The sequence below is a fragment of the Variovorax sp. P1_H2 genome, assembly GCF_056405295.1.
Genome location: NZ_JBFUCJ010000020.1, coordinates 1 through 55850 on the forward strand (window position 1 = coordinate 1; position 55850 = coordinate 55850).

The 55850-nt window shown below is 67.1% G+C and carries 52 protein-coding genes, 2 tRNA genes and 2 pseudogenes (1 of these 56 running past the window's edge); 25 read left to right on the forward strand and 31 right to left on the reverse strand.

From position 1 onward, the window contains the following. The 3 genes and pseudogenes from AC1D2E_RS09685 to AC1D2E_RS09695 all read right to left on the reverse strand — a co-directional run. On the reverse strand, positions 1 to 221 hold a 221-nt coding region (locus AC1D2E_RS09685), incomplete at its 3' end, for a hypothetical protein (protein ID WP_478197213.1). Between the two features lie 250 nt (positions 222 to 471). Beyond that, a complete protein-coding gene (locus tag AC1D2E_RS09690; protein WP_478197214.1) occupies positions 472 to 816 on the reverse strand; it encodes a peptidoglycan recognition protein family protein in 345 nt (114 codons plus the stop codon). A gap of 116 nt (positions 817 to 932) precedes the next feature. Beyond that, positions 933 to 1412 (reverse strand): annotated as a pseudogene (locus AC1D2E_RS09695) (Hcp family type VI secretion system effector); the annotation flags it as partial. A gap of 577 nt (positions 1413 to 1989) precedes the next feature. Between AC1D2E_RS09695 and AC1D2E_RS09700 the strand changes: the two are divergent. Further along, positions 1990 to 4236, forward strand: a complete 2247-nt coding sequence (locus AC1D2E_RS09700) for a PhoX family protein (protein WP_478197215.1) — start codon at positions 1990 to 1992, stop codon at positions 4234 to 4236. An 18-nt stretch (positions 4237 to 4254) separates the two neighbouring features. On the opposite strand, the gene AC1D2E_RS09705 is transcribed toward AC1D2E_RS09700, so the two are convergent. From AC1D2E_RS09705 to mfd, 4 genes are read right to left on the reverse strand one after another with little or no spacing between them, the layout of a single operon-like run. Beyond that, positions 4255 to 5496: a cystathionine gamma-synthase family protein gene (locus tag AC1D2E_RS09705; RefSeq protein WP_478197264.1), complete on the reverse strand. Its 1242-nt coding sequence runs from the start codon at positions 5494 to 5496 to the stop codon at positions 4255 to 4257. Positions 5497 to 5501: 5 nt separating this feature from the next. Then, a complete protein-coding gene (gene serB / locus AC1D2E_RS09710; RefSeq protein WP_478197216.1) occupies positions 5502 to 6221 on the reverse strand; it encodes a phosphoserine phosphatase SerB in 720 nt (239 codons plus the stop codon). Next, positions 6218 to 6841: a hypothetical protein gene (locus AC1D2E_RS09715; protein ID WP_478197217.1), complete on the reverse strand. Its 624-nt coding sequence runs from the start codon at positions 6839 to 6841 to the stop codon at positions 6218 to 6220. Before AC1D2E_RS09715 ends, serB begins: the two co-directional genes overlap by 4 nt. Positions 6842 to 6894: 53 nt before the next feature. Next, the gene (mfd, locus tag AC1D2E_RS09720) at positions 6895 to 10380 is read right to left on the reverse strand and encodes a transcription-repair coupling factor (RefSeq protein WP_478197218.1); all 3486 of its coding nucleotides are present in this window, start codon (positions 10378 to 10380) and stop codon (positions 6895 to 6897) included. A 106-nt stretch (positions 10381 to 10486) separates the two neighbouring features. Between mfd and ispD the strand changes: the two genes are divergently transcribed. Next, on the forward strand, positions 10487 to 11197 hold the full coding sequence (gene ispD, locus AC1D2E_RS09725; RefSeq protein WP_478176838.1) for a 2-C-methyl-D-erythritol 4-phosphate cytidylyltransferase: 711 nt from the start codon (positions 10487 to 10489) through the stop codon (positions 11195 to 11197). Further along, entirely contained in the window at positions 11194 to 11679 is a 486-nt protein-coding gene (ispF, locus tag AC1D2E_RS09730; RefSeq protein WP_478197219.1) for a 2-C-methyl-D-erythritol 2,4-cyclodiphosphate synthase, read from the forward strand. Before ispD ends, ispF begins: the two co-directional genes overlap by 4 nt. Before the next feature lie 16 nt (positions 11680 to 11695). Here ispF and AC1D2E_RS09735 read toward each other — a convergent pair whose 3' ends face one another. After that, positions 11696 to 13132, reverse strand: a complete 1437-nt coding sequence (locus AC1D2E_RS09735) for an ATP-binding protein (protein WP_478197265.1) — start codon at positions 13130 to 13132, stop codon at positions 11696 to 11698. A 71-nt stretch (positions 13133 to 13203) separates the two neighbouring features. Then, on the reverse strand, positions 13204 to 13935 hold the full coding sequence (ompR, locus tag AC1D2E_RS09740; protein ID WP_028250078.1) for an osmolarity response regulator transcription factor OmpR: 732 nt from the start codon (positions 13933 to 13935) through the stop codon (positions 13204 to 13206). A 172-nt stretch (positions 13936 to 14107) separates the two neighbouring features. On the opposite strand from ompR, the gene AC1D2E_RS09745 reads away from it, so the two are divergent. Together AC1D2E_RS09745 and AC1D2E_RS09750 are read left to right on the forward strand one after the other, a co-directional pair. Then, positions 14108 to 14410, forward strand: coding sequence for a hypothetical protein (locus AC1D2E_RS09745; protein WP_478197220.1), 303 nt, complete (start codon positions 14108 to 14110; stop codon positions 14408 to 14410). Positions 14411 to 14476: 66 nt separating this feature from the next. Next, positions 14477 to 15166 (forward strand): SIMPL domain-containing protein, encoded by a 690-nt coding sequence (locus AC1D2E_RS09750; RefSeq protein ID WP_478176517.1) that lies wholly within the window; start codon positions 14477 to 14479, stop codon positions 15164 to 15166. Between the two features lie 52 nt (positions 15167 to 15218). Here AC1D2E_RS09750 and AC1D2E_RS09755 read toward each other — a convergent pair whose 3' ends face one another. Then, a complete protein-coding gene (locus tag AC1D2E_RS09755) occupies positions 15219 to 15989 on the reverse strand; it encodes a 3-hydroxybutyrate dehydrogenase (RefSeq protein WP_478197221.1) in 771 nt (256 codons plus the stop codon). A 249-nt stretch (positions 15990 to 16238) separates the two neighbouring features. Here AC1D2E_RS09755 and AC1D2E_RS09760 point away from each other — a divergent pair, with 249 nt between their 5' ends. Next, positions 16239 to 18383 carry a RelA/SpoT family protein gene (locus tag AC1D2E_RS09760; RefSeq protein WP_478197266.1) on the forward strand — a complete coding sequence of 715 codons (2145 nt, stop codon included), beginning with the start codon at positions 16239 to 16241 and terminating at the stop codon, positions 18381 to 18383. A 48-nt stretch (positions 18384 to 18431) separates the two neighbouring features. Beyond that, positions 18432 to 18508 (forward strand) — tRNA-Val (locus AC1D2E_RS09765). 167 nt (positions 18509 to 18675) lie between these two features. Here the strand turns inward: AC1D2E_RS09765 and gdhA are convergent. Beyond that, positions 18676 to 20019: an NADP-specific glutamate dehydrogenase gene (gdhA, locus tag AC1D2E_RS09770; RefSeq protein ID WP_478197222.1), complete on the reverse strand. Its 1344-nt coding sequence runs from the start codon at positions 20017 to 20019 to the stop codon at positions 18676 to 18678. Between the two features lie 217 nt (positions 20020 to 20236). On the opposite strand from gdhA, the gene AC1D2E_RS09775 reads away from it, so the two are divergent. The 3 genes from AC1D2E_RS09775 (at position 20237) to rimO (ending at position 22700) form a co-directional block, all read left to right on the forward strand. Next, positions 20237 to 20602, forward strand: coding sequence for a hypothetical protein (locus AC1D2E_RS09775; protein WP_478176511.1), 366 nt, complete (start codon positions 20237 to 20239; stop codon positions 20600 to 20602). Between the two features lie 118 nt (positions 20603 to 20720). Beyond that, on the forward strand, positions 20721 to 21254 hold the full coding sequence (gene phaR / locus AC1D2E_RS09780; RefSeq protein ID WP_478197223.1) for a polyhydroxyalkanoate synthesis repressor PhaR: 534 nt from the start codon (positions 20721 to 20723) through the stop codon (positions 21252 to 21254). A gap of 39 nt (positions 21255 to 21293) precedes the next feature. Next, positions 21294 to 22700: a 30S ribosomal protein S12 methylthiotransferase RimO gene (gene rimO, locus AC1D2E_RS09785; RefSeq protein ID WP_478176509.1), complete on the forward strand. Its 1407-nt coding sequence runs from the start codon at positions 21294 to 21296 to the stop codon at positions 22698 to 22700. An 84-nt stretch (positions 22701 to 22784) separates the two neighbouring features. Here rimO and AC1D2E_RS09790 read toward each other — a convergent pair whose 3' ends face one another. The 3 genes from AC1D2E_RS09790 to AC1D2E_RS09800 form a co-directional block, all read right to left on the reverse strand. Next, the gene (locus AC1D2E_RS09790; RefSeq protein ID WP_478197224.1) at positions 22785 to 23120 is read right to left on the reverse strand and encodes a DUF1090 family protein; all 336 of its coding nucleotides are present in this window, start codon (positions 23118 to 23120) and stop codon (positions 22785 to 22787) included. Between the two features lie 77 nt (positions 23121 to 23197). Then, positions 23198 to 23776 carry a hypothetical protein gene (locus tag AC1D2E_RS09795; protein WP_478197225.1) on the reverse strand — a complete coding sequence of 193 codons (579 nt, stop codon included), beginning with the start codon at positions 23774 to 23776 and terminating at the stop codon, positions 23198 to 23200. Positions 23777 to 23892: 116 nt separating this feature from the next. Continuing rightward, positions 23893 to 23977 (reverse strand) — tRNA-Leu (locus AC1D2E_RS09800). Positions 23978 to 24064: 87 nt separating this feature from the next. On the opposite strand from AC1D2E_RS09800, the gene rnr reads away from it, so the two are divergent. Next, positions 24065 to 26341 carry a ribonuclease R gene (rnr, locus tag AC1D2E_RS09805; protein WP_478197226.1) on the forward strand — a complete coding sequence of 759 codons (2277 nt, stop codon included), beginning with the start codon at positions 24065 to 24067 and terminating at the stop codon, positions 26339 to 26341. 17 nt (positions 26342 to 26358) lie between these two features. Beyond that, entirely contained in the window at positions 26359 to 27120 is a 762-nt protein-coding gene (locus tag AC1D2E_RS09810) for an SDR family oxidoreductase (protein ID WP_478197227.1), read from the forward strand. A gap of 87 nt (positions 27121 to 27207) precedes the next feature. Here AC1D2E_RS09810 and AC1D2E_RS09815 read toward each other — a convergent pair whose 3' ends face one another. Beyond that, positions 27208 to 27780, reverse strand: coding sequence for a nucleotidyltransferase family protein (locus tag AC1D2E_RS09815; protein ID WP_478197228.1), 573 nt, complete (start codon positions 27778 to 27780; stop codon positions 27208 to 27210). Positions 27781 to 27820: 40 nt separating this feature from the next. On the opposite strand from AC1D2E_RS09815, the gene pdxH reads away from it, so the two are divergent. After that, complete coding sequence (gene pdxH / locus AC1D2E_RS09820; RefSeq protein ID WP_478197229.1) at positions 27821 to 28468, forward strand: pyridoxamine 5'-phosphate oxidase; 648 nt, start codon at positions 27821 to 27823, stop codon at positions 28466 to 28468. A 7-nt stretch (positions 28469 to 28475) separates the two neighbouring features. Here pdxH and AC1D2E_RS09825 read toward each other — a convergent pair whose 3' ends face one another. The 4 genes from AC1D2E_RS09825 to msrA form a co-directional block, all read right to left on the reverse strand. After that, positions 28476 to 29432 carry an AEC family transporter gene (locus tag AC1D2E_RS09825; RefSeq protein WP_478197230.1) on the reverse strand — a complete coding sequence of 319 codons (957 nt, stop codon included), beginning with the start codon at positions 29430 to 29432 and terminating at the stop codon, positions 28476 to 28478. Between the two features lie 41 nt (positions 29433 to 29473). Further along, entirely contained in the window at positions 29474 to 31591 is a 2118-nt protein-coding gene (locus AC1D2E_RS09830; protein ID WP_478197231.1) for a TonB-dependent receptor, read from the reverse strand. A gap of 78 nt (positions 31592 to 31669) precedes the next feature. After that, entirely contained in the window at positions 31670 to 32041 is a 372-nt protein-coding gene (locus AC1D2E_RS09835; protein WP_478197232.1) for a hypothetical protein, read from the reverse strand. A gap of 182 nt (positions 32042 to 32223) precedes the next feature. After that, complete coding sequence (msrA, locus tag AC1D2E_RS09840; RefSeq protein ID WP_478197233.1) at positions 32224 to 32775, reverse strand: peptide-methionine (S)-S-oxide reductase MsrA; 552 nt, start codon at positions 32773 to 32775, stop codon at positions 32224 to 32226. Positions 32776 to 32873: 98 nt separating this feature from the next. Here msrA and AC1D2E_RS09845 point away from each other — a divergent pair, with 98 nt between their 5' ends. The 6 genes from AC1D2E_RS09845 (at position 32874) to AC1D2E_RS09870 (ending at position 40887) form a co-directional block, all read left to right on the forward strand. Beyond that, positions 32874 to 33551, forward strand: a complete 678-nt coding sequence (locus AC1D2E_RS09845) for a TetR/AcrR family transcriptional regulator (RefSeq protein ID WP_478174418.1) — start codon at positions 32874 to 32876, stop codon at positions 33549 to 33551. Then, positions 33548 to 34741 (forward strand): efflux RND transporter periplasmic adaptor subunit, encoded by a 1194-nt coding sequence (locus tag AC1D2E_RS09850; protein ID WP_478197234.1) that lies wholly within the window; start codon positions 33548 to 33550, stop codon positions 34739 to 34741. The genes AC1D2E_RS09845 and AC1D2E_RS09850 overlap by 4 nt, the downstream gene beginning before the upstream one ends. Before the next feature lie 12 nt (positions 34742 to 34753). Next, positions 34754 to 38095, forward strand: coding sequence for an efflux RND transporter permease subunit (locus tag AC1D2E_RS09855; RefSeq protein ID WP_478197235.1), 3342 nt, complete (start codon positions 34754 to 34756; stop codon positions 38093 to 38095). A gap of 19 nt (positions 38096 to 38114) precedes the next feature. Then, positions 38115 to 38801, forward strand: coding sequence for a protein-L-isoaspartate O-methyltransferase family protein (locus AC1D2E_RS09860; RefSeq protein ID WP_478197236.1), 687 nt, complete (start codon positions 38115 to 38117; stop codon positions 38799 to 38801). Positions 38802 to 38813: 12 nt separating this feature from the next. After that, positions 38814 to 39152 carry a rhodanese-like domain-containing protein gene (locus AC1D2E_RS09865; protein WP_478174422.1) on the forward strand — a complete coding sequence of 113 codons (339 nt, stop codon included), beginning with the start codon at positions 38814 to 38816 and terminating at the stop codon, positions 39150 to 39152. Between the two features lie 175 nt (positions 39153 to 39327). Continuing rightward, entirely contained in the window at positions 39328 to 40887 is a 1560-nt protein-coding gene (locus AC1D2E_RS09870; RefSeq protein ID WP_478197237.1) for a TolC family outer membrane protein, read from the forward strand. A gap of 60 nt (positions 40888 to 40947) precedes the next feature. On the opposite strand, the gene AC1D2E_RS09875 is transcribed toward AC1D2E_RS09870, so the two are convergent. Genes AC1D2E_RS09875 through AC1D2E_RS09895 form a run of 5 tightly spaced genes read right to left on the reverse strand, consistent with a single transcriptional unit; the run spans position 40948 to position 45491 of the window. Next, a complete protein-coding gene (locus AC1D2E_RS09875; protein WP_478197238.1) occupies positions 40948 to 42123 on the reverse strand; it encodes an ABC transporter substrate-binding protein in 1176 nt (391 codons plus the stop codon). A 40-nt stretch (positions 42124 to 42163) separates the two neighbouring features. Further along, entirely contained in the window at positions 42164 to 42871 is a 708-nt protein-coding gene (locus AC1D2E_RS09880; protein ID WP_478197239.1) for an ABC transporter ATP-binding protein, read from the reverse strand. Next, a complete protein-coding gene (locus AC1D2E_RS09885; protein ID WP_478197240.1) occupies positions 42858 to 43622 on the reverse strand; it encodes an ABC transporter ATP-binding protein in 765 nt (254 codons plus the stop codon). The genes AC1D2E_RS09880 and AC1D2E_RS09885 overlap by 14 nt, the downstream gene beginning before the upstream one ends. Continuing rightward, a complete protein-coding gene (locus tag AC1D2E_RS09890; protein WP_478197241.1) occupies positions 43615 to 44625 on the reverse strand; it encodes a branched-chain amino acid ABC transporter permease in 1011 nt (336 codons plus the stop codon). The genes AC1D2E_RS09885 and AC1D2E_RS09890 overlap by 8 nt, the downstream gene beginning before the upstream one ends. Beyond that, entirely contained in the window at positions 44625 to 45491 is an 867-nt protein-coding gene (locus tag AC1D2E_RS09895; RefSeq protein ID WP_478197242.1) for a branched-chain amino acid ABC transporter permease, read from the reverse strand. The genes AC1D2E_RS09890 and AC1D2E_RS09895 overlap by 1 nt, the downstream gene beginning before the upstream one ends. Before the next feature lie 172 nt (positions 45492 to 45663). On the opposite strand from AC1D2E_RS09895, the gene AC1D2E_RS09900 reads away from it, so the two are divergent. Continuing rightward, positions 45664 to 46497, forward strand: a complete 834-nt coding sequence (locus AC1D2E_RS09900) for an isocitrate lyase/PEP mutase family protein (protein WP_478197243.1) — start codon at positions 45664 to 45666, stop codon at positions 46495 to 46497. A gap of 56 nt (positions 46498 to 46553) precedes the next feature. Next, positions 46554 to 46763 carry a hypothetical protein gene (locus AC1D2E_RS09905; protein WP_478174430.1) on the forward strand — a complete coding sequence of 70 codons (210 nt, stop codon included), beginning with the start codon at positions 46554 to 46556 and terminating at the stop codon, positions 46761 to 46763. Here AC1D2E_RS09905 and AC1D2E_RS09910 read toward each other — a convergent pair. From AC1D2E_RS09910 to AC1D2E_RS09940, 7 genes and pseudogenes are all read right to left on the reverse strand, one after another. Next, a complete protein-coding gene (locus AC1D2E_RS09910) occupies positions 46753 to 47142 on the reverse strand; it encodes a VOC family protein (RefSeq protein ID WP_478197244.1) in 390 nt (129 codons plus the stop codon). The two genes, AC1D2E_RS09905 and AC1D2E_RS09910, sit on opposite strands and share 11 nt — an antisense overlap. A 171-nt stretch (positions 47143 to 47313) precedes the next feature. Continuing rightward, positions 47314 to 48339 carry a YeiH family protein gene (locus tag AC1D2E_RS09915; RefSeq protein WP_478197245.1) on the reverse strand — a complete coding sequence of 342 codons (1026 nt, stop codon included), beginning with the start codon at positions 48337 to 48339 and terminating at the stop codon, positions 47314 to 47316. 7 nt (positions 48340 to 48346) lie between these two features. Continuing rightward, positions 48347 to 49573, reverse strand: a complete 1227-nt coding sequence (locus tag AC1D2E_RS09920; protein WP_478197246.1) for a porin — start codon at positions 49571 to 49573, stop codon at positions 48347 to 48349. Positions 49574 to 49650: 77 nt separating this feature from the next. Further along, positions 49651 to 49809: a 3-keto-5-aminohexanoate cleavage protein gene (locus AC1D2E_RS09925; protein WP_478197247.1), complete on the reverse strand. Its 159-nt coding sequence runs from the start codon at positions 49807 to 49809 to the stop codon at positions 49651 to 49653. A gap of 1 nt (position 49810) precedes the next feature. Continuing rightward, positions 49811 to 49981, reverse strand: a pseudogene (locus AC1D2E_RS09930) (3-keto-5-aminohexanoate cleavage protein); the annotation flags it as partial. Between the two features lie 166 nt (positions 49982 to 50147). Next, positions 50148 to 51194 (reverse strand): AraC family transcriptional regulator, encoded by a 1047-nt coding sequence (locus AC1D2E_RS09935; protein ID WP_478174455.1) that lies wholly within the window; start codon positions 51192 to 51194, stop codon positions 50148 to 50150. Between the two features lie 131 nt (positions 51195 to 51325). After that, a complete protein-coding gene (locus AC1D2E_RS09940; protein ID WP_478197248.1) occupies positions 51326 to 52297 on the reverse strand; it encodes a quinone oxidoreductase family protein in 972 nt (323 codons plus the stop codon). A 38-nt stretch (positions 52298 to 52335) separates the two neighbouring features. On the opposite strand from AC1D2E_RS09940, the gene AC1D2E_RS09945 reads away from it, so the two are divergent. The 4 genes from AC1D2E_RS09945 to AC1D2E_RS09960 all read left to right on the forward strand — a co-directional run. Then, positions 52336 to 53457, forward strand: coding sequence for a tripartite tricarboxylate transporter substrate binding protein (locus AC1D2E_RS09945; RefSeq protein WP_478197249.1), 1122 nt, complete (start codon positions 52336 to 52338; stop codon positions 53455 to 53457). A gap of 32 nt (positions 53458 to 53489) precedes the next feature. After that, positions 53490 to 54332, forward strand: a complete 843-nt coding sequence (locus tag AC1D2E_RS09950; protein WP_478197250.1) for a TauD/TfdA dioxygenase family protein — start codon at positions 53490 to 53492, stop codon at positions 54330 to 54332. Between the two features lie 67 nt (positions 54333 to 54399). Continuing rightward, entirely contained in the window at positions 54400 to 55473 is a 1074-nt protein-coding gene (locus AC1D2E_RS09955) for a beta-keto acid cleavage family enzyme (protein ID WP_478197251.1), read from the forward strand. A 40-nt stretch (positions 55474 to 55513) separates the two neighbouring features. Next, positions 55514 to 55850: the start of a beta-keto acid cleavage family enzyme gene (locus tag AC1D2E_RS09960; RefSeq protein WP_478197252.1), read on the forward strand. Its footprint extends 722 nt past the window's final position; the window shows 337 of its 1059 coding nt (coding positions 1-337); it begins with the start codon at positions 55514 to 55516; the stop codon falls past the right edge of the window.

Sequence of the window (55850 nt, forward strand, 5' to 3'; positions counted from 1 at the left end):
GTTATAGTCCAGCTTGCTTTTCCAAAATCATCAAATACGATGATTCCGGCTGCATAGCACGGTGTGTAGCGATCGCGCCCTCCATAAGATCGAGGAACTGAATAAGCTCGTCCAAAGTATCTTTTGATTTGATTGGCGGTTGGCTTGAATAATTTGCATTCCTTTTGCGTGCGCTCGTCGACGTTCATTGTCGCGCCGGATTCCAAAATGGTGACTTCCAAGATGTTTCTGGAATGCGCCGAAAATGATGTAGCCAAGACAATGAAAAAAATGATTGGTGCAATGGGAGGTTGGGCTACCATTTTGCAGTTCTCGCTTCGGTCTTGTTCTTTCTTCCAATGTCGGGATGTCGAAAGACTTCTTGCATTGAAACATTCAATGTTTCCGAGAGTTGCCTTACCAACCATCGAAGAGAGTCATTTTGAGCACCACTCACCGCTTCGTATACCTCTTTTCCGTCAGGGCCAACTCCTACTCCCACGATTTCGATGCCAATGAGTCGACGTTGGAGGGGTAGCGATCAGGCCATGATTTTCTAGCCTCGTTGCGATGAATCGCAATTGCTCTTTCTCTGTTTCCTTTGATGAGCTCAAGACTCCGCAATTTCTTCAGTTCGGTTGGCGTGCATTTTTTTGTGATGACACAGCGTGATTGCAGATAGCCCACATGATTGGTCACTCTGTGAAGCGATGCCGTTTGGTAGATTGTTCCATCCCGATCGATCAAGAAATGAGCGCCATTGGGCGTGCCATTCTGCGTATTGGCGTACGAGTTGAACGTGGCTTGAGCGGTGGCGGCATTGGTCTGATGAACCACAATTCCGTTGATGGCTCCCAAATCGCCTCGTTCGATAAGTGAAAAATCTTCACCTTGATTCGATCCGCGTACACGTGGCCGGCCTTTGTGATGTAAAGCGACATTGCTTCCTCTGAGGCCTMACGATTGTTTTGAATGTCGAAACTGGCGGCCACTGTGCCCCCGGAACCGCCTTGCTGGCTTTGGATGACGTATTCCTGTGCGAATCGTGCAAGAGATAGGCTGACTTCCTCCACGCCTGTCGGCATGGTGTCTTTGACAACTGGCGCAACTCCCGTCACGATGACATCTCCCATCGTGATCTTTAGATATTCGAGGGGGCTGCCGCCGGCCTTCCTGACCACGAGTGTGGCTGTGTCGATGTGCTTGCCTGTGAGGCAATACTTGAGGAGATTGGGGCTGGCCCGGTCAATGCGGTGATCGAAGCATAGGTCGCTGACGGTGGCCTTCCCGGCACCTCCGCCGCTTCCCGAGTGCATCGATGACTTTTGACGGATCGTCCATTCCCAACTCAGGACTTCGATCTCGTCTTTGTGCTTGCAGTCCTGCGATTCGCCAGCAATTCCGGCGAGCTTCAGAAAGATGTCCTGTTCCATGAAAGTCCTCCACTGAAAGGCGATGTGTGAAAGGGCAAGCGCTGGTAGCGCGGGCCCCCACGGACGCTACCGCATGGCCGTGCGCTTCCCGCCAGCGCGATGCGCTTCAAGACCTATCTCGTTGAATTTCGGACAAGTCTCGCGATAGCGAAATATTGCTTCTGCAGAATGCGCGGCGCATTCGCCTAAAACCTCGCGGAGCAGTTTGGGTGGGCGGCGTTCCTCTGGAGCACCTCACCGGCGCCAAGACGGTGGATGCCGACGTTTCCGCCAAGCGGGCGATCGAGAAATTCGTGGCCGTCGTGGCCGTCGTGCCCGGCGCCCCTTCTTCGCCGAGAAGCCGGATATCGCCACGCTGCGCCTGAGTTTCGCGACCGCCAATGTTGAAGATCCGCGAAGGCATTGCGCGGCTCGGCGCTCCAGGCTTTCGCGCGGCGGTGCGGGCCAAAGTGCTGTCACTCCAYTGTCACTCCACTGTCACTCCACTGACACACCACTTTCGTCGCGGCGTCATCCGTCGTGCCTACCTTCGTGCGTCGATCTCCCGATCTTCAAACGCACGAAAGAAGCACACCGAATGACCACGAAACGCCCGTCCGAAGTCCTGTCGATCGACCTGGACGACATCGGCTACAACAAGACCTCGAATCCTTCCTTCAGCGATCTGGTCGAGGCCCGCCTGAGCCGCCGCAACCTGTTCGGACTCGGCGTCGGCAGTGCCAGCGTCGCGCTGTTGCAGGCCTGCGGTGGCGGCAGCAGCAACGGCTTCATTCCTGTCGCCGCCTCGGCACCGGCGCCTGCCCCGGCACCCGCGCCGGCGCCTGCCCCGGCTGCCGCCAAGCTCGGTTTCACCGCCGTGCCGAAGAGCCTGGACGATGTGGTCTCGGTGCCCGCCGGCTACACGGCCAGCGTGCTGTACCGACTCGGCGACCCGATCGCGACCGGCGTGCCGGCTTACCTCAACGACGGCACCGATGTGCCCGCCAGCTATGACCGTCGGGCCGGCGACCACCACGACGGCATGACCTTCTTCGGCATCGACGCCTCGAACAAGTGGGACCCGGCCGCCGCGGCCCGCGGCCTGCTCGCGATGAACCACGAAGCCATCACGGCGCTGTTCCTGCACCCCACCGGCCAGACCATCGTCGGCACCGGCAACGCGGCCGTGCGCAGCGTCGCCGCCGAGGTGCAACGCGAATTCTTCGTCCACGGCGTGAGCGTGATCGAAGTCGCCAAGAGCGGGACCGCCTGGAACTACAAGCAGGATTCGGGCTTCAACCGCCGCATCCACACGCTGACCGAGATGCAGTTCTCCGGCCCGGCGGCAAGGGCCGACTACCTGAAGACCAAGTTCTCGATCGACGGCAGCAAGACCCGCGGCACGGTCAACAACTGCGCCAACGGCACCACGCCCTGGGGCACCTACCTCACCTGCGAGGAAAACTGGGCGGGCTACTTCCGCCGCATCGTGGCCACCGACAACCCCAACCGCAGCGCGAAGGAGATCGCGGCCTTCGCACGCTACGGCGTTGCCGGCACCGGTCGCGAACTCTGGGCCACCGTCACGCCCGACACCGGCGACAACCTCTATGGCCGCTGGAACACGGAGGTGGTCAGCGGCGCCGCCAGTGCCGTGGACGACTACCGCAACGGCGCCAATACCTATGGCTGGGTGGTGGAGATCGACCCCTTCACGCCCGCCAGCACGCCGAAGAAGCGCACCGCGCTGGGCCGCTTCGGCCACGAGGGCGCCTGCCTCGGCCCGGTCGTGGTCGGCAAGCCGCTGGTCTGGTACATGGGCGACGACGCGCAGAACGAGTACATCTACAAGTTCGTCTCGACCAAGGCGTGGAACGCGGCCGACATCAACGGCGGCATCGCCGCCGGCGACAAGTACATGGACGACGGCAAACTCTACGTCGCGCGCTTCAATGCCGACGGCACGGGCAACTGGCTCGAACTCGCGCTGGGCGTCAACGGCATCACGGCCGGAAACCCGGCGTACGCCTTCGCCGATGCCGCGGACGTGCTGATCAACGTTCGCCTCGCGGCAGACGCGGCCGGCGCGACCAAGATGGACCGGCCGGAGTGGACCGCCGTCAATCCGAAGAACGGCGAGGTGTATGTGACCCTCACCAACAACACGGCGCGACCCGTCGGCGGCACCGATGCTGCCAACCCGCGCTCGTACAACGATCCCAAGGGCCCGACCCAGACCGCGCAGAAGGGCAATCCGAACGGCCACGTCGTGCGCTTCGCGGATGCCGGCGGCAACCCGGCCGCGACGACCTTCAAGTGGGACGTCTATCTGTTCGGCGCGCGCTCCACGGCATCGGCCGACGTCAACCTGTCGAGCCTGGTTGCAGACAACGACTTCTCGAGCCCGGACGGCATGTGGTTCAGCTCGGCAACCGCCGGCCTGCTCTGGCTCGAGACCGACGACAGCAAGTACACCGACGTGACCAACTGCATGATGCTGGCCGCCCTGCCGGGCCAGGTCGGCGATGGCGGCGCGAAGACGATCACCAATGTCGACGGCGCGACCAGTGCCACGCAGCCGACCCTGGTCGGCAAGGCACCGGGCACGGACGGCCTGCGCCGCTTCCTCGTCGGCCCGAAGGATTGCGAGATCACCGGCATTGCCGAGTCCGGCGACGGCCGCGCGCTGTTCGTGAACATCCAGCACCCGGGCGAGACCACGCCGGCCGCCAACATCGGCGACCCCACCAAGTTCGGCAGTCACTGGCCCGGGGGCGGCACGGCGCGTCCGCGCTCGGCGACGGTGGTGATCACCAGGGACGATGGCGGCCTGATCGGGCTCTGACGCGAAGCGGCCCCGGGGTCAGGCGATGGCCTGCCCGAAGTCGGCGATGAGTTCGTCTGCCGACTCCAACCCCACCGAGACCCGGACCAGCCCGTCGGCGATCCCCATCTCGGCGCGCACCACGGGGCCCGCTTCCCAGTAGATCGTCGGCGCCACCGGAATCACCAGCGTCCGGTTGTCGCCCAGCCCGGTGGCCTTGATGGCCAGCTGCAGGCGGTCGAGCGCCGCCATCATCCGCGTGCTGTCGCGCAGCTCGAAGGCCAGCAGCCACGAGCCGGCCCTGAACAGCTTCAGGGCCAGCGCATGCTGCGGATGGCTTTCCAGCATCGGGTAGTGCACCCTGGCGACCGCTTCATGGGCTTCGAGAAAGCGCGCCAGCGCCAGCGCCGTCGCGCTGGTCTGCGCCACCCGCAGCGCCAGCGTCTCGGCCCCCAGGCTGATTCGATGCGCCTGTTCGGGTGCCAGCGTGCCGCCCATTTCGCGCAGCCCCTTCTTGCGGATCTGCTGCAGGCCCCACTGGCGCGGGTCGAGGCCGCGATAGCTGGCGGCGATGTTGGGGTAGCCCTGCCAGTCGAACTCGCCGGTGTCGGTGACCGCGCCGCCGAGCGCCGCGCCGTGGCCGGCGATGGTCTTGGTCAGCGAATTCACGACCAGCCCGGCGCCGACGCTCTTCGGCCGGAAGAGGGCGGGGGAGGTGATCGTGTTGTCGACCACGTAGAGCAGCCCGCGCTCGCGGCACAGGGCGCCGATCGCCTCCAGGTCGGGGACCTGGGTGCCGGGGTTGGCGATGGTCTCGACGAACACCATGCGCGTCTGCGGCCGCAGGGCGTCGCGCACGCGGTCGACCGAGCCCGCATCGACCTTGTCGACCGACACGCCCAGCCCGGCCAGCGTGCCGAACAGGCTGTTGGTGTTGCCGAAGACGAAATGGCTCGAGACGACGTGGTCGCCGGCGCGCAGCAGCGTGAGGAAGACCGCGCTCAGCGCCGCCATGCCGCTGGCGAAGCAGATGCTGCCGAGGCCCTGTTCGAGCTGCGTCACCTTGGCCTCGAGCGCGGCCGTGGTCGGCGTGCCCTGGCGGGCATAGCTGAAGCTGTTCTTGAGCGTGCCCTGGAAAACGCCGATCAGGTCTTCGGTGCGCTCGTAGCCGTACTGCACCGAGGTGTGGATCGGCTTGTGGATCGCGCCGTGCTCGACGCCGCCGCGGCGGTCGCCGTGCAAGGTCGCGGAGGTGGGCGGCGGGCGCTGGTCGTCGGCCATGCGGCTCACCGGAGCACTTCGAGCAGGCGGTCGAGGCCGCCTTCGTTGATCGCCACCATCGCCTGTTCGCGCACCAACGGCTTGGCGTGGAAGGCCACCGAGAGGCCGGCTTCGCCCATCATCGGCAGGTCGTTGGCACCGTCGCCGACGGCGATCGTCTCGGCCGCCGAGATGCCGAGCAGCGAGGCCACCTCGAGCAGGGTGCGGCGCTTCTCGGCGCCATCGCAGATGTCGCCCCAGGACTGCTGCACGACCTCGCCGGTGAGCAGACCGTCGGCTTCGTCGAGCAGGTTGGAGCGCGCGAAATCGATGCCCAGCCGATCCTTCACGCGGTTGGCGAAGAAGGTGAATCCGCCCGACACCAGCAGCACCCGCAGCCCCGCCGCCTTGCAGGCCGTGACCAGTCGCTCGGCCCCCGGGTTGAGCTGCAGGCGCTGGTCGTAGACCTGCTGCAGGGCCGCCACCGGAACACCCTTCAGCAGCGCCACGCGCCGCCGCAGGCTTTCCTTGAAGTCCTTGATCTCGCCGCGCATCGTGGCCTCGGTGATGGCCGCGACCTCTGCCTTCTTGCCGACGGCATCGGCGATCTCGTCGATGCACTCGATGTTGATCAGGGTCGAGTCCATGTCGAACGCGATCAGCTTGAAGTCGGCGAGGGCGAGCGGCGGCGTGAAGCGCTGGATCGAGAGGCCAGGCAGCAGGGAAGGGGCGGAGGCGGGATTCATGTTCGGGAGAGATAGTGTCGGTCGGACCAGGTCGCGAGCCATTCGGGGCGGTAGGCGACGAACACCGCCGCCAGCATGCCGGTGACGATGCCGTCGCTCCAGGCCATGAGCCACAGCGCGACGTTGGAGGCCATGGTATCGATCATCGCCGGCGAAGCCGACAGGGTCTGTTGCCAGAGCCAGGCCGCCGCGAAGGCGCACAGCAAGGTGCCCATGAAGGCGCGCACGAGGATGTAGACGAAGGGATTGCGCGGCAGCCAGCGGCGCACCGCCCAGCCGGTCGCCAACGCCAAGGTCGCGGGCAAGACGCCCTGCCAGAAGGCCAGCAAGAGCATCTCGGCCGGCGCGAGCTTGCCGATGAGCCCGGCAAGCAGCGCCACCGCGAGCAGCACCGGCACCGCCAACGGCCAGCCCAGCATCAGCAGCACCAGGCAGGCGCCGGACCAGCGCAGCGAAAGCGGCATCGGCGTCAGTGCCGGCAGCGCCCACATCCAGGGCAGCAGCACCAGCGTGGCCAGCGCGGGCCCGAGCAGCCGTCCGGCAGCCAGCATGCGCCAGGGCCGCACCGACAGCGCCGCGGCCAGCGCGAGCACGAGGAGGGTGGTTTGCAGGAGTTGCATCGGCGGCCTGATCGAGTGCATCGAGGGGCGATCCATTCGCGCCGCTGCCGTGATCAGGCGGCCGCCGCCTCGTGCTGCTTGGGCTGCCCCAGCGAGCGCAGCACGTCGCGCACCATCTGCGCGCGCTCCTTGGGCTCCTTCAGCTCGCGCTCGATGCGCAGCTTCTCGTTGCCCGCGAGCTTGATGTGCTTGTTCTTCTGGATCAGGTGGATGATGTTCATCGAGTCGATCGGCGGGTCCTTCTTGAAGGTGATGTGGATCACCCCCGGCGCGGCATCGACCTTGATCACGCCATAGGGCCGCGCCAGCACGCGCAGCCGGTGCACGTCGATCAGCGTCTGCGCCTGCGGCGGCAGCTTGCCGAAGCGGTCGACGATCTCCTCGAGCAGGGTGTCGATCTGGTCCGGCGTCTTGGCGGTCGCCAGCTTCTTGTAGAAGGACAGCCGCAGGTGCACATCGCCGCAGTAGTCGTCGGGCAGCAGGGCCGGCGCATGCAGGTTGATCTCGGTCGTGACCGACAGCGGCGCCAGCAGGTCGGGCTCCTGCCCGGCCTTGAGCGAACGCACCGCCTCGGCCAGCATCTCGTTGTAGAGCTGGAAGCCGATCTCCATCATGTTGCCGCTCTGGTTCTCGCCCAGCACTTCGCCGGCACCGCGGATTTCCAGGTCGTGCATCGCGAGGTAGAAGCCGGAGCCCAGTTCTTCCATCTGCTGGATGGCATCGAGCCGCTGCGCCGCCTGCTTGGTCAGGCCATCGATGTCCGGCACCATCAGGTACGCATAGGCCTGGTGATGGCTGCGGCCGACCCGCCCGCGCAGCTGGTGCAGCTGCGCCAGGCCGAACTTGTCGGCGCGGCTCATCACGATGGTGTTGGCACTCGGCACGTCGATGCCGGTCTCGATGATGGTCGAGCACAGCAGCAGGTTGTAGCGCTGGGCCACGAAATCGCGCATCACGCGCTCGAGTTCGCGCTCGGGCATTTGGCCGTGCGCCACCGCGATGTGGGCCTCGGGCAGGATCTGCTCGAGCTTCTGGCGCCGGTTCTCGATGGTCTCGACCTCGTTGTGCAGGAAGTAGACCTGGCCGCCGCGCTTGAGCTCGCGCAGCACGGCTTCGCGAATGACGCCGGTGCCCTCGTTGCGCACGAAGGTCTTGATCGCCAGCCGCCGCTGCGGCGCGGTGGCGATCACGCTGAGGTCGCGCAGGCCCTCGAGCGCCATGCCCAGCGTGCGCGGGATCGGCGTGGCCGTCAGCGTCAGCACGTCGACCTCGGCGCGCATCGCCTTCATCGCCTCCTTGTGGCGGACGCCGAAACGATGCTCCTCGTCGATGATCAGGAGGCCCAGGTTCTTGAACTTGACCGATTGCGACAGCAGCTTGTGCGTGCCCACCACGATGTCCACGCCGCCGTCCGCCAGCCCCTTGGCTGCGGCGGTGATCTCCTTGGCGGAGCGGAAGCGGCTCATCTCGGCGACCTTCACCGGCCACTTGGCGAAGCGGTCGACCAGCGTCTGGTAGTGCTGCTCGGCCAGCAGCGTGGTCGGCGCCAGGAAGGCGACCTGCTTGCCGCCGGTGACCGCCACGAAGGCGGCGCGCAGCGCGACCTCGGTCTTGCCGAAGCCGACGTCGCCGCAGACCAGCCGGTCCATCGGCTGCGGCGAGATCATGTCCTGGATCACCGCGTGGATCGCGCCTTTCTGGTCGGCGGTCTCGTCGAAGCCGAAGTCGTTGGCGAAGACCTCGTAGTCGGCGGCCGAGAAGCGGAAGGCGTGGCCTTCGCGCGCCGCGCGGCGGGCATAGATGTTGAGCAGTTCGGCGGCCGAGTCGCGCACCTGCTCGGCGGCACGCCGCTTGGCCTTCTCCCACTGGCCCGAACCGAGCTTGTGCAGCGGCGCCTCGTCGGCGCTGACACCGGTGTAGCGGCTCACCAGGTGCAGTTGCGACACCGGCACGTAGAGCGTGGCCTTGTCGGCATATTCCAGGTGCAGCATCTCCTGCAGCAGGGGCTTGCCGTCGGTGTCCGTGCCCTGACCGAGGTCCATGTTGACCAGGCCGCGGTAGCGGCCGATGCCGTGCGCCGAATGCACCACCGGATCGCCGATCGCCAGTTCGCTCAGGTCCTTGATCAGGGCCTCGACGTCGCTGACCTGCTCCTGCTTCTTGTTGCGCCGGCGCGTGGCCGGCGCGGTCGCGAAGAGCTCGGTCTCGGTGACGAAGTCGATGCCTTGTTCGCGCCAGGCGAAGCCGGCCACCAGCGCCGCGGTGGCGATGCCGATCTTCTCGCCGGGCTGCGCCTCGAATTCGGCCAGCGAGTCGAAGGCGGGCGGACCGACGCCGCTGGCGCGCAGGAAGTCGAGCAGGCTCTCGCGCCGGCCGTTGCTCTCGGCGATCACGAGCACGCGGTGCGGCGTGCTGCGGATGTGCTCCTTGAGCTTGACCAGCGGGTCGTCGGCGCCGCGCACCACCGCGAAGGGCGGCAGGGTGTCGAACTCGGCGTAGGGCGGCGCATCGGCGGCGGCCTCGCCGCGGATCGCCAGCTGCGCGTGCGGCTTGGCCCGCTGGTAGAACTGCTCGGCATTCAGGAACAGCGCCTCGGGCGGCAGCGCCGGCCGCTCGGGGTCGCCCTGCACCAGCCGGAAGCGCTCGCCGGTGTCCTGCCAGAAATGCTGGAAGGCCGGCTCCAGGTCGCCGTGCAGCACCACCGTGGCATCGGACCCGAGGTAGTCGAAGACGGTCGCGGTCTCTTCGAAGAACAGCGGCAGGTAGTACTCGATGCCGGCGGTGGCGACGCCGTTGCCCATGTCCTTGTAGATCCGGCTGCGCGTCGGGTCGCCTTCGAGCAGCTCGCGCCAGCGGCTGCGAAAGCGCGCCCGCGCGTCGTCGTCCATCGGGAACTCGCGGCCCGGCAGCAGGCGCACTTCGGGCACCGGATAGAGGCTGCGCTGGGTGTCGGGGTCGAAGGTGCGGATCGAGTCGATCTCGTCGTCGAACAGGTCGACGCGGAAAGGCACCGGCGAGCCCATCGGGAACAGGTCGATCAGGCCGCCGCGCACCGCGTACTCGCCCGGGCTCACGACCTGCGTCACGTGGGTGTAACCGGCCAGCGTGAGCTGGGCCTTGAGCTTCGAATCCTGCAGCTTCTGGCCGCTCTTGAACTGGAAGGTGTAGCCGGCCAGGAAGGCCGGCGGCGCCAGCCGGTAGAGGGCGGTGGTGGCGGGGACCAGCACCACGTCGGCTTCCTTCTGGCTGATGCGCCAGAGCGTCGCGAGCCGTTCGCTGATCAAGTCCTGGTGTGGCGAGAAACTGTCGTAGGGCAGCGTTTCCCAATCGGGAAACAGCGCGCAGCGCAGTTCCGGCGCGAAGAACGCGATTTCATCGATCAGCCGCTGGGCGTCGTTGGCATCGGCCGTGAAGATCGCGGTCGCGCGGCCGGCCGCCTTCTCGCGCTCGGCCAGTTGCGCCAGCATCAGCGCGTCGGCCGACAGCGGGGGGCGCGGCAGCGTGAAGCGCTTGCCCGCCGTGAGTTGGGGGAGGTCCATGAGGTGCCCGGGAAATGCAGAACACCCCGCGCCGGTTGGCGAGGGGTGTGCGATAGGCCGATTCTAGAATGGCTCACCTTTTGCCGCTGGCCTTCGTCGCTCCTCCATGCCCGTTTCCCGTCTTTACGTCCTGATCCCTTGTGCGGGGTCCGGCAGCCGTGCCGGCAGCGCCGGCCCCAAGCAATACCGGCGCATCGCCGGCCGGCCGATGGTCGAGCACACGCTGGAGGCCTTTCGCGCGCTGACCGGAACCTTCGCCGGCCTGGCGCTCGCGGTGGCGCCCGACGATGCCGATGTCGGCATCGTGCTGCCGCGCTTCCCGGCCAAGGGCGAACACCTGCTGCGGGTCGGCGGCGCCAGCCGCGCCGCGACCGTGCGCAATGGCCTGCGCGCCTTGCGGCAGTTGGGCGCCGGCCCGCACGACTGGGTGCTGGTGCACGACGCCGCACGCTGCCTGGTCACGCCAAGCCAGATCGAGGCGCTGATCGCGGCCTGCGAGCACGACGCCGTCGGCGGCCTGCTGGCGCACCGGCTGGCGGATACGCTGAAGGTCGCCACGCCCGAGGGCCGGGTCGCGAGCAGCCCGACCCGCGCCGACAAGTGGCTGGCGCAGACGCCCCAGATGTTCCGCATCGGCATGCTGCTCGATGCGCTGGAGCGCAGCGGCGACGCCGTGACCGACGAGGCCAGCGCGATCGAGGCGATCGGCCTGGCGCCGCTGCTGGTGCCGGGCAGCGCGCAGAATTTCAAGCTCACCTATGCCGAGGATTTCGCGCTGGCCGAGGCGGTGCTTCGCAGCCGCAGGAGCGCGCCATGAGCGGCTGCTCCTTCCGCATCGGCGAGGGCTGGGACGTCCATCAGCTGGTCGCTGGCCGCAAGCTGATCCTCGGCGGCGTCGAGATCCCGCACAGCACCGGCCTGCTGGGCCACTCGGACGCCGACGTGCTGCTGCACGCCATCACCGATGCCTTGCTGGGCGCCGCCGCCCTGGGCGACATCGGCCGTCATTTCCCCGACACCGATCCGCAGTTCCGCGGCGCCGATTCGTCGGTGCTGCTGGCCGAGGCGGCGCGCCGCGTGCGGGCTGCGGGCTGGCAGATCGGCAATGTCGACAGCACCGTGATCGCGCAGGCGCCGAAGCTCGCGCCGCACATCCCGGCGATGTGCCGGGGTGTCGCCGCGGCGCTGGCCGTCGCGGTCGAGCAGGTCAACGTCAAGGCCAAGACCGCCGAGAAGCTGGGCCCGGTGGGCGAGGGCAGGGCGATGGAAGCGCGTGCCGTCGTCCTGTTGTACCGTTAGTTGGGCCGGCAGCCTCTCAGCTCTTGTTGTTCGGCGCTGCCGCGGGCGACGGCTTGTCCTTGGCCGCCGCGGCGTCGGGCTTGACCGAGGCCGCGCGCGGCATCCGGATGTGCGCCGCCAGGCCGCGCCCCGGCGTGCTGGTGAGCGCGAAGGTGCCGCCCATGCGCTCGATGTTCTTGGTCACGATCGACAGCCCGAGGCCGGCGCCGGCCGCCGAGGTGCGCGCGACGTCGCCGCGGAAGAAGGGCTTGCTCAGCTGCGACAGCATCGCCGGCGCAACGCCGGCGCCGTGGTCGCGCACCTTGATCAGCACCGCGTCGTTATGGGCCTGGGCCTGGATCGTGATGTCGGCCACGCCGGTGGAGGGCGTCTTGCCGTAGCGGCGCGCGTTCTCGACCAGGTTGGAGATCACCCGCTGCAGTTCGACCTCGTCGGCCATCACCCGCAGGTCGCCCGGCACGTCGACCGTGATCTTGATGTCCTCGTGGTCCTGGACCGCGTAGGTGCAGGCGTCGATCACGTCGCGCAGCAGCACCGGCTTGAACTCGACATGGTCGGGCCGCGCATAGTCGAGGAACTTGTCGATGATGGCGTCGAGCTGCGCGATGTCGGCCGCCATGTGGTCGCGCGCGTCCTCGTCGGCGACGCTCATCTCGGTTTCCAGGCGCAGCCGCGCCAGCGGCGTGCGCAGGTCGTGCGAGATGCCGGCCAGCATCACGGCACGGTCCTGCTCGATCTTGGCGAGCTGGTCGGCCATCCGGTTGAAGCCCACGTTGACCGCCCGGATCTCGTTGGTGCGGGCCCGTTCGTCGAGCCGGTGCGCCTCGTACTCGCCCTCGCGCACCTGCAGCGTGGCCTGCGACAGCTGCTTCAACGGCCGGTTGATCAGCCGGGTGATCAGTGCCGCGCCGGCCAGCGACAGCGCCATCGTGGTGGCCAGCCAGATCATCCAGGTGCGGCGGTCCAGGCGGCTGAAGCGGGTCGGGTCGACCAGCAGCCAGTAGGTGTCGCTCTCGATGGTGAAGCCGACCCAGAGGCCGGGCTCGTCGTTGACCCGGCTCGCCACGGTGGTGCCCTCGCCGAGCCGCGCGATCAGTTCCTCGGTCACGCGCTGGTCGAGCGCGCCGCTGGTGTAGGGCGTGAAGCGGTCGCCGGGCTCGCGCGGCAGGATGCGCACGCCTTCCTGGTCGGCCAGCGTCTTGATCAGCGAGACCCGGGTGATGGCGTCGGAATAGACCAGCGCCGCTCGCGTCAGGTTCACCAGCGAAGCGATCTGGTGCGCCGTCTGGATGGCGCGTGGCTCGTACTCGAGCGCGCGGAAGGTCTGCAGCCAGGCCACCGTACAGCCGACCAGCAGCAGCACCAGCAGGAAGAAGGTGCGCCAGAAGAGGCTGAGGCCCAGGTGCAGCCGCTTCCTGCGGCGGCGCGAGATGCTCCCGAGCGGGCTCGGCAGCGTCCCCTGGGTGCTGTCCTCGAGCGGGCTGGGCTGGRTGGTCTGGGGGCCGATGCCTGCGGCCACGAGCTTCAGGTCGTGCCGTCCGGCACGAACACGTAGCCGACGCCCCAGACCGTCTGGATGTAGCGCGGCGCTGCAGCGTCGGATTCGACCAGCTTGCGCAGGCGCGAGATCTGCACGTCCAGGCTGCGGTCGAAGGGTTCGAACTCGCGGCCGCGTGCAAGTTGCGCCAGCTTTTCGCGCGACAGCGGCTGCCTCGGGTGGCGCACCAGCGCCTTCAGCATGGCGAACTCGCCGGTGGTCAGCGAGAGTTCCTCGCCGTCCTTCTTGAGCGTGCGCGAGCCGAGGTCGAAGCTGAAGGGGCCGAAATTAACGGTCTCGTTGTCGGTCGACGGCGCACCGGGCGCCTCCAGCGGTGGGCGACGGCGCAGCACCGCGTGCACGCGGGCCAGCAGTTCGCGCGGGTTGAAGGGCTTGCCCAGGTAGTCGTCGGCGCCGACCTCGAGCCCGACAATGCGGTCGACGTCCTCGCCCTTGGCGGTCAGCATGATGATCGGCGTGCGGTCGTTGGCGGCGCGCAGCCGGCGGCACACCGAGAGGCCGTCCTCGCCGGGCATCATGAGGTCGAGCACGATCAGGTCGACCGTGTCGCGAAGCAGGATGCGGTTGAGCGCCTTGCCGTCTTCCGCCACGATGACCTCGAATCCTTCCTGGGTCAGGTAGCGGCGCAGCAGGTCGCGAATGCGTGCGTCGTCATCGACGATCACGATCTTGTCTGTGCGAGCGGGAGCTTGATTCATTTTCACAACGCCGAATTTGTAACAACGCCAATTCTGAAGCCGTTGACGCGTCATTGGCCGGCTTTGGCCTAGGTGTTGACACTAAGTTACAAAACTTGCGGCCGCTATCGGGTGGGACGCCAGCGCCTTGCAAGGCGATGGCACAGTGACCTCGTCGTCACTTTTTGCCGCCATGAAATCCACCGTCATCATGTTGTCATTGCTGGCTGCCGTCGCGGGCATGTCGGCCTGGGCCGGGTCCGCCGGGATGCTGTCGGCGAACGGCGCGCCCCGCGTCGACGCCCGGGAAGCCAGCGGCGGCGGTGGCCGGCGCCTGACGCCGGCCGAGCTCGCCCAGCTGCGACAGCAGGTGCGGCAGCAGTGGGCGCCGGGGCAGGATGGCGTGCGTTCGGCAGAATCGCAGCCGGCGCAGCGCATGATGCCGGACGCGTCGTCCCGGGGCGCACTGACCGCCCCGCGCAGCCGGCGGCCCTGAGCCCCGGCCCGCGGGGGCCCTTTCTTTTTCTTCCGAGGATGTGCTGATTTGAACAATGCCAAATGGATGGCGGCCTGTGCCGTCTTGGTGGGCGCGGGCACTGCCGCGGCCCAGTCCGTGACCCTCGCACCGCCGCAGAACGTGCTTCAGCTGTCGGCCAACTCGACGGTCGAGGTCCAGCAGGACTTGCTGACCATGGCCCTCAGCACCACCCGGGAGGCCGCAGACGCGGCCACTGTGCAGACCCAGCTGCGGACCGCGCTCGATGCCGCGCTGGCCGAAGCGCGCAAGAGCGCCCAGCCCGGCCAGCTCGATGTGCGCACCGGCAACTTCAACCTTGCGCCGCGCTACAGCCGCGAGGGCAAGATGACCGGCTGGCGCGGCACCGCGTCGTTGGTCCTCGAAGGGCGCGACTTCCCGCGCATCACGCAGACCGCGGCCCGCATCGGCACGCTGTCCATCGCCAACATCGGCTTCGGCCTGAGCCGAGAGCAGCAGGCCAAGACCGAGACCGAGGCTCAGGCCGCGGCGATCGAGAACTTCAAGCAGCGCGCCGACGAACTGGCCAAGGGATTCGGCTTCGGCGGCTACACGCTGCGTGAAGTTTCCGTCAATGCCCACCTGGGCGGCCCGGTGCAGCCGCGCATGATGGCCATGGAGGCGATGGCGAAATCGGCTTCCGATGCGTCGGTGCCGATCGAGGCCGGCAAGGCCAACGTGGTGGTCAACGTCTCGGGCTCGGTGCAGCTCAAGTAGCAAATAGCAGACCGGCGGCAGGGCCCGGGGCGCGCCGGGCCGGAGCTTGCTCCTACTGTGCGGTCCAGCCGCCGTCCACCTGCCAGGCCACGCCGCGCACCTGGTCGGCGGCCGGCGAGCACAGGAACACCGCCAGCCCGGCGAGTTGTTCCACCGTTGTGAATTGCAGCGAGGGTTGCTTTTCTCCCAGCAGTTCGTTCTGCGCCTGCGCCAGCGAGATGCCTTCGCGGGCCGAGCGGTCGTCGATCTGCTTCTGCACCAGTGCGGTCAGCACCCAGCCCGGGCAGATCGCATTGCTGGTGATTCCCGTGGTGGCGGTTTCGAGCGCCACCGACTTGGTGAAGCCGACGATCCCGTGCTTGGCCGCCACGTAGGCCGACTTCTGCGCCGAAGCCACCAGGCCATGCGCCGATGCGATGTTGATGATGCGGCCCCAGTTGGCTTCGCGCATGGCCGGCACGGCGAGCCGGGTGGTGTGGAAGGCGCTCGTGAGGTTGATCGCGATCACCGCGTCCCAGCGCTCCACCGGGAAGTCCTCGACCTTCGCGACATGCTGGATGCCGGCATTGTTGACCAGCACGTCGACGCGGCCGAAGCGGTCGGCGGCGAACTTCATCATGTCCTCGATGTCGGCCGCGCGGCTCATGTCGGCACCGTGGTGCTCGACCTTCACGCCGAGCGAGGCGATCTCGGCCTTCGGGCTCTCCGAGTCGCCGAAGCCGTTGAGAACGATGCTGGCCCCCTGACCGGCCAGGGCTTTTGCGATGCCGAGCCCGATGCCACTGGTGGACCCCGTGACAAGCGCGGTTTTGCCTTTGAGCATGATGACGATCTCCGAATGAATTAGGATGCAACGAGCCCATTATCTTCATCGAGATCCCGCCTTTTCCATGATCGAGCCCGCCCTCTCTCACGTCTCTCGTGAAGCTTTCGGGCCCGTGTGGCGGCAGTCTCTCATCGGGCGCAGCGATCCATGAAGCGCGAACAGTCCAACCTGCACGTGCCGGCGCCGTCCGATTCGCTGGTGGTCGACTATCCGCTGTCGGCGGCGACCGCCGAGCGCACGCCGGTGATGGCGAACATGCTGGCGCGGGCGCGCGCCTTCGCCGAGCCGCTGATCGCCGACGAGACGCTGGACACCGGCGAGAACACGCTCGCGCACGCCGATGCGGTGGCCGCCATCGTGCGTGCCATGGGCGGTTCCGAAGCCATGCAGGCGGCCAGCTACCTGGTCTATTCGTGCCAGCACCTGAACCGGCCCCAAGAGGTGATCGCCAAGGTGTTCGGCGACAACTTCGCGGCGCTGGCGGTCGAGACCACCAAGCTCGTGCACGTGCAGAAGCAGGCCCGATCGGCCACTGCCAGTGCGCACCTGGCCGATGGCGCCGGCACCCAGACCGAGAACGTGCGCAAGATGCTGCTGGCGTTCTCGCGCGACCTGCGCGTGGTGATGCTGCGGCTGGCCTCGCGGCTGCAGACCCTGCGGCACGCAGCGGCCAGCAAGCAGCCGCTGCCCGAGAACGTGGCGCGCGAGTCGCTGCAGGTGTTCGCGCCGCTGGCCAACCGGCTGGGCATCTGGCAGGTCAAGTGGGAGATCGAGGATCTGTCGTTCCGCTTCCTCGAGCCCGAGACCTACAAGCTGATCGCGCGCCTGCTCGACGAGAAGCGCATCGAGCGCGAAGGCTATGTCGAGCAGTTGCGTGCCCGGCTCGAACGCGAGCTGGCCGGCGAGGGCATCCAGGCCAAGGTGCAGGGGCGGCCAAAGAACATCTACAGCATCGTCAAGAAGATGCGCGGCAAGTCGCTCGACTTCGCGCAGGTGTTCGACATCATGGCGCTGCGCGTCGTGGTGGCCGACGTCAAGGACTGCTATGCGGCGCTGGCCTGGGTGCACTCGCACTTCCAGCCGATCGACGAGGAGTTCGACGACTACATCGCGCGGCCGAAGCCCAACGGCTACCAGTCGCTGCACACGGTGGTGCGCGACGTGGTCGACGGCCATGTCGGCAAGCCGATCGAGATCCAGATCCGCACCGAGGAAATGCACGACCATGCCGAGCACGGCGTGGCCGCGCACTGGGCCTACAAGGAGGCCGGCCACAAGGGTTACGCGGGCGTCTGGGCCAGCGGCGAGTACGACGCCAAGATCGCGGTGCTGCGGCAGCTGCTGGCCTGGGAGCGCGATCTCTCGGGCGGCCAGCGCGGACAGGGCCTGTTCGACGACCGCATCTACGTGCTCACGCCCGACGCCGCGATCGTCGAACTGCCGCAGGGTGCGACCGCGGTCGACTTCGCCTACACCGTGCACACCAGCCTCGGCCATCGCTGCCGCGGTGCGCGGGTCGACGGCGCGATGGTGCCGCTCAACACGCCGCTGCAGAACGGGCAGACGGTCGAGATCATCGCGGCCAAGGAGGGCGGGCCGTCGCGCGACTGGCTCAATGCCGAACTCGGTTACCTGGCAAGCCATCGGGCGCGCGCCAAGGTGCGGGCCTGGTTCAATGCGCAGATCACGCACGAGACCGTGGCACGCGGACGCGAAGCGGTCGAGAAGCTGCTGCAGCGCGAAGGCAAGACCGCGCTGAAGCTCGATGACCTGGCCTCGCAGCTGGGCTTCAAGTCGGCCGACAACCTGTTCGAGGTGGTCGGCAAGGACGAGTTCTCGCTGCGCAACATCGAGATGCTGCTGCGTCCGCCCGAGCCGCCCCCCGGACCGGACGACGGCGTCATCATCAAGAAGGCGCGCGGCAGCGAGCAGTCGGGCCGCGGCGGGGTGCTGGTGGTCGGTGTCTCGTCGTTRATGACGCAGCTCGCGAAGTGCTGCAAGCCGGCTCCGCCCGACGCCATCCGTGGCTTCGTGACCAAGGGCCACGGTGTCAGCGTGCACCGTTCGGRCTGCAGCAACTTTCGCACGATGGCGGCGCAGAACGGCGAGCGCGTGATCGATGTGGAGTGGGGTGCGCAGAAGGGCGGCGATGCCGGCTCGGTCTATGCGGTCGACGTCGCGGTCGAGGCCGCCGACCGGCAGGGCCTGCTGCGCGACATCTCGGATGTGCTGGCGCGCGAGAAGATGAACGTGATCGGCGTGCAGACGCAGTCCGTGAAGGGCACGGCATGGATGACCTTCACCGTGGAGATCGCCGATGTGACGCGGCTCAAGCAGGTGCTCGCCGTGGTGGCTGCGGTGTCCGGCGTGCGTTCTGCGCGACGTCGCTGAAAAGTGCCCCAATAGCCTGCTATACTTCGGCCTCTCGAATACAACCTCAGGCGCGTAGCTCAGCTGGTTAGAGCACCACCTTGACATGGTGGGGGTCGTTGGTTCGAGTCCAATCGCGCCTACCAAATTTCCCCTCTGAGAGTGACCAGCTCTCAGGCCTTCGGGGAAATTTTCCTTCCCTTCGGTTCTTCTTGTTTCCGACGCTTGTCGATCCCTGTTGCAGGGGGCCTGACACGCATCGTCGCGCGTGTCGGCATGGCCTGCCTGGCCATCGGGCGGCAGTTCTCCCGCATCAGATCACGCCTTGCGCCAGCATCGCGTCCGCCACCTTGACGAAGCCCGCGACGTTCGCGCCGTCGACGTAGCTCACGGTGCCGTCTCCACGGCGGCCGTGGCGCACGCAGTCCTCGTGGATGCTGCGCATGATCGAGCGCAGCCGGGCGTCGACCTCCTCGCGCGGCCAGGAGATGCGCATCGCGTTCTGGCTCATCTCGAGGCCGGAGGTCGCGACGCCGCCGGCGTTGCTGGCCTTGCCGGGCGCGAACAGCACGCCGCGTGCTTCGAACAGCGCGATGGCGTCCATCGTGGACGGCATGTTGGCGCCTTCGGCGACGCACACGACGCCGTTCTTCGCCAGCATGGCCGCGTCCTCGGCATCGAGCTCGTTCTGCGTCGCGCAGGGCAGGGCGAGGTCGACCGGCACGTGCCAGGGCCGGCGTCCGGGCAGGAACTCGGCACCGACTTGCGCGGCGTAGTCGCCGACACGGCCGTAGTGCCGGTTCTTCACCTCCATCAGCTGCGCGAGCTTGGCCGGCGTGAAGCCGCTCGGGTCGACAACGGTGCCGCTCGAGTCGGACGCCGTCACGACCCGCGCGCCGAGGGACATGGCTTTCTCGATCGCGTACTGCGCCACGTTGCCCGACCCGGACACGCCGACACGCAGGCCTTCCAGCCCGAGGCCCTTCTGCCGCAGCATCTCCTCGGCGAAGTAGACCGCGCCGTAGCCGGTGGCCTCGGGACGCATCAGCGAGCCGCCGTAGCTCAGGCCCTTGCCGGTGAAGACGCAGTCGGCGCTGTTGCCGAGCTTCTTCATCATGCCGGCCATGAAACCGATCTCCCGGGCGCCGACGCCGATGTCGCCCGCGGGGACGTCCCGGTCGGCGCCGATGTGGCGGAACAGCTCGCTCACGAAGGCCTGGCAGAAGCGCATGACCTCGCCCGGGCTCCGGCCCTTGGGGTCGAAGTCGGAACCGCCCTTGCCGCCGCCCATGGGCAGGGTGGTCAGGGCGTTCTTCAGCGTCTGCTCGAAGGCCAGGAACTTCAGGATCGACAGATTGACCGAGGGATGGAAGCGCAGGCCGCCCTTGTAGGGCCCGATCGCGGCGCTGTGCTGGACGCGGTAGCCGCGGTTCACCTGGACGTCGCCGCCGTCGTCGACCCACGAGACCCTGAAGATGAGCACCCGTTCCGGTTCGATCAGCCGATCGAGCAAGCCGTGCGCGGCGTACCTGGGATGCTGCTCGATATAGGGCCACAGGCTCTTCATCACTTCGGCGATGGCCTGCAGGTATTCGGGCTGGGAGGGGTTGCGCGCTTGCGCGCCGTTCAGGAAATCTTCGAGCGACTTGTATTTCATCTTTTGGGCGTCATCCGGCCAGGGTCAGGGTGCGGCGATTCTGGGGCCGACGCGCGGCAGTGTCTGCGCGATACGTCCACCAAAACAAAGGGAATATTCCAATCCGGGAGCCTGGATGGAGCGAGGGGTCTATGGCATTCGGCGACTGGCAAGGCCGACTTCAGTTGTGGTAACTTGCCCGTCCGACACCTTCAACAGCATCTGATTCAGGGAACCGATGAACACCCCCGCGGCCGAGACTGATTCGCTCGAAGAACTCCGCATCGCAGCACTGGTGCGCCAGGCGCCGCTCGAGTTCGCGCGGGTGGTCTACGGGCTCAATGACCGGGCCAACGGCCGTGCGGGCACCATGGCTGCAGAAGACGTGGCGCGCACGGTGCGCCAGGGTGTGCCTGTCACGCGGGAACGGGCCGAGCAGCGGGCGCGCGGCTACCTGCCGGTGGCCGGGCAGGAACACTGCCCCCGTTGCTGGGTCTTCCACGGCATCAAGAGTCCGCTGCAATACCGCGAAGCCACCGACGACCGTCCCGAATCGGGCGGCTGCAAGGTCTGCGGCGCGGAATACGCGACCACGCTCGACTAGCGGGCCTCGAATCTGCCGTGGGCATTCCCGGTCAGGGTAAACCTTGGCGCGGTGCAGCAAAACCGCTCCCTAGAATTGCTCGCGCGCCCTGGCGCCCCCCAACAAGAAGGAGTTCCTAGTGCAGAGCAAGAAGTCCGGCGACAAGCCGGTCCAGCGGGTGATCAAGAAGTATCCGAACCGAAGGCTCTACGACACGGAAACCTCCAGCTACATCACGCTTGCCGAGGTCAAGCAGCTGGTCATGAACAAGGCTTCGTTCGTGGTCCGCGATGCCAAGACCGGCGACGATCTCACGCGGAGCATCCTGCTGCAGGTCATTCTCGAGGAAGAGGCCGGCGGGGCGCCGATGTTCTCCGAGCAGGTGCTGGCGAGCATCATCCGTTTCTATGGCCAGGCGATGCAGAGCTACATGGGCCCCTACCTCGAAAAGAACATCCAGGCGATGTCCGAGGTTCAGGCGCAGCTGAGCGAAAAGGCCGAAGGCCTGACGCCCGAAATGTGGGCCAGGTTCATGGCGGTGCAATCGCCGGTGCTCCAGGGCCTCATGGGCAACTATGTCGAGCAGTCGAAGAACGTGTTCCTGCAGATGCAGGAACAGATGCAGAAGAACACCGAGCAGGTGCTTGGCGCTTTTGGCCTGAAACGTCCCTGATCGAGACCCGGCGTCCGAGAGCTGGGACAATAGGGGCATATGAGCGAAGTTGCCTCCCCTGAACGAACTGCCGCGCCGCCGGCCCCCAAAGTCGGCTTCGTGAGCCTGGGCTGCCCCAAGGCTCTGACCGATTCCGAACTGATCCTCACCCAGCTGAGCGCCGAGGGCTACCAGACTTCCAAGACCTTCGAAGGCGCCGACCTGGTGATTGTCAACACCTGCGGCTTCATCGACGACGCGGTCAAGGAGAGCCTGGACACCATCGGCGAGGCGCTGGCCGAGAACGGGCGGGTGATCGTCACCGGCTGCCTGGGCGCCAAGACCGGCGAGCAGGGCGGCAACCTGGTGCGCCAGATGCATCCCAGCGTGCTGGCGGTCACCGGCCCCCATGCCACCCAGGAAGTCATGGATGCGGTGCATGCCAACCTGCCCAAGCCGCACGACCCGTTCATCGACCTGGTTCCCCAGGCCTTCGGCATCGCCGGCCTGAAGCTGACGCCGCGCCACTACGCCTACCTGAAGATCAGCGAAGGCTGCAACCACCGCTGCACCTTCTGCATCATTCCGTCGATGCGTGGCGACCTGGTGTCGCGGCCGGTCGGCGACGTGCTGTCCGAGGCCAAGGCGCTGTTCGAGGGCGGCGTGCGCGAACTGCTGGTGATCAGCCAGGACACTTCGGCCTATGGGGTCGACGTCAAGTACCGCACCGGCTTCTGGGACGGCAAGCCGGTCAAGACCCGCATGCTCGAGCTGGTGCGAACGCTGGGCGAGATCGCCGAGCCCTACGGCGCCTGGGTGCGCCTGCACTACGTGTACCCGTACCCGAGCGTCGACGAGGTCATCCCCCTGATGGCCAGCGGCCAGGTGCTGCCTTACCTCGACGTGCCGTTGCAGCACAGCCATCCGGACGTGCTCAGGCGCATGAAGCGCCCGGCCAGTGGCGAGAGGAACCTCGAGCGCATCGCGCGCTGGCGCGAGGTGTGCCCCGAACTGGTGATCCGCAGCACCTTCATCGCCGGCTTCCCGGGCGAGACCGAAGCCGAGTTCGAGCACCTGCTCGACTTCATCCGCGAGGCCGGGATCGACCGTGCCGGCTGTTTCGCCTACAGCCCGGTTCAGGGTGCCGCCGCCAATGAGATCCCGGGGATGCTGCCCGAGGCCGAGCGCGAGGCCCGCCGTGCGCGCTTCATGGAAGTCGCCGAGGCGGTCTCGATCGCCAAGCTGCGCCAGCGCATCGGCGCCACCATGCAGGTGCTGGTCGATTCGGCGCCAGCCATGGGCCGCAAGGGCGGCGTCGGCCGGACCTACGCCGATGCACCCGAGATCGACGGCACCGTGCGGCTGCTTCCGCCCGAGAAGATCAGCAAGACGTTCAAGGTCGGCGAGTTCACCCGGGCCCGCATCGTCGGTGCCGAGGGACACGACCTGATCGCGCTGCCGATCTGATCGCATCCGAAGTGGGTCGCCGAAGGCCTCTGGACGGGGCCCCTCGGCACACGGCTGCCGGTTGTGTTTCCTCGCTGGGGCGGCTCAGGGCTTGGCCGCCTTGAGCTTGCGAAGCTGTGCCTCCGCGCGTTCAAGTTCGACCCGCAACTGCTGCACTTCCTGCTCCTGCCGCTTGATCTGCGTCGCCGGGTCCTTGGCTGCTATCAGGGCTTCGCAGTGGGCCTGCAGCGCGGCCAGCGACTCGGTGAGCTGGCGGCGCCGGAGCATCTGGCCCCTGGCGCGCGCCTGAGCGATGTCCTCATCGAGCGTGGCCTCCTCGGCCTTGCAGCTGGCGGCATCCGTCGGCTCGGCGGCCTGGGCGAAGGTGTGGTTTGCCGAAGCAAGGAGAACGGCGGCCAAGAGGCCCAGTTTCAAACGCATGGCAAGGCAGCCTGACAGAACAGAGGTTGAAGAGCGTGGTGGCGATTCTGCACCGCGCGAGCGAAGGCAGCCAGGACCTAGCGGATCTCGACGGCGCTGCCATCCGTCACGTCGATGCCGGTGCGGACGATGCCGCTGCGGCTGCGATAGGCAAGGACACCGTGCCCGCGCGCATCCGTGTTGACGCCGAAGGCGCTCGAGTGTTCGCCCTTCGCGAGCTCGAACGGGTTCCACTCCACCGGGCGCGTGCCGCCATTGAGAGTGTCGAAGACGTGCACCAGCTGGGCCTGGCCGGTGAGGTTGACGACGGTGACTTTGAGTTGTGGCATCCAGGGGACCGAGTTGAGAGCTTCGCGGAATTCTGCCCGAGGCCGAGCGTGTTCAGGCCGCCCAAGTTTCGAGGCCGGCGCAGCACGATCCTGCGCTAGACTGCATCCGATCCGCTGGCCGATGTCCAGCGTCGACGGCCAGGCCACGCGCTTGTCTGCCAGCGGGTCACCGCACCACTTCATTCGTCGCAAACTGTCCCACCTCTCCGAATCCGTCTTGTCGGCTGCGGCGTCGAGCTTGGTCTCGATCCTTGCGCTGTTCGCATTGGCCCATGCCACCGTATGGGCAGGCGCGATCGGCGGCGGGCTGTTCGGGGGGAAGCGCACAATGGGGCGCGTGGATTTGTCTCTGGGCTCGATGGAGGCCGTGGACGTGCAATGTGTGCAGGCAACAAAAAACCCCGGTGAATCTTTGATTCGCCGGGGTCTGCTTGTATCAGATATGGTGCCCAGAAGAGGACTCGAACCTCCACGATGTTACTCGCTAGTACCTGAAACTAGTGCGTCTACCAATTCCGCCATCTGGGCCCACATGCTGCTTGGAAGTCCTTGCAGCAGGTTTTGAATTTCAGGAACGAAGGAGATCATATCAAAAATATTGGCCATCCCAGCGGCTTGCTGGATGAAATTGAAGGTTCGGTGCAAGGACACCGCGATGGACACGGTTTCGTACAACGCGATGACGGCGAAGCCGACATCTATCTGCCCCCCAACGAGATGCGCGCGGTGCTGCACAAGGACCGCGTCAAGGCGCGCATCGTGCGCCAGGATCGACGCGGCCGTCCCGAGGGCCGCGTGGTCGAGATCCTCGAGCGGCCGGAGCAGCCGATCATCGGCCGGCTGCTGCACGAAGGCGGCGTCTGGCTGGTGGCACCGGAGGACAAGCGCTACGGGCAGGACGTCCTGATTCCCAAGGGCGCGACCGGTACCGCCAAGGTCGGGCAGGTGGTCGTGGTGCAGCTCACCGAGCCGCCCGCGCTGTTCGGCCAGCCGGTCGGCCGCGTGAAGGAAGTGCTCGGCGAGATCGACGACCCGGGCATGGAGATCGAGATCGCGGTGCGCAAGTACGGCGTGCCGCACGAGTTCTCCGAGGCGTGCCTGGCCGAAGCGAAGGCGATTCCCGACAAGGTGCGGCCGGCCGACAAGCACGGCCGCATCGACCTCACCGACGTGCCGCTGGTCACCATCGACGGCGAGGACGCACGCGACTTCGACGATGCCGTGTATTGCGAGCCCGCGAAGGTCGGCCGCGGCAAGGGCTGGCGCCTGCTGGTCGCGATCGCCGACGTCAGCGCCTATGTGCAGACCGGATCGGCCATCGACATCGATGCCTACGATCGCGCGACCAGCGTCTACTTCCCGCGCCGCGTGATTCCCATGCTGCCCGAGAAGCTGTCGAACGGCCTCTGCTCGCTGAATCCCGAGGTCGAGCGCCTGTGCATGGTGTGCGACATGCTGGTCGCGGCCGACGGCGAGATCTACGCCTACCAGTTCTATCCGGCAGTGATGTGGAGCCATGCGCGCTTCACCTACACCGAGGTGGCGGCGATCCTCGGCAACACGCGCGGCCCCGAGGCGCAGAAGCGCAAGGACCGCGTCAAGGATCTGCTGAACCTGCATGACGTCTACCGGGCGCTGCTCAAGCAGCGTTCGAAACGCGGCGCCGTCGACTTCGAGACCACCGAGACGCAGATCATCTGCGACGACGCCGGCCGGATCGAGAAGATCGTGCCGCGCACCCGCAACGAGGCGCACCGCCTGATCGAGGAGGCCATGCTGGCGGCCAACGTCTGCAGCGCCGACTTCATCGCCGAGGGCAAGCATCCCGGCCTCTACCGCGTGCACGAGGGCCCGACGCCCGAGAAGAAGGAGATCCTGCGCGGCTACCTGAAGGCCATGGGCGTGGGCCTGTCGATCACCGACGACCCGAAGCCGGGCGAGTTCCAGGCGATCGCCGAGGCGACCAAGGACCGGCCCGACTCGCAGCAGATCCACACGATGCTGCTGCGCTCGATGCAGCAGGCCATCTACACGCCGATCAACAGCGGCCACTTCGGCCTGGCCTACGAGGCCTACACGCACTTCACCAGCCCGATCCGCCGCTACCCCGACCTGCTGGTGCACCGCGTGATCAAGGCCATCCTCGGCAAGACCAAGTACCAGCTGCCGATGCTGCCGACGCCGGGCGAGGCGCATGCCAAGCTGGCGAAGCGGCTGGCCTCGCGCGTCAAGGCGCCGACCAGCAAGCCGCAGAAGGCCACGGTCGCGCCGACCAAGGAAACGCTGGCCTGGGAGGCCGCGGGCCTGCACTGCAGCGCCAACGAACGGCGCGCCGACGAGGCCAGCCGCGACGTCGAGGCCTGGCTCAAGTGCAAGTACATGCGCGAGCACCTGGGCGAGGAATATGGCGGCGTGGTCACGGCGGCGACCACCTTCGGCATCTTCGTCACGCTCGACGCGATGTATGTCGAGGGCCTGGTGCACATCACCGAGCTCGGCGGCGAGTACTTCAAGTTCGACGAGCATCGCCAGGAGCTGCGCGGCGAGCGCACCGGCATCCGCTATGCGATCGGCACCCGCGTGCGGGTGCAGGTGAGCCGGGTCGACCTCGATGGCCGCAAGATCGACTTCCGCCTGGTGCGCGAAGGCGAGGATCTGGCGCCCCGCGCCATGAAGGACAAGGGCGCTGCAGCCGCGGGCGTGCCGGTCAAGGCCTCGGCCAAGCGCTCGCGCAGCAAGGCCGAGGCACCGGTCGAGCGTGCGGAGCGCGCCGATCGCGCCGAGCGGACGGAGCGGGCCGCGGCGGCGGCGCCACAATCCGCGATGCAGGCCTTCAGGACCGCGGTCAAGAAGGCAGCCAACAAGATGAAGGGGCGCAAGCCGCGCCGTTGAAAATTAGGAGCACAGGAATGAGTGGTGAGAAGACAAGCCGTATCGCGGTCGTCACGGGCGCCGGCAGCGGCATCGGCAGGGCGGCTGCGCTGGCCTTGCTGGGCGATGGTTGGAGCGTGGTGCTGGCAGGCCGTCGACAAGAGCCCCTCGAGCAGGTCGCCAAGGAGTCGGGCGCCGGCGCGCGGGCACTGGCCGTGCCCACCGACGTGGCCGATGCGGAATCGGTGAAGGCGCTGTTCGCGGCCGCGGTCGAGCGCTTCGGCCGCGTCGACCTGCTGTTCAACAACGCCGGCGTCGGCAATCCGCCGGGCCCGTTCGAGGACTGGACGCCCGAGCAGTGGCAGGGGGTGGTCGACATCAACCTGACCGGCATGTTCTATTGCATCCAGCAGSCCTTCCGCACCATGAAGGCGCAGACGCCGCGCGGCGGCCGCATCATCAACAACGGCTCGATCTCGGCCACCGCGCCGCGGCCCAATTCGATCGCCTACACCGCGACCAAGCATGCGGTGCAGGGCCTGACCAAGACCGCCTCGCTGGACGGCCGAAAGTACGACATCGCGGTCGGCCAGGTCGATGTCGGCAATGCGATGACCGAACTGGCCGCGCGCATGACGAAGGGCGTGCCGCAGGCCAGCGGCGAGATCGCGATCGAGCCCGTGATCGACGTCGCCATCGTCGGGCAGTCGGTGCTCTACATGGCCAATCTGCCGCTGGAAGCCAACGTGCTGTTCCACACGATCATGGCGACCAAGATGCCCTTCGTCGGTCGGGGATAGCCCCCACGCTCCCCCACTGCGTGTGGGTCGCTGCCSCCCGAGGGGGCCGCAGGCCGCCTCGGGGCGGCCCGGCGCCGGCCTGGGCGTTTAGCCGAGCCGGGCTTGCATCAAGGCTTCGGCGCGCGCGAGTTCGTCGGGCGTATCGATGTCGGTCACGATGCCGATATCGTCGACCCCGATGTCGGCCACCTGCCCGCCTTCCCTGAGCGCACGCAGCACGGGGGCGGCGCCCTGGTTGCCCGACAGTCGCGAAAGCGGCTCGAAGCAGCTGGCGGCGAAGCCCACCGGATGGCCGCGCTGGCCGCGGTAGTTCGGCTGCGCCGCCTGCATCGAAGGGCCCAGCGCGCATGCCACGGCGTTCAAGGTCGCGGGCTGCACCAGCGGCAGGTCGGCCGGCAGGATCAGCCAGCCCGCGGCGTCGGCCGTGGCCCGCACCGCGGCGGCGATCGAGTCGCCCATGCCCGGATGGCCCACGTCCTCAAGATGCCAGGGCAGGCCGCTTGCGCGCACCGCGGCCAGCGTGTGCGCGAGCACGGTGGCGCCGGCCAGCGGCGCCCTCAGCTTGTGGCCTTCGCCGCCGGCGGCACGGAAGCGCTCGCCGCGCCCCGAAGCGAGAACGATGACGGTCGGCGGGCGGAATTCGGGCGTGGCGGCATTCATGGCCGCAGTATGTCCGCTTCGCTTGGGCAACAATCGCGGCATGAGTTCATCCAATGAATCGCTGGCCGCGCTGCGCAAGAGCTACGAGCGCGCCGAGCTCGACGAAACCCACAGCGCCGCCGACCCGCTCGACCAGTTCGAACGCTGGCTCGCCGAGGCGATCGATGCCCAGGTGCCGGAACCCAACGCCATGACCCTCGCCACCGTCGGCGGCGACCTGCGCCCGTCGACGCGCATCGTGCTGATCAAGGGCTACGACGCCCGCGGCATCGTCTGGTACACCAACTACCAGAGCCGCAAGGGCCAGGAGCTGGCCGGCAATCCCTACGCGGCGCTGCAGTTCCACTGGGTCGAGCTCGAACGCGTGGTGCGCATCGAGGGCCGGGTCGAGAAGGTCGATGCCGCCGAGAGCGACGCCTACTTCGCGAGCCGCCCGCTCGACTCCCGCATCGGCGCCTGGGCCAGCCCACAGAGCGAGGTCATCAGCGGACGCGACGTGCTGGTGAAGAACGCCGCGCTACAGGCCGCGAAGCACCTGCTCTCGCCGCCGCGGCCGCCGCATTGGGGCGGCTTCCGGCTGGTGCCCGACCGCTGGGAGTTCTGGCAGGGGCGCAAGAGCCGGCTGCACGATCGGCTGCGCTATCGCGCCGAGGGCGGCGCCTGGGTGCGCGAGCGGCTGGCACCCTGACAAGGCCTCAGAGCCGGCCCGCGAGCGCCATCACCACCGAGACCGAGGCCAGCGCCATCACGGTCGAGACCACCACGCTGGCGGTGATCAAGCCTTCCGAGCTCCGGTAGCGCTGCGCGAACAGGAACACGTTGGCGCCGATCGGCAGCGACGCCGCCACCACCATCACGGTCAGCGGCAGGCCACGCAGGCCGAAGGCCAGTCCGAACGCGGCGACCAGCGCCGGATGGACCAGATTCTTGATCGACGCGTGGGCCAGCGCCTGCCGCCAATGCCGGCCGACCGGCGTCAGCGCCAGCGTGATGCCGACCAGCATCAGCGCCACCGGGCTGAAGGCCTGCCCCAGCAGGGCGATCGGCCGGTCGAGGACCGCCGGGATCGCGAGCCCGGTCTGCGCGAACAGCAAGCCCAGCAGGATCGGCGCCTGAACCGGATGGATGATCGCGTTGCGCAAGGCGCGCCCCACCGTGCGCGCCATCGGCGGCCGCCCTTCGCCGCCGGACGCCAGGCGCTGCGCATCCTCCTGCGCCAGCGCGAGCTCGAGGAACACGGTGGCGCTGGTCAGCAGCACCAGCGAATGCAGCGAGATCAGCGTCAGCAGCACCACCATGCCCTCGGGCCCGTAGGCCAGGCCCACGAGCGCGATGCCGATCATCACGGTGTTGCTGTAGGTGTTGGCCAGCGCCAGCACGACGCCGGTGCGGTTGAAGCCGCGCCACACCAGCGTGGCCGCGAAGATCAGGCCGGCGGCGAGGAAATAGGCCGCCACCGGCTTCAGGCTCAGCTGCTCGACGCGCACCGTGCTCATCGAGCGGAACAGCAGCGGCGGCGCCAGCAGCAGAAACACCAGGTTGGACAGGTCCTTGACCGAATCGCCGCGGATCCAGCGCTTCCTCCCCGCCAGCCAGCCGACCGCGATGAGGATGACCACGGGCAGCAGCGAGGAAACGACGGGACCATTCATGCCCGTCGAGAATAGCCGACGGACCCGGCCGCTGCCGGACCCTAGAAAGTCGCGCGCAGCCCCAGTTTCAAGCTGCGCCCCGGCAGCGGCGCATTCGGATACACGGTCGTCGTCAGGATCGAGGTCGCGCTGTAGGCCAGCGCGTTGCCGATGTTGTCGACGCGCGCATACCACGTGAGGTTGGCGCGCTGCACCTGCTGCTTGTAGCTGATCGACGCGTTCCACAGCGTGTAGGCCGCGGTCGCGCGGTCGCCCATCGGCGGCACCCGGTTCTGCGCCGCGTTGTAGTCGAAGCCCAGCCGTGCGGTCCACGCGCCCCGGCCCCAGGCCAGCGTGCTGCCGATCCGCCACGGCGCGATCCGCGGCAACGGCTCGCCGGTGTCGGTGTTGGTGGCCCGCACCAGATCGCCGCGCCATTCGAGATCGAGGGTCGAGCCGTCGCCCGCGCGGGAGAAGCCCTCGGCACCGAGCAACTGCAGGTTGCCGTTGGCTTCGAGGCCGGTGAAGCGGGCTCGCACGCCGTGGTAGACGTAGTCGGCGAAGACCTCGGGGAACAGCAACTGCCCGTCCGCCGTCTCGACCGGCGGCGGATTGAGTTCGCCGTCCGCACTGCGCACGTTGCCGGTGGCCGTGAGCCCGATGTAGTTGCTGAAGCGGGTCACGTAGGCATTGAACTTGGCCGTGTTGGCGCCGGACCTCCATTGGGCGCCGAGATCGAGGCCGGTCGACTCCTCCTTCTGGAGCTTCGGGTCGCCGGTCTCCCAGGCCGCCGTCGCCACGTGCGGGCCGTTGGCGAACAGCTCGTAGTCCTTGGGCGCCCGCTCGGTGTAGGCCAGGTTGGAAGTCAGCTGCCACTGCGGCGTCAGGTTCACCAGCGCGCCGAAGGCCGCGCTGTTCGGGTGGAAGTCGCGCTCGCCGACGAAGAAGCGCGTGACTTCCGGGTTGGTCGGATCGCCGAGCGACCGCACCTTGACCTCTTCGGTGCGGGCGCCGAAGCTCAGGCGCCCCCACGAAGTGYCGAGCTCCTCGTGCAGGAACAGCGCGTTCGACTTCGTGCGGCTGTCGGGCGCGAAGGCCTCCTCGCCATTGGCCGAGAAGCGGCCGCTTTCGCTCGTGAAACCGACCATGCCCTCGAGGTCGCCGATCCGGCGATGCCGCGCCTCGATGCGCAGGTCGTTGCTGTCGTTGGCGAAGGTGGTGCCGGGCAGCGGACCCTCGTACTCGGTGTGCTGGTACTCGGTGCGGCTGAATTTCGCGTGCACGTTGCTGAAGAAGCCGCCGGGCCGCCATTCGCCCTCGAGCGCGTAGCGGTCGGACTTCATGCCGATCGTGACGTCGTCCTCGGCCACCGTGCCATAGGTGCTGCGGTAGGTGCTGGCCGAGGCGCCGATCCAGCCCTGGTCGAAGAACAGCGTGCCACCGAATGCGCCGCCGTCGGCCTGGTTGGCCGAGTTGCAGATCTTGCGCGCGAAGCCCGGCCGCTTCGGGTTCTCGCAGGCCAGCTCGATCGGTACCGAGACGTCGTCGGAATCGCGGTGGAAGGCATCGACGTGCAGCGCATAGCGGCCGGTGCCACCTTCCAGCACCACACCGCCCGCCTTCTCCCGGTTGCCGGTGGCGTAGCCGAGATCGGCCCGCCCCCCGAAGCCCTCGATCGGTTCGGTCGGGATCCGGTTGTCGATCACGTTGACCACGCCGCCGACGGCGCTGCCGCCGTACTGCAGCGCGGCCGGTCCGCGCAGCACTTCGAGCCGGTCGGTGACCAGCGCATCGACCGGCACCGAGTGGTCGTAGCTCAGCGCCGAGGCATCGGGCGCGCTGCCGCCGTTCTGCAGGATGCGGATGCGATCGCCGTCCTGGCCGCGGATCGTCGGCCGGCTGGCGTTGGGGCCAAAGTTGGTGCTGGCGACGCCCGGCAGGCCGTTCAGCGTCTCGCCAAGCGTGGATTGCGAGCGCAGCAGCAGCGACTCGTTCGACAGCGAAGTGGTCGGCGCGATCAGCTCGGTGGCGCCGAGCGGATTGCCGGTGACGGTGATCTCGGCGAGCGAGGGCGCGGGCGCCTCGGGAGCGGCCTGCTGCGCCCAGGCAGTGAGAGACGTGCAGGACAGGAGAGACAGCACCGCGACGCCCACGCGGTGGCGAGGAAAGGAAAAGGACATGAAGGAACACTCGTTGAATCGATGAACAGCCGGCCGCGCCCCGCCAGGCGGGGTCGGCAACCGGAAAGCAGGCGGGATTCAGCGAGTGGAAGGCGGACCGCGCGCGTCGAACAGCGCAATCCAGCGGGCGAAGACTTCGCCCTCGAGCCAGACGAAGCTGGCGGCCGGCAGCAGCACCGGCAGGAAGACCGGGGGCACGCAAGGCGCGGCCGACCCGTGGGACAGCTGGTCGTAGAGCCGGCACTCGGCCTCGGTGTGGACACCGAAAAGCGCCGACAGCCCGCGCGGGGCCTCTTCCTCGGCGACATGCGCAGAGACGGCGGCCGCCGGCGCCGGGGGCGCACCGTGCAGCGTGCCGTGCATGAGGCCCAGCGTGGTCGCGGCCCAGAGCGCGAACGCCAGCACGCACAACAGGGTGCGGCTGCGGAGGGAGCGCTGGGCAAAAGGCATCTTTAGTCAGCCGAGGACAGAGCAAAAACTGCTTCGCAGTTTCTTGGTCTGTCCCGCGAGGTCTCAGGTTGGTCGAGGACAGAGCAAAAACTGCTTCGCAGTTTCTTGGTCTGTCCCGCGAGGTCTCAGGTTAGTCGAAGACAAAAACTGCTTCGCGGTTTCTTGGTCTGTCCCGCGAGGTCTCAGGCCTTGACGCGGGCCGCGAAGGTCTTCTGGAACTTCTCGACCTTGGGCCCGACCACGAAGGCGCAGTAGCCCTGGTTCGGGTTGTTCAGGAAGTAGTCCTGGTGGTAGGCCTCGGCGGCCGAATAGTTGGCCAGCGGCTCGACCTCGGTCACGATCGGCGAGCTGTAGGTCTGGCTGTCGCCGATCTCGCGGATCACCTCCTCGGCCACCTGCTGCTGCGCCGGGCCGACGGTGTAGATGCCGCTGCGGTACTGGGTGCCGACATCGTTGCCCTGCCGGTTCAGCGTGGTCGGGTCGTGCACCACGAAGAAGATCTCGAGGATCTCGCGCAGCGAGATCTGCGCCGGATCGAACACCACCTTGACGACCTCGGCGTGCCCGGTGCGGCCGGTGCAGACCTGCTCGTAGCTCGGATTCAGGGTCTGGCCGTTGCTGTAGCCGGACTCGACGTCGACCACGCCCTGGACGCGGTCGAACACGGCTTCGGTGCACCAGAAGCAGCCGCCGCCGAGGACGATGGATTCAGTGGACGAGGATGGCGATGACATGGCAGCTCCGGCGAAATTCGAGACCTATCGCACATTGTGCCGGCTTGACGCAGTGCAACGGCCTCACTACATTACTAACCCGCCAGTCATTAATTAACATGCCCGCCTCCCGATTCCTGAAGGACAAGCTCTGTCCCGTGAGCGCCAAGCGCGAGCGGCGCAAGGAAGCCCGTCCCGGCGAGCTGCTCGAGGCGGCGCTCGACCTGTTCGTCGAGAAGGGCTTCGCCGCCACCCGATCGGAGGAAGTCGCGGCCCGCGCCGGCGTCTCCAAGGGCACCCTCTTCCTCTATTTCCAGAGCAAGGAAGAGCTGTTCAAGGCGGTCGTGATCGAGAACCTGGCCGGCCGCTTCACCGAGTGGAACCGCGAGTTCGACGAATTCGAAGGCAGCACCGCCGACATGCTGCGCTACTGCATGCGCGTCTGGTGGGAGCGGGTCGGCGCCACCAAGGCCTCGGGCCTGACCAAGCTGATGATGAGCGAGGGTCGGAACTTTCCCGAGCTGGCCGATTTCTATCGCCGCGAAGTGGTGAAGCCGGGCCACGAATTGCTCCGGCGCATCGTCCAGCGCGGCATCGACCGCGGCGAGTTCGCGCCGGTCGAGGTCGACCTGGCGATCTACACCGTCGTCGCGCCGATGATCTTCCTGATGCTCACGAAGCATTCGCCTGCCATCTGCTTCGACCACACCGCCGACATCGACCCCGAGAAATACCTGGCGCTCCAGGCCGAGACCGTGCTGCACGGGCTCAGCCTGCCGCCGAAGGCTGCCGCATGAAAAGAACGAAGAAGTGGGCCATTGCGGCACTGATCCTGGTGCTGCTCGTCGGCGGTGCGCTGCGCGCCATCGGCGCGCGCAAGGCGCAGCAGGCCAGGCTGGCGACCGGCAGCACGGCGGCCGAAACCGTGGTCGAGCTGGCGCCGGCCGACGTGGTGCGGGTGGCCCGCCGCGAGCTGGCCGAGATGCTGCCGGTCTCGGGCACGCTGCGCGCAGTCGATTCGGCGCAGGTCAAGGCGCGCGTCGCCGGCGAGCTGATCGGCCTCACGGTGCGCGAAGGCGACACCGTCGCAGCCGGACAGGTGATCGCGCGCATCGATCCGGTCGAGTACCAGTCGCGCCTGCGGCAGGCCCAGGAGCAGGCCGATTCGTCGCGCGCCCAGGCCGAAGTGGCGCAGCGCACCTTCGACAACAACAAGGCGCTGGTCGAGCAGGGATTCATCTCGCGCAACGCGCTCGAGACTTCGCAATCGAACCTCAATTCGGCCTTGTCGACGCACCGCGCCGCGCTGGCGGCGGTCGAGATGACCCGCAAGTCGCTCGACGACACGGTGCTCAAGAGCCCGATCGCGGGCCAGGTGTCGCAGCGTCTCGCCCAGTCGGGCGAGCGCGTCGGCATCGACGCGAAGATCATCGAGGTGGTCGATCTGAGCCGGATCGAGGTCGAGGCCACGCTGGCCGCGGCCGACTCGGTGGCGGTGCGGGTCGGCCAGCGCGCCAGCCTGCAGATCGAGGGCAGCAGCGCGACCGACCCGAAGAGCGGCGAACGCAGCGTCGGCGCCAGCGTGGTGCGCGTCAATCCGAGCGCGCAGGCCGGCAGCCGCAGCGTGCTGGTCTATCTGCGGCTCGACCGCTCCACCGGCTTCCGCCAGGGCCTGTTCGCGCAAGGCACGATCGACGTCGGCCGCACCGAGACCCTGGCCCTGCCGCTGACCGCGGTGCGCACCGACAAGCCGGCGCCCTATGTGCAGATGGTGGTCGACGGGCGCATCGCGCATCGCCCGGTCGAGACCGGCCTGCGCGGCCAGGTCGACGGCCAGACGATGGTCGCGGTGCGGGGCATCGACGACGGCGCGCTGGTGGTGGCCGGCAGCCTCGGGCCGCTGCGCCAGGGCACGGCGGTGCGGCTGATGCCGGTCGCCGCGACGCCGGCGCCGGCCGCCTCCCCTTCGGCGCGCAGCGCGCCCTGAGGGTCGAACAGCATGTGGTTCACCCGCGTCAGTCTCAAGAACCCGGTCTTCGCGACCATGCTGATGCTCGCGCTGGTGGTGCTGGGCGCCTTCTCGTATCAGCGGCTGCAGGTCGACCAGTTCCCGAACATCGACTTCCCGGTGGTGGTGGTGATCACCGAGTACCCGGGCGCCTCGCCCGAGATCGTCGAGAGCGAGGTCACGAAGAAGGTCGAGGAAGGCGTCAACTCGATCGCCGGCATCAACGCGCTGACCTCGCGCAGCTATGAAGGCCAGTCGGTCGTCATCATCGAGTTCCAGCTCTATGTCGACGGCCGCAAGGCGGCCGAGGACGTGCGCGAGAAGGTGGCCGGCGTGCGGCCGCTGTTCCGCGACGAGGTCAAGGACCCGCGCGTGCTGCGCTTCGACCCGGCCTCGCGCGCGGTGTGGTCGGTGGCGGTGCTGCCCGAAGGCGACACGAGCGCCGCCGGGCCGCCCCAAGGCGCGAGCGCCCCCTCGGGGGGCAGCGCAGCACGCGCAGCGGCAAGCGTGGGGGCCACATTCAAGCAACCCAGCGCCGTCGAGCTGACCAACTGGGCCGACCAGGTGCTCAAGAAGCGCCTCGAGAACGTGCGCGGCGTCGGCTCGGTGACGCTGGTCGGCGGCACCAAGCGCGAGATCAACATCTATCTCAACCCGCAGGCCATGGAGGCCTTCGGCGTCAGCGCCAGCCAGGTGGTCGATGCGGTGCGCAGCGAGAACCAGGCGCTGCCGGTCGGCTCGGTGCGTTCGCTCGAACAAGACCGCGTGGTGCAGATCGACGCCCGCATGGAACGGCCCGAGGACTTCGGCCGCATCATCGTCGCCCGCAAGGGCGGCGCGCCGATCCGCGTCGACCAGGTCGCGACCGTGCGCGACGGCGCCCAGGAGATCGACAGCCTGGCGCTCTACAACGGCCAGCGCACGCTGCTGCTGTCGGTGCAGAAGGCGCAGGACGAGAACACCATCCAGGTGGTCGACGGCCTGGTCAAGGCGATCGCCGAGATCAAGCCGCAGCTCCCGCCCGGCGTGCGGCTGGAGCCGATCGCCGACGCTTCGCGGCCGATCCGCGTCGCCGTCGACAACGTGCGCCGGACCCTGATCGAAGGCGCCCTGCTGACCGTGCTGATCGTGTTCCTGTTCCTGAACTCCTGGCGCTCGACCGTGATCACCGGCCTGACCCTGCCGATCGCGCTGATCGGCACCTTCTGGTTCATGGCGATGTTCGGCTTCACGATCAACATGATCACGCTGATGGCGCTGTCGCTGTGCGTCGGCCTGTTGATCGACGACGCGATCGTGGTGCGCGAGAACATCGTGCGCCACGTGCAGATGGGCAAGGGGCCCTACCAGGCCTCGCTCGACGGCACCCAGGAAATCGGCCTGGCGGTGCTGGCAACCACGCTGTCGATCGTCGCGGTGTTCCTGCCGATCGGCTTCATGGAAGGCATCATCGGCAAGTTCTTCCACGAGTTCGGCATCACGATCGTGGCCGCCGTGATGATCTCGATGTTCGTGAGCTTCACGCTCGACCCGATGATGTCGAGCATCTGGCACGACCCGGCCATCAAGTCCGGGTCCGCTCATGGTTCGCCGGCGATCGGCCTGCACGGCGAGAACGAGGCCCCGGTCGGCTTCTACGACAAGACCATCGGCCGCGTGACCGGCTGGTTCGACCACGCCACCGAGCGGCTCGCCGAGGGCTACCAGGGCATCCTGCGCTGGTCGCTGGTGCACAAGCTGGCCACGGTGCTGGCGGCCGTCGGCATCTTCGTCGCCAGCATCTTCATGGTGCCGCTGCTGGGCACCGAGTTCGTGCCCAAGGCCGACTTCTCCGAGACCGCGATCAGCTTCTACACGCCGGTCGGCTCCTCGCTCGAAGTGACCGAGGCCAAGGCGCGGCAGGTCGAGGCGGTGCTGCGCGAGATGCCGGAAGTGCGCTATACGCTCACCACCATCAACAGCGGCGACGCCCAGGGCAAGATCTACGCGAGCCTCTACGTGCGGCTGGTCGACCGCCGCTCGCGCAGCCGCAGCGTCGACCAGATGTCGACGGTGCTGCGCGAGCGCCTGCGCTCGATCCCCGGCATCACGGTCACGCACGTCGGCCTGCGCGACTCGGTCGGCGGCAACAAGCCGATCGAGTTCTCGCTGCAGGGGCCCGACCTGAAGGAACTCGAGCGCCTGAGCGCCAAGGTGATGGAATCGATCCGCCCGATCCCCGGCCTGGTCGACCTCGACTCCAGCCTGAAGCCCGACAAGCCCACGGTCAGCGTGGTGGTCCGGCGCGATGCCGCCTCCGACCTCGGCCTCGGCGTGGCGCCGATCGCCTCGGCGCTGCGCACGCTGGTGGCCGGCACCACGGTGGGCAACTGGCGCGCCCCCGACGACCAGACCTACGACGTCAACGTCCGGCTGGCGCCCGAGGTGCGCAACTCGCCGGCCGACCTGGCCCGCCTGCCCTTCCTGAGCACCGCGGTCGGCGCCAACGCCGACGGCTCGAGCCGCATCGTGCGGCTGGCGCAGGTGGCCGAGGTGCGCGAATCCACCGGCCCGAACCAGATCAACCGCCGCGCTCTGGCGCGCGAGGTGAGCATCAACGCCAACGTCGACGGCCGCTCGGCCGGCGAGGTCTCGGCCGACATCCGCACCGCGCTGGCCGGCATCGCCTTCCCGCCGGGCTACGGCTGGCAGTTCAGCGGTTCGACCAAGAACATGCAGGAATCCTTCGGCTATGCGGTCTCGGCGCTGGCCCTGGCGGTGATCTTCATCTACATGATCCTGGCCAGCCAGTTCAGGAGCTTCCTGCAGCCGCTGGCGCTCATGACCGCGCTGCCGCTGACCTTGATCGGCGTGGTGCTGGCGCTCCTGATCTTCCGCTCGACGCTGTCGATGTTCTCGATCATCGGCGTGGTCATGCTGATGGGCCTGGTCACCAAGAACGCGATCCTGCTGGTCGACTTCGCGATTCGCGCCCGCGAGCCCGGCGTCGCCGAGGACGGCACGCCGGTGCCCGGCCTGCCGCGCGCCGAAGCCCTGCTGCTGGCCGCCCGCGTACGGCTGCGCCCGATCCTGATGACCACGCTGGCGATGATCTTCGGCATGGTGCCGCTGGCCTTCGCGATCAGCGAGGGCTCCGAGCAGCGCGCACCGATGGGCCAGGCCGTGATCGGCGGCGTCATCACCTCGTCGCTGCTGACGCTGGTGGTGGTGCCGGTGGTCTATTGCTACATGGACGACCTGGCCAGCTGGGCCCGCCGCCGCTGGGCGGGCCAGGCGAAGCCGGCCGCCGAGGCGCCCCCCGTGCCGCCGCCTAAAATCGAAAGTTTGTCCTGAGTCCGCGAGGAGAGACCCCATGAACCCCACCCCCACGCTGGAGCGCCTGCGCTTCAACATGATCGAACAGCAGATCCGTCCCTGGGACGTGCTCGATCTCGACATCCTCGACCTGCTGGCCCAGATCCGGCGCGAGGACTACGTGCCCCAGGCGCACCGTGCGCTGGCCTTCTTCGACATGGAAATCCCGCTCGAGGGCGCCAGCACCGCCCGCGAGCCCGGCCAGTGCATGCTGTCGCCCAAGGTCGAGGCCCGCATGCTGCAGGACCTGCACGTCCAGAAGCACGAGAGCGTGCTCGAGATCGGTTCCGGCAGCGGCTTCATGGCCGCCCTGCTGGCCCACCGCGCCGCCCAGGTGCTGACGCTCGAGATCGACCCCGGCCTGGCGGCCATCGCCGCGGGCAACCTGCGCCGCAACGGCGTGATGAATGTCGAGGTGCGCAACGCCGACGGCGCCCAGCCGCTGCCGAGCGGGCCGACCTTCGACGTCATCGTGCTGAGCGGCTCGGTCGCCCGCATCCCGCAGGGCCTACTGGGTTCGCTCAACATCGGTGGCCGGCTGGCGGCCATCGTCGGCGACGAGCCGATGATGCGCGCCCACTTCGTGACCCGCACCGGCGAGGCCAAGTGGGATGTGCTGCAGCCCTGGGACACCGTGGCGCCGCGCCTGCTGAACTTCCCCGTGCCATCCCGCTTCAACTTCTGATCCGCCCCCTTCATGATCGACCAAATACGCCCGTCCGAGCTCGCCGACTGGTTCGCCAGGAATCCCAACGCGACGCCGGTCGTGCTCGACGTGCGCGAGCCCTGGGAGCTGCAGACCGCGAAGGTGGCGCCCCTGGGCTTCACACTGGCGACAATCCCGATGAACGAGATCCCGGCCCGCGTCGGCGAGCTCGATCCGGGACAGCGCATCGCCTGCCTCTGCCACCACGGTGCACGCAGCCAGCGCGTGGCCGCCTTCCTGGCGCAGAACGGCTTCGACGAGGTGGCGAACATCGCCGGCGGCATCGATGCCTGGTCGGCCCAGCACGACCCCGCAGTCCCCCGCTACTAGATGAAACACCCCCGAAGCGCCTGCGGCGCCTCCCCCTCAAGGGGGCGACACCAGCGGCCCGGCAAAGCCGGTTCCGCGGTATCTCTGGAATTGGGCTGCGCCGTTTTGATGCGTTGCGGGCAGCGCTGAGTTCTCGCCACCGAGTCATCAATTTTTGAATCTCCAAGGACGCTTCATGCCCGTTCCCAGGCCTCTTCCTCTTTCGGCAGCGCTCGCGACCCTGTTCGCAGCGGCGATCGCGCTGCCGGCCCATGGCCAGAGCCTGATCGAACTCTATGACGCCGCGCGCGGATACGACGCCACCTACCAGGGCGCACGGGCGCAATACGACGCCAATCTGGCACGGGCAGCGCAGGCCAAGGCGGGCATCCTGCCGGCGGTGGGGCTGTCGGCCAACACCACGGCCACGCACCAGGAGCTCTCGACCGACAACCTTGCGATCACCCGCGGCATCCCGACGCAGGCGGCCGGCATCAATGCCACGCAGCCGCTCTACCGGCCCGCCAACTGGGCCACCTACGAGCAGAGCAAGCGGCAGCTCGACATCGCCGAGGACGTGCTCAAGATCGCCGAGCAGGATCTCGTGGTGCGCGTGAGCCAGGCCTACTTCGACGTGCTCTCGAGCCAGGACAGCCTGGCGCTGGTGCGGGCGCAGAAGATCGGCGTCGCCGAGCAGCTCGCCTCGGCCAAGCGCAACTTCGAGGTCGGCACCTCGACCATCACGGACACGCGCGAGGCCCAGGCCCGCTACGACCTGGTGCTGGCCCAGGAGATCGCGGCCGAGAACGACCTGCAGGTCAAGAAGATCGTGCTCGACCAGCTGGTCGGCCGCACCGGCACCCAGCCGATCCCGCTGGCGGCGCCGGTGGCGCTGCCGACGGTGCAGCCGGCGGACATCAATGCCTGGGTCACCCAGGCCGACGAGGTGCACCCGGCCATCGACCAGGCGCGGCTGGGCCTCGAGGTGGCGAAGCTCGAGGTCGAGAAGGCCCAGGCCGGCCACAAGCCGACGCTCGATGCGCAGTTGGGCTACAACGTCACCAACAACCCGAACGGCACCACCACCAGCACGACCACCGGCAAGGTGCGCGTGAATGCCGCGAGCATCGCCCTGGTCTTCAACATGCCGCTGTTCGCGGGCTACGCGACCGAGAACCGCGTGAAGGAAACGCTGGCGCTCGAGGAGAACTCGCGCCAGACGCTGGAGTCGACCCGCCGCAGCGTCTCGCAGTCCACGCGCTCGGCCTACCTCGGGCTGATCTCGGGCGCCGGCCAGGTGAAGGCGCTGGAAGCGGCCGAGGCCTCGAGCCAGAGCGCGCTCGACGCCAACCGGCTGGGCTACCAGGTGGGCGTGCGCATCAACATCGACGTGCTGAATTCGCAGGCGCAGCTGTTCCAGACCAAGCGCGACCTCGCGGTGGCGCGCTACAACGTGCTGGTGGGCAACCTGAAGCTGCGCCAGGCCAACGGCACGCTGAGCGCCGACGACCTGCAGGCGATCAACGACACGCTGGCGATCGGCGGCCGCGCCAGCGTCCAGAGCGAAGCCTCGCCGAACCAGCCCTCGGCCGCGACGCAGAGCCCGGTGCCGGTGCCGCCCGCCTCGCTGCCCTCGCCGGTGCCGTCCGCGATTCCGGTCGTGCCGCCGGTGATCACGCCGCCTTTCAATCCACAGCCGCCGGTCATGCCGGTGCCGCCCCCGCCACCCGAGATCGTGCGGCCGCCGCAACGCTAGGCGCTTCGAGGGCGGGATCACGCCGAGGGCACCGGGTGGCCCCCGAACGCCCCGCAGGCGCTACTTCAGGTCACTCAGGTTCACGGGCTTGATCCTGCCGCCTTCGACCGTGGCGACCAGCGGATCGACGATGGTGCCGCCGACCGCGTCGACGCCCTTGAATTCGCCGGCGTTGGTCTCCTTCGCCATCTTGGTCAGCGCTTCGCCGACCTTGGCGCGGATCGCGGCCGCATCGGTGGTGGTGCCGGCCAGCTTCATCGCGCCGGCCAGCGCGTGCGTCAGCGTGTAGTTGTAGGAAGACTCGGTGGTCGGGTCCTTGTCGGCGCCGTAGGCCTTGCGGTAAGCGGCGGCGAAGGCCTTGGGCCCGACTCTTTCGTCGTACGACACCGGCAGCACGCCGATCGATCCCTCGAGCGGCGCGAGGCCGCCCGTGACCTTGGCCATCTCGTCGAGCTTGGCCTGGTCCATGAGCAGGAAGCCGCCCTTGAAGCCCAGTTCGCGCGCCTGCTTGACCACCAGCGCGGTCGGCTCCGACGGACCGCCGATGAACAGCACATCGGGCTTCTCGGCCAGCACGCGGCTCACGCCGCTGTAGAAGTCGGCCGAGCGGTTGTAGGACATCGGGTTGTTGGAGGCGACCGTGCCGCCGGCCTTTTCCCAGGCCGGACCGAAGAGCTGGGTCCAGTTCTTGGCGTACTCGTGGTCGCCCGGCAGCATGCCGACCTTCTTGCCGAACTTCTTCATCTCGTAGCTCGTGAAGGGCTCGATGTAGGAGTTGAAGGTCGGCGGGATGCGGATCGTGAGCTTGTTGCCGGTCTCGGTGATCTTCGGCGTGCTCGAGTACGCCATCACGATGAACTTCTCCTGCTCGTTGAAGGCCTGCATCGCGTAGATGCCGCCCGAGTGCGGCACGAACACCGCCGGGCTCTGGTACTGCTGCACCAGGCGGCGGGCGTTGATCGCGGCCTCGGCGGGCGCGTACTTGTCGTCCAGCGCCACCAGTTCGAGCCTGACCTTCTTGCCGGCGACCTCGAGGCCCGCGGCGTTGATCTCCTTGATGGCCATCTCCATGCCGTTGACCACGTTCTTGCCATACAACGCGGCACCGCCGCTCAGCGGGCCGGTGAAGCCGATCTTGACGGTTTCCTGCGCCAAGGCGCCGCTGGCGCCGAAAGCCGCTGCGAGGGCCATGGCGAGCGGCAGCATGGCGCGGCCGGTGTGGATGTCTTTTTTCATGCGGGATGTCTCCGGGTGGTGGAAGAAAGAAGAGCGGCGCTCAGGCACCGATATACGCCGCACGCACCGCCTCGTTGTGCAGCAGCGAATCGCGGTCGCCTTCGAGCGCGATGCGGCCGCGCTCGATGACATAGGCGCGGTCGGCGATGGCCAGGGCGGAGTACGCGTTCTGCTCGGCCAGCAGCACCGTGGTGCCGGCCTGGTTGATGCGCTGGATGACCTCGAAGACCTGCTTGACGATCAGCGGCGCGAGGCCCAGCGAAGGCTCGTCGAGCAGCAGCAGCCGGGGCCGGCCGAGCAGGGCGCGGCCGATCGCCACCATCTGCTGCTGGCCGCCCGAAAGCGAGCCGGCCGGATGGTCCTGCTTCTGCGCCAGGATCGGGAACAGCTCGAACACCTCGTCGAGCGATCGCTGGATGCCGGCCGCATCGCGCCGGTGCACGTAGGCGCCGAGCGTGAGGTTCTTCCTCACCGACATCATCGCGAACAGCTTGCGGCCCTCGGGGCAATGCACGAGGCCCGAGGCGACGATCTGTGCCGGGCGCCGGCCTACCAGCTCTTGCTCGCCGAAGCGAATGCTGCCGGCGCTCGGCTTGTGAATGCCGCTGGCGGCCATGAAGATCGAGGTCTTGCCGGCGCCATTGGCGCCCAGCAGCACCACCAGTTCGCCGGGCGCCGCGTGCAGCGTGACGCCGGAGAGCGCACGGAAGCTGCCGTAGTGGAGGTCGACGCCTTCAAAGTGCAGCATGGTCGACTCCGAGATAGGCGTCGATCACCTGCGGGTCGCGCCGGATCTGCTCCGGCGTGCCCTCGGCGATCTTGGCGCCGTTGTTCAGCACGACGATCTTGTCGGCCAGTCGCATGATCATGTCCATCTTGTGCTCGATCAGGCAGACCGTCTTGCCATGGTCCACCAGCTTGCGGATCAGGGCCGCGAGGCCCGCCGTTTCTTCGGGGTTCACGCCGCCGGCCGGCTCGTCGAGCAGCAGCAGCTCGGGGTCGGTGGCCAGCGCCATCGCGAAGGCGACACGCTTGCGCTCCTCCTGCGTGATGTCGGCCGCGATGCGATTCGCCACATGCGACAGGCCGACGAAGTCGAGCGCCTGGCGCGCCTTGTCGCGGCACAGCCGCTCTTCGTCCTGCAGCCGGCGCGTGTTGGCGAGCACGTCCCACAGGCCCGACTTCGTGCGCAACCGGTGACCGACGATCAGGTTGTCGAGCACGCTGGCGTTGTCGAACAGGTGCGTGGTCTGGAAGGTGCGCGCGATGCCGAGCTTCGCCACATGGTCGGGCCGCAGGCCGGTGAGGTCCTGGCCGTTGAAGCGGATGCGGCCCGAGCTCGACTTGTGCGTACCCGCCACCAGGTTGAAGAAGGTGGTCTTGCCGGCGCCGTTGGGCCCGATGATGGCGCTGACCTGGCCGCGCTCGAAGCGGGTCGAGATGTGGTCGACCGCGGTGAGGCCGAAGAACTGCTTGGTCAGCGATTCGATTTCAAGCATTGTTCTGCACCTCCTGCGCGCCCACGGGGACCGCATGGGTCGCCTTCGCGGCATGGGCTGCATCCGCGCGCTGGGCCCGCCGCTTGAGCCAGGTGCCGACGATGCCGTCCGGCAGGAAGATGATCAGCGCGATCAGCACCGGGCCGAACACCACCATGCGGTAGTCCTGCAGGAACTGCAGGCTCTGCGTCAGCCAGGTCACCAGGAAGGTGCCGAGCAAGGGCCCGAGCAGCGTGCCGATGCCACCCACCAGCACGAACATCACGAGGTCGAAGGTCACCGCTTCGCTGGCCAGGTCGGGGCCGAGGAATCGCACCTGGCCCGCATAGAGCGCACCGGCGAAGCCGGCATAGACCACCGACAGAACGAAGGACAGCGTCTTGGTGCGCATCAGGTCGATGCCCAGCGCCTCGGCCAGATCGTCGCTGTTGCGCACCGCCATGAAGCTGCGGCCCAGCAGCGAGCGCACGATGCGCGCCATGATCCAGAGGCCGAGCACCAGGAAGGCCAGCACCAGGTAGTACTGCGACAGCGGCGTGCCGAATTGCAGCGGGCCGATGCCGGCCGGCGCCGGGATCCCCATGATGCCGACCGGCCCGTGGGTCAGGCTTTCCCACTTCTCGATCAGCAGAAACATGATGTAGCTCACGCACAGCGTGAAGATCGAGAAGTAGTGGCCGCGCAGCCGCAGCGACAGCAGGCCGATGAAGTAGCCGAGCACCGCCGTGACCATCCCGGCCGCCAGGAAGGCGATCCAGAACGGCACCTGGTGGTCGACCGTCAGGATGCCCACCGTGTAGGCGCCGACCGCCATGAAGGCGCCGTGCGCGAGGTTGAACTGCCCGGTGTAGCCGGTGATCAGGTTGAGCCCGAGCGCCGCGATCGCCATGATGAAGGCCTGCGTCGCGACCGAGATCAGGTAGTTGTTCTGCGCGAACAGCGGAAACGCGAGCGCGGCCACGGCCAGCAGCGCCCAGCCGGTCTTTCCTTGCAGCCAGTTCATCAGCGCGCCCCTTTCGCGGTGAACAGGCCCTGCGGGCGGAACGACAGGATCACCACCAGCAGCACGAAGGCGATGATGTCCTTGTAGTCGGTCGAGAAGTAGAAGCCGCCGAAGCTCTCGGCCATGCCGATGATCAGCCCGCCGACGATCGCCCCCGGGAAGCTCCCCATGCCGCCGAGGATGATGATCACGAAGGCCTTGGTGATGACCAGGTTGCCCATCGCCGGATAGACCAGGTTGATCGGCGCGTAGAGCACCGCGGCGATCGCGGCCAGTGCGCCCGAGATTGCGAACACCAGCAAGGTCACGCGCGTGGCGTCGATGCCGACCAGCGCGGCGCCATCGCGGTTCTGCGCCATCGCGATGATGGTCGAGCCGATCACCGTGTGGTTCAGGAACAGGTGCAGCAGCACCATCAGGCCGAAGGCGCCGGCGATGATCAAGAGGCGCTGCAGCGGCGCGGTGAGGCCGAAGACCTCGACCACCTGGCCGTACGGCGTGGGCATGCGATGGAAGTCGGCGCCGAACAGGGCCTGTGCACCGGCCTCGAGGAACAGCAGCACACCGATGGCGGCGATCATGTCGTGCAGTTCGGGCGCGTTGCGCAACGGGTGGAACACCAGCCGCTGGGTCAGCATCGAGATCGCCGCCACGATCGCCGCGGCGCCGGCCATCGCCAGCCAGTAGTTGAGGCCCAGCTTGGCCATCAGGTAGTAGCCCGCGAACGCGCCTGCCATGTAGAACGCGCCATGGGCGAAGTTCGGTACGTGCAGGATGCCGTAGACCAGCGTCAGGCCCAGCGCCACCAGGCTGTAGACGCCTCCGACGGTCAGGCCGTTCAGGAGTTGCTGAAAGAACATTTCCACATGAATCCTCGGTTGACCCAGGCGATGCGGCCACGGCGGCATCGAACGCGCCGGGCCATTGTGGAAGCGGGGGCGACGGCGCCGCCTAAGGTTTCTCCGGAGGCGGCGTCGCCTTGGAGACTCGCGCTCCTACCGCCCGGTAGGGTGCAGAATGCGGCGCCAGGAGGCTCCCATGACACGTACCATTGCCCAGAAACGCGCCGACTTCCGCTCGCTCCATGCTGCGGGCTGCTTCGTGATCCCGAACCCCTGGGACGTCGGCAGCGCACGCTACCTCGAGGGCCTCGGCTTCAAGGCCCTGGCCACCACCAGCTCGGGCTGCGCCTGGTCGCTCGGCCGGCCCGACGGAGCGCTGTCGCGCGAGGCGGTGCTGGCCCATCTGCGCGATATCGTGGCGGCCACCGACCTGCCCGTGAATGCCGACTTCGAGAGCGGCTTCGCCTCCGATCCGACAGACGTTGCACAGAGTGTCCGGATGGCGATCGACACCGGCGTGGCCGGTCTCTCGATCGAGGATTCGACCGGCGATCCTGCGCATCCGCTGCATGACATCGACGTTGCGGTCGCGCGCCTGCGTGCGGCCCGCGCCGCCATCGACGAAGCCGGCGGCGACGTGCTGCTGGTCGGGCGGGCCGAGAACTTCTTCGCCGGCCGGCCCGACCTCGACGACGCCATCGCGCGCCTCAAGGCCTACGCGCAAGCCGGCGCCGATTGCCTCTACGCGCCGGGCATCCGCACCCGCGAGCAGATCGCGGCGGTGGTCGCCGCGGTGGCGCCGAAGCCGGTCAACCTGCTGGTCGGCTCGACCAGCGAGCTCACGATGAAGGACATCGAGGCGCTCGGCGTGCGGCGGGTCAGCGTCGGCGGCGCGCTGGCGCGCGCGGCATGGGGCGGATTCATTCGCGCCGCGCGCGGGATCGCCGACGAGGGGCGCTTCGATGGCTTCGCGGATGCCGCGGCCGGCAATGAACTCAATGCGTTCTTCCAGGGCGGCGGCGGCACCTGAGGCCGATCGAGCGGCGACGCCCTTCAGCATTCAGGCGGGATGCCGATAAGGTTTTCATGAACACCTATCCCACCTCCAGCCAGGCCACCGGCGTCGCCCGCACGCTCAGCAAGCGCACGCCCTGCACGATCGTGGTCTACCAGACGGCCGAACGCGAGTTCGTGACGGCCCGCTCCAACGACCGCGTCAGCGGACTGATCCAGGGCGTGTACCGCGACGGCTACCTGCTGCCGCCGGCGTATCGGCCTGAGCCGATCACGCGGTGATTTCCACCCGGTTGCCGTCCGGATCGAGTACCACGCTCTCGTAGTAGCCATCGCCGGTTCGGCGGGGCCCGTCGAGCACCGGATAACCGTCGGCCTTCAACCGCTGCGTCAGCGCATCGACAGCTTGCTCGGAGCCCAGCGAGACCGCGAAATGCGTCAGGCCCATGCGCTGGGCACCCGGTTCGATGACGACGGGATCCAAGGTGGAGGTCGTCATGGCCTCGATCCGCGCGCCGTCCTCGAAGCTCAGGAAGCAGGACGCGAAGCCCTTCGCGGGATTGACATAGCCGCTGCCCGCCACGGCACCGAAGTAGTCGACGTAGAAGCGCTTGAAGCGTTCAAGGTCCTGGGTCCAGAGGGCGATGTGTTCGATGCGCATGGGTCGCTCCGCTTGAGGTCGACGGCATTTTGCATCCAAGCCCCGGGGTCCATGGCGCCGTGCACCTTCTGCAACGCGAGACTCGAAACAGGCGTTCGGAGTCACGCATGCTTGACCTTGAGGTGTGAGACACGAACCGCCCCAGCGATATTGGGCCGACGCCTGAATTGCTCACCCGAGTGCTGCGCCGCCCCAGTGCAGCCAAGCTGCCACGAACACAGCGAGGAATATTGTCTCGCCGACCATCAGAGCGATTGGCATCCATCCCACCGTTGCAAGCTCTTTCAACTGGGTCTTCATGCCGATCGCGGCGATTGCGGCGACGAGGCACCATTGCGAAAGGTCCACGCCAGTTTGTGTGACAGCCTTGGGCACCCAGCCCGTGCTGTTGATCGCGACCAGTACCGCGAAGGCGATCGCGAACAATGGCAATAGCGGCGGACGCTTGCCTTCGACGGCGCTGCCTTGATGGGCTCGCGTCAGGAAGCCCGCGAACGCGATCACCGGCAGGAGCATTGCAACGCGCAGGAGCTTCACGAAGGTGGCGGCATCGCCCGTGGCGACGGACATGCCATAGCCGGCACCTACGACTTGGGCCACGTCATGAATCGTGCCTCCGAGGAAAATCCCCGCCTGTACCGGATCGAGGCCCAGCGCACGCACGATCATCGGATAGAGGACCATCGCCAGCGTCGACAGCGCGCTGACGCTGATCACGGTGAAGAGCGTGGCACGCTCCCGCATGGCATGGTTTGGCATGGCCGCCGAAAGCGCCATGGCCGCCGAGGCGCCGCAAATCGCGACGGCGCCTCCCGTGAGCAAGCCGAAAAAGCTTCGATACCCCATCAGTTTGGCTATCCCGATGCCCAGGCCGATGGTGAGCGCTACCGATGCGACCACCATCAACACYGGATGCCACCCCATCGCGGCGATCTGGCCAGTGGTGATGCGCAATCCCAGCAGCGCCACACCCATGCGCAGCACCTGGCGTGCTGTCCACTCGATGCCGGCGGCGCAGGGGCCGTCGGCGGACAGGAAGTTCATTGCCATGCCGAGGAGCAGCGCGAAGAGCATGACAGGCGCGCCATAGTGCTGCGACAGAAACGTGGCCGCTGCGGCCRCGACGACACTGGCGAGGACGCCGGGGAACAGCTGACGTCCGAGCGTGGGCCAACCGGCCAAGGTCAATGCGGTCATTGGACGATCAGAAGACGTGTCGGATGCCGACGTCATAGCCAGTCGACGACTGTGGCGTCGGCACTGAGCCGTTGATCGCCTTCGTGAAGTAGGCGGGCCCGCCAACTGTCAGGTCGGCACCATTCTTGTTGTCGATCCGTGCAGCCGTCGCGTAGAGAGCCGTACGCTTCGACAGGTTGTACACGTAGCCGAGGGCGAACTTCTCGGACTTTGGGTCCGGAGACAGGCCAGGAGCGATCTGATTGGCGGCAGTGACGTTGTTGTACTTCACCTGGGTATAGACGGCACGAATCAGCCCGGGTCCGACCGGTACGGTCAAGCCGACCAGCGCGCCGTTGGCTCCCGGGCTGGTGAAGCCAAAAGCGTTCGCGACCGGCGGGATGCCGGAGAAGTCTGTCTTTAGCTTGTTGTTCGAGTACTCGCCGAACAGCTTGATGACGCCGAAGTCGTACGTGGAGGCAACGTTCCAGATCTGGAGGTTGCTCGTCGTGCCCAGGAAGAATTGGTCTCCAATCGTGCTTCGACCTGCCGCCACTGCAACATCCAGGGGGCCCTTCGTGTAGCCGAAGCGACCGCCGACGTAGCGCCCGGATCGCTGGCTGTTCGGTGCGTTCGGTGTCAACACGCCCGGGTCGTACTTGATCGCTTCGTTGAAGGCGTACATCACCTGGCCGTAGAAGCCGCCCAGGTTCGGCGGCAGGAAGTAGCCCACCGAGTTGGAAGCGCGAATGTAGTTGGGGTTCGCCTGGAACCCGTTTGCTGCCTGGCCTGGTGTGTTGAAGCCACTCGCGGTAGCAATCAGGTTGATGCCCACGCCGTTGGAGGTGAACGGATCGGCCACGGCGTCGTTCCAGAACGTGGGCGTGTAGTCCCTACCGAGGCGGAGTTCACCCATGAACCCTGACAGGCTGACCGTCGAACGACGGTTGAAAGCAAGACCCCCTCCAGACGCGAAGCCGGCGCCGGTGTCGTTGAGTATCCCGGCTTCGAGCCAAAAGTTGGCAGCCGCACCGCCACCGAGATCCTCCGTGCCGCGGACGCCCAGGCGACTGCTGGCGTAGCCTCCACTGTTCTGTACTGTGCTGCTGGTTGTGACGGCGATGCCGAGCGGCGTCTCGGCCTTGTTCGAATAGCCGCTGACCGTCGCGTCCATGACACCGAACATCGTGATAGAGGACTGAGCCGCAGCGCCACCGGCGGTGAGGACAGTCAAGGCGATCAGGGGTTTTCTCATGGGGTCTCTTCGCTATTGAAAAATGATGCGGGGGCGAGCGTCCGACCGCGGATTGAGCCTGTGTGAATCGGCCGAAGTCAGACGCACGGGCGGCTGGCGCCCCGAACTACATGGCGGTCTTGCCGCCATTGACCGCGTTGCACTTGCTGGGCGTTGCTCCTCGCGAGCCGCCCCGGCCCGTCCCACAGCGAGTCCTCGAGCCCGACGCGAACGTTCCCTTCCAACGAAGCCGCCATGGATAGCCGCGCCCGCCTCCGCGGCCGCAATCGCCTCGCGGGCGATTTCGTCCGCCGTGATCGGCAGATAGGGCGACATGGTCGGCGTGCGGATCGCTCCGGTCACCGCACACGTCACGATGACCTTGCTTTGGGGGCTGCCATGGCAGGTTTCTCCGTTCGATGTCTTGATTCAAGTGGAATGAATCAGGCGATGGGGAGGGCCTGATTTCCTTGATCCAGTATCTGGCGCCGCAACCCTTGTCGCTTGTCCTTTTGGGACACGAACTTGCCGATCTGAGACAGCCCTTGCGATCGAGCGCAGCCAAGAACGCAGCAGGCCGAGAATTGCCGACCGATCAGGGCGTCCCGTGCTCTTCCGCCGCCGCCGCCGCCATGTCCGCCGCTTGCTTGATCCATTGCGAGGCGCTGCAGCCGAATTGACTCTGGAACCAATGACTGAAGCTGCTGGCGTTGGAGAAGCCCAGCAGCTCTGCCACCTCGCTCAGCGGCAGGTCGCTCTCGCGCAGATGGCGCTTGACCAGGTCCGAGCGCACCTGGTCGAGCAAGCTACTGAAGGTGAGGCCCTCCGCAAAGAGCCGGCGGTGCAGCGTGCGACGATCGACGCGCAGGTGCCGAGCAACCTCCCTCGCGCTGCAGGCGCCACCAGGCAGCAGTGCGAGGATGAGCTCGCGACAGCTGTCATGCACGCTTTCACTGCGATCCCTGAGGGCCGCTTCCAGGTACTTGCGCGCGAAGCCCGCCGCCACCTGGTCTCCCGGCTCGCGCGGCTTGGACAGGTCGATCGCCAGGCAGACCAGGCCGTTGAATTCCTGGTTGAACTTGACGCGCCGTCCGAAGAAGGCGCGGTGGCTGGAGACGTCCATGGGTGGGCGATGCGTGAAGCAGACTTCCAGCGGTCGCCAATGCGGRCCGATCAAATCACTCAGCATGCGAAACATGGTGCCCACGGCGAGTTCCACCGACTGTCGCATCGGAAGCCCGGGGCTTGGCAGCAAGTCTTCCCGGATGACCACCACGCTGCCGGTGTCTTCGACATGGACGCTCAGCGAGGCATTGACCAGCTTCAGGTAGCGGCACAGCGTGTCGAGGGCGTCCCTCGGCGTGGCCTCCTCCCTCAGCACGAGGCTGATGGGCCCGAGGGCGGAGAGCTTGCGTTGCGCCGCAAGACGCAGCGCCAGATCTTCGGTCTGCGTGGCACGCGCGGTGATCTCCAGCAATTCGCGCACGGCATCTCTCGGGATCAGCGTCTCGGGATCTTCGAGGAACGTCGGCTGCAGCCCCACGGTTCGCATGAAGGCATAGGGGTCCCGACCGAGCGACTTCACCAACTCGACGTAACCGCTCAAGCTGGCGCTGCGCATGAGTCGTGCAATGTGTCTCATGGGAGGTGCTTGAGCGCCATTATGGTACCGACCTCGCCCCGGAAAAGGCGGATCCGCGCCTGGCCCGGCCGGTCCCTGGCGACGATCGCAGAGCTCGACGCCGCGGCGGGCGGATCGCGATCGCACGTCGCTCAGGGAACGAGGACGGTGGAGCCGATCGTCTTGCGTCCTTCGAGCGCGCGGTGCGCTTCTGCTGCATCGGCCAGGGCGAAGCTTTGCTTCGGCTCGCTGACGATGTGCCCGGCGAGCACATGGTCGAACAGCTCCCGCGCCATGTCGAGCATGTGCGCACGCGGCTCGATGTAATGCCTCATCGCCGGCCGGGTGAGCCAGATGGAACCCTTGGTTGCCAGCAGCCTGGTGTCGAGGATCACCGGGCCCGACGAAGTGCCGTTGCTCACCAGCGTTCCGCGAGGCTGCAGGCAGTCGAGCGAAGCTTCCAGCGTGTCCTTGCCTACCGAGTCGTAGACGACGGGAACGCCCTTTCCTTCGGTGATCTCCTTCACACGCTCGGCGATGTTCTCGCGCGATGTCACGATGGTGTGCGCGCAGCCGCTGGCCTTCGCGATGGCGGCCTTTTCGTCGGTGCTGACGGTACCGATCATGGTCACGCCCATGGCACGCGCCCACTGGCAGGCGATCAGACCGACGCCGCCCGCCGCCGCGTGGTACAGGATGGTCTCGCCTCCCTTCAGCGGGTAGACCTGGCGAAACAGATATTGCGCGGTCATGCCCTTCATGATGAGCGACGCGGCGGTGCGATCCGTGATGCCGTCGGGCAGGGGAATGAGCACCTCGGCGGGCATCACGCGCGCTTGCGCGTAGGCGCCCGGCGGACCGACCAGGTAGCCCACCCTGTCGCCCACGCGGATGTCCGTCACGCCGGGCCCGACGGCCTCGACCACGCCCACCGCATCGGTACCCAGGCCGTTGGGCAGCGCCAGCGGATAGACGCCGCTGCGAAAGTAGATGTCGGCGAAATTGACTGCAATGAAGCTGTGGCGCACGCGGGCCTGGCCCGCGCCGGGTTCGCCGACTTCGACGTTCTCGAGTCTGAGGACGTCTGCGCCCCCGGTTTCATGAAGGCGGATGGCCTTGGTCATGGTTCGTGTCCTTGTAAATGCATGTGGAGATGCGATTCTTGAGGGACGGCTCCCGGACTGGAAGCGCGACGTCGGCAATGCCCCAATTCGACAACTTCATGTCCCAGAAAAGCAAGTGCCGGCTGCCGGTGCGCCAGATACTGGACCCGCTGACAGATCGGTCGGAAACGAACAGGAAATGGAGACTAGAAATGAAACTGCATCAGTTTGCTCGCCCCGCGATGGCGTTGATCACATGTTCGCTGGCGCTCAACGTCTGGGCATCCGGCGACAAGCCCCTGAGGGTCATCGTTCCCGCACCGGCGGGCGGAACGATGGACACCGCCGCCCGCGTGGTCGGGCAACAGATTTCCGTGGACATCGGCCGTCCGGTGATCGTCGAGAACCGCCCCGGTGCAACGGGCTCGATCGGGCTCAACGCCATGCTGCAGGCGGCCCCGGATGGCAACACGATCCTGCTGGGGGCGAACAATCTTCTGGTGGAAGCGCCGCAGGTGATGAAGGTACCGTACGACCCGCTGAAGGACATCGTCACCATCGCCAGGGTGGCGTCGTCGAGCTACGTGCTCGTGTCCGGTGCAAGCTACCCGGCCAAGGACTTCCAGGGCCTCCTCGCGCAGTTGAAAACGCGCAAGGGCAAATCCAGCTTCGCCAGCTACGGCATGGGAACGGTGTCGCAATACTCGGGACTGATCCTCAGCAGCCAGGCTGAACTGGACATGCAGCACGTCGGCTACGCCGGATCGCCGCCCGCGCTTCAGGACCTGATCGGCGGCCAGGTCGACATCATGTTCGATGGCGTAGTGACCTCGTTGCCCCTGATCAAGAGCGGCATGCTGCGCCCCTATGCGGTCTCCGGGAAAAGCCGGTCCAGGTACTTCCCAGACGTGCCGACCATGACCGAACTCGGCTACCGGGACATCCAGTTCCAGGGGCAGGTCTGCTTCTACGGCTCCAGCAAGCTACCGGCCGACGTCCTGGCGAAGCTCCAGGCAATCATCAAGAAGGCAGCCGATGCGCCCGCGGTGCAACAGAAGCTGATCGACGTGGGCGTGGAGCCCGATGTGAGCATCGATTCGGCTGCGCTGCTGGCCGAGAACAAGTTGCTGTCCCAGYGCAACGCCGCCATCGTCAAGAAGTTCAACATCCAGGCGAATTGACCAAACCCTGCAATTCCTCCAGAGAGCAAAAAATGCAGATCAAGCAAATCACACCGGCCATTGGCGCCGAAGTCAGCGAAGTCCATCTCGGCGAAGCTGCGCGAAACCCCGAGCTCTTCGCACAGGTCAAAGCCGCGCTGCTCAAGCACAAGGTGCTTTTCTTTCGCAACCAGGACATCACGCGCGCCGACCACGTGGCCTTCGCGAGTTGCTTCGGCAAGCTGGAAGACCACCCCGTGGTCAACAGCGATCCCAAGTACCCGGGCCTGGGGCTCATCTATCGCAGCGACAGCAGGCACAGCTACGAGAACTCGTATCACTCCGACGGCCTGTGGCGCCAGAGCCCTTCCATGGGTGCCGTGCTGCGCTGCATCGAATGCCCGGAGATCGGCGGCGACACCATCTGGGTCAACATGGTTCAGGCGTACGAGGAACTGCCGGAGGAGATCAAGCAAAAGATCCTGAAGCTGCGCGCCAAGGCCAGCATCGAGCCTTCTTTCGGCGCCGTCATGCCGGAGGAAGCGCGCAGGAAGCTGGACCGGGACAACCCGCCGGTCGAGCATCCCGTCGTGCGCACGCATCCCGAAACCGGCGAGAAGATCCTGTATGTAGGCGGCTTCACCACGCATTTCGTCAACTACAACACGCCGGAGAACATCCGCCACGGCATCGACAAGTTGCCGGGCGCATCGCTGCTGCTGAACTACCTGACAAGCCGCGCCACCATTCCCGAGTACCAGGTGCGCTGGTCCTGGCAGCCCGGGGACGTGGCCGTCTGGGACAACCGCAGCACGCAGCACTACGCAGTCAACGACTACTGGCCCGCACCTCGCAAGATGGAGCGCGCCGGCATCGTGGGCGACGTGCCGTACTGAGTACCTGAAGTCTTTTCATCCCGTTCGACATTCCCGACATCACATTTCAACTCGGAGACCCATCCTCATGAACTTCCTCGACGGCCACCTGTACCCTGAGAACCAGCAGCCCCTGATCATCACGGCCGCGCCCTATGCGCCGGGCTGGATCCCCTCGGACTTTCCGGAAGACATCCCTGTCACGATGGAGGATCAGATCCAGAAGGCGGTGGATTGCTACGAAGCCGGCGCCACCGTGCTGCACCTGCACGTGCGCGAACTCGATGGCAAGGGCAGCAAGCGCCTGTCGAAGTTCAACGAGTTGATCGCCGGGGTGCGCGCCCGCGTGCCGGAGATGATCATCCAGGTGGGCGGCTCCATCAGCTTCGCGCCCGAATCGGACGGCGCAGCCGCCAAGTGGCTGAGCGACGACACCCGCCACATGCTCGCCGAGCTCGATCCGAAGCCCGATCAGGTGACGGTGACCGTCAACACATCGCAGATGAACGTGACGGAGCATGCGGGCCTGGACGACTTCAAGGGCGTGTCGCGGGGATTCCCGCACCTCTATGCAACCTACAAGGACATGGTCGTGCCCGCCAATCCCAGCTGGGTCGAGGAACACATCCGCCGCCTGACAGCGGCCGGAATTCAGAGCGAATTCCAGTGCTACAACATCAACAGCTTTGAAACGATCGAGCGGATGATCCGCCGTGGCATCTACAAGGGGCCACTGGTGATGAACTGGGTGGCCATCAGCGGCGGCATGGATCAGGCGAACATCTACAACCTGGCCAACATCCTGCGTGCCGTGCCMGACGGCGCGGTGGTCACGGTGGAAAGTTCGGTGCTGAATGTGCTTCCCGTGAACATGATCGGCATTGCCTTGGGCCTGCACGTGCGATGCGGTATCGAGGACGTGCTCTGGAATCAAACCCGCACGGGAAAGATGAGCTCCGTCGAGCAGATCAAGCAGTTGGTGCGCATCGCTGGCGAATTCGGCCGCCCCATCGCGACAGCGAAACAGGCACGAGAGATCATGAAGATCGGGGTTTTCTACGACACGGCGGAAGAGACGCTTCAGGCCAATGGCTTCGCGCCCAATCGCAACGGGGGCAACCAGGGGTTCCTGCGCAAGCCGGACAGCGAACTGGTGGCTTGATCCCTTCCGATGCCCGCATTGCAACCCGAGACAAGACGACATGAACTTCCTAGACGGTCACCTGTTTCCCGAAAACCAGCAGCCCCTGATCATCACGGCCGCTCCTTATGCGCCGGGCTGGCTTCCGTCGGACTTCCCGGAAGAAATCCCGGTCACGATGGAGGATCAGATCCAGAAGGCGGTGGACTGCTACAACGCCGGCGCAACGGTGCTGCACCTGCACGTTCGCGAACTCGATGGCAAGGGCAGCAAGCGCCTGTCCAAGTTCAACGAGCTCATCGCCGGCGTGCGTGCGCGCGTGCCCGAGATGATCATCCAGGTGGGCGGCTCAATCAGCTTCGCGCCGGAGTCCGAAGGCGCGGCCGCCAAGTGGCTGT

Bases quoted from the DNA above. Each gene is read 5' to 3' on its own strand.
- AC1D2E_RS09700 (WP_478197215.1), top strand. From the start codon at position 1,990: ATGACCACGAAACGCCCGTCCGAAGTCCTGTCGATCGACCTGGACGAC.
- AC1D2E_RS09705 (WP_478197264.1), bottom strand. From the start codon at position 5,496: ATGGCCGACGACCAGCGCCCGCCGCCCACCTCCGCGACCTTGCACGGC.
- serB (WP_478197216.1), bottom strand. From the start codon at position 6,221: ATGAATCCCGCCTCCGCCCCTTCCCTGCTGCCTGGCCTCTCGATCCAG.
- AC1D2E_RS09715 (WP_478197217.1), bottom strand. From the start codon at position 6,841: ATGCAACTCCTGCAAACCACCCTCCTCGTGCTCGCGCTGGCCGCGGCG.
- mfd (WP_478197218.1), bottom strand. From the start codon at position 10,380: ATGGACCTCCCCCAACTCACGGCGGGCAAGCGCTTCACGCTGCCGCGC.
- ispD (WP_478176838.1), top strand. From the start codon at position 10,487: ATGCCCGTTTCCCGTCTTTACGTCCTGATCCCTTGTGCGGGGTCCGGC.
- ispF (WP_478197219.1), top strand. From the start codon at position 11,194: ATGAGCGGCTGCTCCTTCCGCATCGGCGAGGGCTGGGACGTCCATCAG.
- ompR (WP_028250078.1), bottom strand. From the start codon at position 13,935: ATGAATCAAGCTCCCGCTCGCACAGACAAGATCGTGATCGTCGATGAC.
- AC1D2E_RS09745 (WP_478197220.1), top strand. From the start codon at position 14,108: ATGAAATCCACCGTCATCATGTTGTCATTGCTGGCTGCCGTCGCGGGC.
- AC1D2E_RS09750 (WP_478176517.1), top strand. From the start codon at position 14,477: ATGGCGGCCTGTGCCGTCTTGGTGGGCGCGGGCACTGCCGCGGCCCAG.
- AC1D2E_RS09755 (WP_478197221.1), bottom strand. From the start codon at position 15,989: ATGCTCAAAGGCAAAACCGCGCTTGTCACGGGGTCCACCAGTGGCATC.
- gdhA (WP_478197222.1), bottom strand. From the start codon at position 20,019: ATGAAATACAAGTCGCTCGAAGATTTCCTGAACGGCGCGCAAGCGCGC.
- AC1D2E_RS09775 (WP_478176511.1), top strand. From the start codon at position 20,237: ATGAACACCCCCGCGGCCGAGACTGATTCGCTCGAAGAACTCCGCATC.
- rimO (WP_478176509.1), top strand. From the start codon at position 21,294: ATGAGCGAAGTTGCCTCCCCTGAACGAACTGCCGCGCCGCCGGCCCCC.
- AC1D2E_RS09790 (WP_478197224.1), bottom strand. From the start codon at position 23,120: ATGCGTTTGAAACTGGGCCTCTTGGCCGCCGTTCTCCTTGCTTCGGCA.
- AC1D2E_RS09815 (WP_478197228.1), bottom strand. From the start codon at position 27,780: ATGAATGCCGCCACGCCCGAATTCCGCCCGCCGACCGTCATCGTTCTC.
- pdxH (WP_478197229.1), top strand. From the start codon at position 27,821: ATGAGTTCATCCAATGAATCGCTGGCCGCGCTGCGCAAGAGCTACGAG.
- AC1D2E_RS09825 (WP_478197230.1), bottom strand. From the start codon at position 29,432: ATGAATGGTCCCGTCGTTTCCTCGCTGCTGCCCGTGGTCATCCTCATC.
- AC1D2E_RS09835 (WP_478197232.1), bottom strand. From the start codon at position 32,041: ATGCCTTTTGCCCAGCGCTCCCTCCGCAGCCGCACCCTGTTGTGCGTG.
- msrA (WP_478197233.1), bottom strand. From the start codon at position 32,775: ATGTCATCGCCATCCTCGTCCACTGAATCCATCGTCCTCGGCGGCGGC.
- AC1D2E_RS09845 (WP_478174418.1), top strand. From the start codon at position 32,874: ATGCCCGCCTCCCGATTCCTGAAGGACAAGCTCTGTCCCGTGAGCGCC.
- AC1D2E_RS09850 (WP_478197234.1), top strand. From the start codon at position 33,548: ATGAAAAGAACGAAGAAGTGGGCCATTGCGGCACTGATCCTGGTGCTG.
- AC1D2E_RS09855 (WP_478197235.1), top strand. From the start codon at position 34,754: ATGTGGTTCACCCGCGTCAGTCTCAAGAACCCGGTCTTCGCGACCATG.
- AC1D2E_RS09860 (WP_478197236.1), top strand. From the start codon at position 38,115: ATGAACCCCACCCCCACGCTGGAGCGCCTGCGCTTCAACATGATCGAA.
- AC1D2E_RS09865 (WP_478174422.1), top strand. From the start codon at position 38,814: ATGATCGACCAAATACGCCCGTCCGAGCTCGCCGACTGGTTCGCCAGG.
- AC1D2E_RS09870 (WP_478197237.1), top strand. From the start codon at position 39,328: ATGCCCGTTCCCAGGCCTCTTCCTCTTTCGGCAGCGCTCGCGACCCTG.
- AC1D2E_RS09875 (WP_478197238.1), bottom strand. From the start codon at position 42,123: ATGAAAAAAGACATCCACACCGGCCGCGCCATGCTGCCGCTCGCCATG.
- AC1D2E_RS09880 (WP_478197239.1), bottom strand. From the start codon at position 42,871: ATGCTGCACTTTGAAGGCGTCGACCTCCACTACGGCAGCTTCCGTGCG.
- AC1D2E_RS09885 (WP_478197240.1), bottom strand. From the start codon at position 43,622: ATGCTTGAAATCGAATCGCTGACCAAGCAGTTCTTCGGCCTCACCGCG.
- AC1D2E_RS09890 (WP_478197241.1), bottom strand. From the start codon at position 44,625: ATGAACTGGCTGCAAGGAAAGACCGGCTGGGCGCTGCTGGCCGTGGCC.
- AC1D2E_RS09900 (WP_478197243.1), top strand. From the start codon at position 45,664: ATGACACGTACCATTGCCCAGAAACGCGCCGACTTCCGCTCGCTCCAT.
- AC1D2E_RS09905 (WP_478174430.1), top strand. From the start codon at position 46,554: ATGAACACCTATCCCACCTCCAGCCAGGCCACCGGCGTCGCCCGCACG.
- AC1D2E_RS09910 (WP_478197244.1), bottom strand. From the start codon at position 47,142: ATGCGCATCGAACACATCGCCCTCTGGACCCAGGACCTTGAACGCTTC.
- AC1D2E_RS09920 (WP_478197246.1), bottom strand. From the start codon at position 49,573: ATGAGAAAACCCCTGATCGCCTTGACTGTCCTCACCGCCGGTGGCGCT.
- AC1D2E_RS09925 (WP_478197247.1), bottom strand. From the start codon at position 49,809: ATGGCGGCTTCGTTGGAAGGGAACGTTCGCGTCGGGCTCGAGGACTCG.
- AC1D2E_RS09940 (WP_478197248.1), bottom strand. From the start codon at position 52,297: ATGACCAAGGCCATCCGCCTTCATGAAACCGGGGGCGCAGACGTCCTC.
- AC1D2E_RS09950 (WP_478197250.1), top strand. From the start codon at position 53,490: ATGCAGATCAAGCAAATCACACCGGCCATTGGCGCCGAAGTCAGCGAA.